The organism is Streptomyces sp. NPDC048270 (assembly GCF_040652335.1).
Classification (GTDB): domain Bacteria; phylum Actinomycetota; class Actinomycetes; order Streptomycetales; family Streptomycetaceae; genus Streptomyces.
On the sequence record NZ_JBEZLV010000020.1, the window covers coordinates 55,568 to 111,882 of the forward strand.

The 56,315-nt window shown below is 71.8% G+C and carries 51 protein-coding genes (2 of these 51 running past the window's edge); 21 read left to right on the forward strand and 30 right to left on the reverse strand.

From position 1 onward, the window contains the following. From AB0D66_RS19410 to AB0D66_RS19430, 5 genes are all read right to left on the reverse strand, one after another. Positions 1-692: the 5' portion of an ABC transporter ATP-binding protein gene (locus AB0D66_RS19410; protein ID WP_362304537.1), read on the reverse strand. It extends 364 nt beyond the left edge of the window; only the first 692 of its 1,056 coding nucleotides appear in the window; it begins with the start codon at positions 690-692; its stop codon lies off the left edge, out of view. A 13-nt stretch (positions 693-705) separates the two neighbouring features. After that, positions 706-1,668, reverse strand: a complete 963-nt coding sequence (locus tag AB0D66_RS19415; RefSeq protein WP_362304540.1) for an ABC transporter permease — start codon at positions 1,666-1,668, stop codon at positions 706-708. After that, a complete protein-coding gene (locus AB0D66_RS19420; protein WP_362304543.1) occupies positions 1,661-2,599 on the reverse strand; it encodes an ABC transporter permease in 939 nt (312 codons plus the stop codon). The genes AB0D66_RS19415 and AB0D66_RS19420 overlap by 8 nt, the downstream gene beginning before the upstream one ends. Before the next feature lie 96 nt (positions 2,600-2,695). Beyond that, the gene (locus AB0D66_RS19425) at positions 2,696-4,315 is read right to left on the reverse strand and encodes an ABC transporter substrate-binding protein (protein ID WP_362304546.1); all 1,620 of its coding nucleotides are present in this window, start codon (positions 4,313-4,315) and stop codon (positions 2,696-2,698) included. A 358-nt stretch (positions 4,316-4,673) separates the two neighbouring features. After that, positions 4,674-7,934, reverse strand: coding sequence for a BTAD domain-containing putative transcriptional regulator (locus tag AB0D66_RS19430; protein WP_362304549.1), 3,261 nt, complete (start codon positions 7,932-7,934; stop codon positions 4,674-4,676). A gap of 164 nt (positions 7,935-8,098) precedes the next feature. Between AB0D66_RS19430 and AB0D66_RS19435 the strand changes: the two genes are divergently transcribed. Next, the gene (locus AB0D66_RS19435; protein ID WP_362304552.1) at positions 8,099-8,779 is read left to right on the forward strand and encodes a response regulator transcription factor; all 681 of its coding nucleotides are present in this window, start codon (positions 8,099-8,101) and stop codon (positions 8,777-8,779) included. A 36-nt stretch (positions 8,780-8,815) separates the two neighbouring features. Here the strand turns inward: AB0D66_RS19435 and AB0D66_RS19440 are convergent, their stop codons facing one another. The 4 genes from AB0D66_RS19440 to AB0D66_RS19455 form a co-directional block, all read right to left on the reverse strand. Continuing rightward, entirely contained in the window at positions 8,816-10,291 is a 1,476-nt protein-coding gene (locus AB0D66_RS19440; RefSeq protein WP_362304555.1) for a PqqD family protein, read from the reverse strand. A 101-nt stretch (positions 10,292-10,392) separates the two neighbouring features. After that, positions 10,393-10,530: a hypothetical protein gene (locus AB0D66_RS19445; protein WP_362304558.1), complete on the reverse strand. Its 138-nt coding sequence runs from the start codon at positions 10,528-10,530 to the stop codon at positions 10,393-10,395. 217 nt (positions 10,531-10,747) lie between these two features. Continuing rightward, positions 10,748-12,652 (reverse strand): translational GTPase TypA, encoded by a 1,905-nt coding sequence (gene typA, locus AB0D66_RS19450; RefSeq protein ID WP_362304561.1) that lies wholly within the window; start codon positions 12,650-12,652, stop codon positions 10,748-10,750. 338 nt (positions 12,653-12,990) lie between these two features. Then, entirely contained in the window at positions 12,991-15,396 is a 2,406-nt protein-coding gene (locus AB0D66_RS19455) for an ABC transporter substrate-binding protein (RefSeq protein ID WP_362304564.1), read from the reverse strand. A 350-nt stretch (positions 15,397-15,746) separates the two neighbouring features. Here AB0D66_RS19455 and AB0D66_RS19460 point away from each other — a divergent pair, with 350 nt between their 5' ends. The 6 genes from AB0D66_RS19460 to AB0D66_RS19485 all read left to right on the forward strand — a co-directional run bounded on the left by AB0D66_RS19460 (position 15,747) and on the right by AB0D66_RS19485 (position 22,598). Then, on the forward strand, positions 15,747-15,980 hold the full coding sequence (locus AB0D66_RS19460; protein WP_362304567.1) for a hypothetical protein: 234 nt from the start codon (positions 15,747-15,749) through the stop codon (positions 15,978-15,980). 104 nt (positions 15,981-16,084) lie between these two features. Then, positions 16,085-16,912 (forward strand): hypothetical protein, encoded by an 828-nt coding sequence (locus AB0D66_RS19465; RefSeq protein ID WP_362304569.1) that lies wholly within the window; start codon positions 16,085-16,087, stop codon positions 16,910-16,912. Further along, entirely contained in the window at positions 16,913-18,838 is a 1,926-nt protein-coding gene (locus AB0D66_RS19470; protein WP_362304572.1) for a fumarate reductase/succinate dehydrogenase flavoprotein subunit, read from the forward strand. After that, on the forward strand, positions 18,835-19,608 hold the full coding sequence (locus AB0D66_RS19475; RefSeq protein WP_362304575.1) for a succinate dehydrogenase/fumarate reductase iron-sulfur subunit: 774 nt from the start codon (positions 18,835-18,837) through the stop codon (positions 19,606-19,608). Before AB0D66_RS19470 ends, AB0D66_RS19475 begins: the two co-directional genes overlap by 4 nt. Positions 19,609-19,786: 178 nt before the next feature. Then, positions 19,787-21,832, forward strand: coding sequence for a TPM domain-containing protein (locus tag AB0D66_RS19480; protein WP_362304733.1), 2,046 nt, complete (start codon positions 19,787-19,789; stop codon positions 21,830-21,832). A 46-nt stretch (positions 21,833-21,878) separates the two neighbouring features. After that, positions 21,879-22,598 (forward strand): PspA/IM30 family protein, encoded by a 720-nt coding sequence (locus tag AB0D66_RS19485; RefSeq protein WP_362304578.1) that lies wholly within the window; start codon positions 21,879-21,881, stop codon positions 22,596-22,598. A gap of 147 nt (positions 22,599-22,745) precedes the next feature. Here AB0D66_RS19485 and AB0D66_RS19490 read toward each other — a convergent pair whose 3' ends face one another. The 7 genes from AB0D66_RS19490 to AB0D66_RS19520 form a co-directional block, all read right to left on the reverse strand. Then, positions 22,746-25,358: a SpoIIE family protein phosphatase gene (locus AB0D66_RS19490; protein ID WP_362304736.1), complete on the reverse strand. Its 2,613-nt coding sequence runs from the start codon at positions 25,356-25,358 to the stop codon at positions 22,746-22,748. Positions 25,359-25,543: 185 nt separating this feature from the next. Next, a complete protein-coding gene (locus AB0D66_RS19495; RefSeq protein WP_362304581.1) occupies positions 25,544-25,972 on the reverse strand; it encodes an ATP-binding protein in 429 nt (142 codons plus the stop codon). Between the two features lie 154 nt (positions 25,973-26,126). Further along, positions 26,127-26,561: a (deoxy)nucleoside triphosphate pyrophosphohydrolase gene (locus tag AB0D66_RS19500; protein WP_362304585.1), complete on the reverse strand. Its 435-nt coding sequence runs from the start codon at positions 26,559-26,561 to the stop codon at positions 26,127-26,129. 28 nt (positions 26,562-26,589) lie between these two features. Continuing rightward, entirely contained in the window at positions 26,590-26,775 is a 186-nt protein-coding gene (locus AB0D66_RS19505) for an SPOR domain-containing protein (RefSeq protein ID WP_319723421.1), read from the reverse strand. A 486-nt stretch (positions 26,776-27,261) separates the two neighbouring features. Continuing rightward, positions 27,262-28,014 carry a GntR family transcriptional regulator gene (locus tag AB0D66_RS19510; RefSeq protein WP_362304589.1) on the reverse strand — a complete coding sequence of 251 codons (753 nt, stop codon included), beginning with the start codon at positions 28,012-28,014 and terminating at the stop codon, positions 27,262-27,264. Between the two features lie 137 nt (positions 28,015-28,151). After that, complete coding sequence (locus tag AB0D66_RS19515) at positions 28,152-29,318, reverse strand: DUF4190 domain-containing protein (RefSeq protein WP_362304592.1); 1,167 nt, start codon at positions 29,316-29,318, stop codon at positions 28,152-28,154. A 165-nt stretch (positions 29,319-29,483) separates the two neighbouring features. Continuing rightward, positions 29,484-31,055, reverse strand: a complete 1,572-nt coding sequence (locus AB0D66_RS19520) for a S8 family peptidase (protein WP_362304595.1) — start codon at positions 31,053-31,055, stop codon at positions 29,484-29,486. A 223-nt stretch (positions 31,056-31,278) separates the two neighbouring features. Here AB0D66_RS19520 and AB0D66_RS19525 point away from each other — a divergent pair, with 223 nt between their 5' ends. The 3 genes from AB0D66_RS19525 (at position 31,279) to AB0D66_RS19535 (ending at position 34,264) form a co-directional block, all read left to right on the forward strand. Beyond that, entirely contained in the window at positions 31,279-32,376 is a 1,098-nt protein-coding gene (locus AB0D66_RS19525) for a pyridoxal-phosphate dependent enzyme (RefSeq protein WP_362304598.1), read from the forward strand. Between the two features lie 120 nt (positions 32,377-32,496). Beyond that, the gene (locus AB0D66_RS19530; protein ID WP_362304600.1) at positions 32,497-33,315 is read left to right on the forward strand and encodes an isocitrate lyase/phosphoenolpyruvate mutase family protein; all 819 of its coding nucleotides are present in this window, start codon (positions 32,497-32,499) and stop codon (positions 33,313-33,315) included. Positions 33,316-33,328: 13 nt separating this feature from the next. Next, on the forward strand, positions 33,329-34,264 hold the full coding sequence (locus tag AB0D66_RS19535) for an EamA family transporter (protein WP_362304603.1): 936 nt from the start codon (positions 33,329-33,331) through the stop codon (positions 34,262-34,264). Positions 34,265-34,348: 84 nt separating this feature from the next. Here AB0D66_RS19535 and AB0D66_RS19540 read toward each other — a convergent pair whose 3' ends face one another. From AB0D66_RS19540 to AB0D66_RS19555, 4 genes are all read right to left on the reverse strand, one after another. Further along, a complete protein-coding gene (locus AB0D66_RS19540; protein WP_362304605.1) occupies positions 34,349-35,131 on the reverse strand; it encodes a trypsin-like peptidase domain-containing protein in 783 nt (260 codons plus the stop codon). Between the two features lie 5 nt (positions 35,132-35,136). Further along, the gene (locus AB0D66_RS19545) at positions 35,137-36,201 is read right to left on the reverse strand and encodes an alpha/beta hydrolase-fold protein (RefSeq protein WP_362304608.1); all 1,065 of its coding nucleotides are present in this window, start codon (positions 36,199-36,201) and stop codon (positions 35,137-35,139) included. Between the two features lie 197 nt (positions 36,202-36,398). Next, on the reverse strand, positions 36,399-37,499 hold the full coding sequence (locus AB0D66_RS19550) for an alpha/beta hydrolase-fold protein (RefSeq protein ID WP_362304612.1): 1,101 nt from the start codon (positions 37,497-37,499) through the stop codon (positions 36,399-36,401). A 177-nt stretch (positions 37,500-37,676) separates the two neighbouring features. After that, a complete protein-coding gene (locus tag AB0D66_RS19555; RefSeq protein ID WP_362304616.1) occupies positions 37,677-38,114 on the reverse strand; it encodes a MarR family transcriptional regulator in 438 nt (145 codons plus the stop codon). A gap of 89 nt (positions 38,115-38,203) precedes the next feature. Here AB0D66_RS19555 and AB0D66_RS19560 point away from each other — a divergent pair, with 89 nt between their 5' ends. Continuing rightward, on the forward strand, positions 38,204-39,202 hold the full coding sequence (locus AB0D66_RS19560; RefSeq protein ID WP_362304619.1) for an SMP-30/gluconolactonase/LRE family protein: 999 nt from the start codon (positions 38,204-38,206) through the stop codon (positions 39,200-39,202). 39 nt (positions 39,203-39,241) lie between these two features. Here the strand turns inward: AB0D66_RS19560 and AB0D66_RS19565 are convergent, their stop codons facing one another. Together AB0D66_RS19565 and AB0D66_RS19570 are read right to left on the reverse strand one after the other, a co-directional pair. Continuing rightward, on the reverse strand, positions 39,242-39,697 hold the full coding sequence (locus AB0D66_RS19565) for a GNAT family N-acetyltransferase (RefSeq protein ID WP_362304622.1): 456 nt from the start codon (positions 39,695-39,697) through the stop codon (positions 39,242-39,244). A gap of 329 nt (positions 39,698-40,026) precedes the next feature. Next, positions 40,027-40,779, reverse strand: a complete 753-nt coding sequence (locus AB0D66_RS19570; protein ID WP_362304625.1) for a hypothetical protein — start codon at positions 40,777-40,779, stop codon at positions 40,027-40,029. 108 nt (positions 40,780-40,887) lie between these two features. Between AB0D66_RS19570 and AB0D66_RS19575 the strand changes: the two genes are divergently transcribed. Beyond that, positions 40,888-41,469 (forward strand): Uma2 family endonuclease, encoded by a 582-nt coding sequence (locus AB0D66_RS19575; RefSeq protein WP_362304628.1) that lies wholly within the window; start codon positions 40,888-40,890, stop codon positions 41,467-41,469. A 110-nt stretch (positions 41,470-41,579) separates the two neighbouring features. Here AB0D66_RS19575 and ychF read toward each other — a convergent pair whose 3' ends face one another. After that, positions 41,580-42,668: a redox-regulated ATPase YchF gene (gene ychF / locus AB0D66_RS19580; protein ID WP_362304631.1), complete on the reverse strand. Its 1,089-nt coding sequence runs from the start codon at positions 42,666-42,668 to the stop codon at positions 41,580-41,582. Between the two features lie 213 nt (positions 42,669-42,881). Between ychF and AB0D66_RS19585 the strand changes: the two genes are divergently transcribed. Continuing rightward, a complete protein-coding gene (locus AB0D66_RS19585) occupies positions 42,882-43,316 on the forward strand; it encodes a DUF6542 domain-containing protein (protein WP_362304739.1) in 435 nt (144 codons plus the stop codon). On the opposite strand, the gene ppgK is transcribed toward AB0D66_RS19585, so the two are convergent. Together ppgK and AB0D66_RS19595 are read right to left on the reverse strand one after the other, a co-directional pair. After that, on the reverse strand, positions 43,313-44,092 hold the full coding sequence (gene ppgK, locus AB0D66_RS19590) for a polyphosphate--glucose phosphotransferase (protein ID WP_362304634.1): 780 nt from the start codon (positions 44,090-44,092) through the stop codon (positions 43,313-43,315). The two genes, AB0D66_RS19585 and ppgK, sit on opposite strands and share 4 nt — an antisense overlap. Before the next feature lie 21 nt (positions 44,093-44,113). Further along, positions 44,114-45,106, reverse strand: a complete 993-nt coding sequence (locus AB0D66_RS19595) for a 4-hydroxy-3-methylbut-2-enyl diphosphate reductase (protein ID WP_362304637.1) — start codon at positions 45,104-45,106, stop codon at positions 44,114-44,116. 86 nt (positions 45,107-45,192) lie between these two features. On the opposite strand from AB0D66_RS19595, the gene AB0D66_RS19600 reads away from it, so the two are divergent. The 4 genes from AB0D66_RS19600 to AB0D66_RS19615 all read left to right on the forward strand — a co-directional run bounded on the left by AB0D66_RS19600 (position 45,193) and on the right by AB0D66_RS19615 (position 48,928). After that, positions 45,193-46,605: an APC family permease gene (locus AB0D66_RS19600; protein ID WP_362304640.1), complete on the forward strand. Its 1,413-nt coding sequence runs from the start codon at positions 45,193-45,195 to the stop codon at positions 46,603-46,605. Positions 46,606-46,723: 118 nt separating this feature from the next. Further along, a complete protein-coding gene (xseA, locus tag AB0D66_RS19605; RefSeq protein WP_362304643.1) occupies positions 46,724-47,938 on the forward strand; it encodes an exodeoxyribonuclease VII large subunit in 1,215 nt (404 codons plus the stop codon). A gap of 69 nt (positions 47,939-48,007) precedes the next feature. Next, positions 48,008-48,229, forward strand: a complete 222-nt coding sequence (locus AB0D66_RS19610) for an exodeoxyribonuclease VII small subunit (protein ID WP_362304646.1) — start codon at positions 48,008-48,010, stop codon at positions 48,227-48,229. Between the two features lie 108 nt (positions 48,230-48,337). Then, complete coding sequence (locus AB0D66_RS19615; protein WP_362304649.1) at positions 48,338-48,928, forward strand: malonic semialdehyde reductase; 591 nt, start codon at positions 48,338-48,340, stop codon at positions 48,926-48,928. A gap of 144 nt (positions 48,929-49,072) precedes the next feature. Here AB0D66_RS19615 and AB0D66_RS19620 read toward each other — a convergent pair whose 3' ends face one another. After that, complete coding sequence (locus AB0D66_RS19620) at positions 49,073-49,603, reverse strand: DUF4245 domain-containing protein (protein WP_362304742.1); 531 nt, start codon at positions 49,601-49,603, stop codon at positions 49,073-49,075. Between the two features lie 258 nt (positions 49,604-49,861). Between AB0D66_RS19620 and glpX the strand changes: the two genes are divergently transcribed. Further along, the gene (gene glpX / locus AB0D66_RS19625) at positions 49,862-50,893 is read left to right on the forward strand and encodes a class II fructose-bisphosphatase (RefSeq protein ID WP_362304652.1); all 1,032 of its coding nucleotides are present in this window, start codon (positions 49,862-49,864) and stop codon (positions 50,891-50,893) included. A gap of 106 nt (positions 50,894-50,999) precedes the next feature. On the opposite strand, the gene AB0D66_RS19630 is transcribed toward glpX, so the two are convergent. Next, on the reverse strand, positions 51,000-51,368 hold the full coding sequence (locus AB0D66_RS19630; RefSeq protein WP_362304655.1) for a WhiB family transcriptional regulator: 369 nt from the start codon (positions 51,366-51,368) through the stop codon (positions 51,000-51,002). Between the two features lie 153 nt (positions 51,369-51,521). Further along, positions 51,522-52,217 (reverse strand): DUF1707 domain-containing protein, encoded by a 696-nt coding sequence (locus AB0D66_RS19635; RefSeq protein ID WP_362304658.1) that lies wholly within the window; start codon positions 52,215-52,217, stop codon positions 51,522-51,524. A gap of 150 nt (positions 52,218-52,367) precedes the next feature. On the opposite strand from AB0D66_RS19635, the gene AB0D66_RS19640 reads away from it, so the two are divergent. Both AB0D66_RS19640 and AB0D66_RS19645 read left to right on the forward strand, forming a co-directional pair. Next, complete coding sequence (locus tag AB0D66_RS19640; protein ID WP_362304661.1) at positions 52,368-54,032, forward strand: fumarate hydratase; 1,665 nt, start codon at positions 52,368-52,370, stop codon at positions 54,030-54,032. A 138-nt stretch (positions 54,033-54,170) separates the two neighbouring features. Continuing rightward, positions 54,171-54,794 carry a hypothetical protein gene (locus AB0D66_RS19645; RefSeq protein ID WP_362304664.1) on the forward strand — a complete coding sequence of 208 codons (624 nt, stop codon included), beginning with the start codon at positions 54,171-54,173 and terminating at the stop codon, positions 54,792-54,794. Here AB0D66_RS19645 and AB0D66_RS19650 read toward each other — a convergent pair whose 3' ends face one another. Next, on the reverse strand, positions 54,795-55,151 hold the full coding sequence (locus AB0D66_RS19650; protein ID WP_362304667.1) for a hypothetical protein: 357 nt from the start codon (positions 55,149-55,151) through the stop codon (positions 54,795-54,797). It lies immediately after the preceding gene. A 52-nt stretch (positions 55,152-55,203) separates the two neighbouring features. Here AB0D66_RS19650 and AB0D66_RS19655 point away from each other — a divergent pair, with 52 nt between their 5' ends. Further along, positions 55,204-55,971 (forward strand): glycerophosphodiester phosphodiesterase family protein, encoded by a 768-nt coding sequence (locus tag AB0D66_RS19655; protein ID WP_362304670.1) that lies wholly within the window; start codon positions 55,204-55,206, stop codon positions 55,969-55,971. Between the two features lie 77 nt (positions 55,972-56,048). On the opposite strand, the gene AB0D66_RS19660 is transcribed toward AB0D66_RS19655, so the two are convergent. Beyond that, positions 56,049-56,315, reverse strand: partial view of a ricin-type beta-trefoil lectin domain protein gene (locus AB0D66_RS19660; protein WP_362304673.1) — the 3' portion only. 1,272 nt of this gene lie beyond the right edge of the window; the window shows 267 of its 1,539 coding nt (coding positions 1,273-1,539); its start codon lies off the right edge, out of view; it ends in the stop codon at positions 56,049-56,051.

Sequence of the window (56,315 nt, forward strand, 5' to 3'; positions counted from 1 at the left end):
GTGATCAGGATCAGGCCCATGTTCATCTCGCGCTGGAGCTCCGCGAGCAGGTCCATCACCTGGGCCTGGACCGTCACGTCGAGAGCCGTGGTGGGCTCGTCGGCGATGATCAGGTCGGGCTCCAGGGCCATCGCCATGGCGATCATGATGCGCTGGCGCATACCGCCGGAGAACTGGTGCGGGTAGTCGCCCACGCGCGCCTTGGCGGCGGGGATCTTCACCCGGTCCATGAGCTCGACGGCCTTGGCCGTGGCGTCCTTCTTGGACATCCCGCGGTGGACGCGGAACATCTCGCCGAGCTGGGCGCCGACGGTGTGCACCGGGTTCAGCGAGGACAGCGCGTCCTGGAAGATCATCGCGATCTTCTGGCCGCGGACCTTGCGGAACTCCTCGGCCGGGAGCTTCAGCAGGTCGGTGCCCTGGAACAGGATCTCGCCGGAAGGGATCTTGCCCGGCGGCATGTCGAGGATGCCCATGACGGCCTGCGCCGTCACGGACTTGCCCGAACCGGACTCGCCGAGGACGGCGAGGGTCTCGCCGGCGTTCACGGAGTACGAGACGCCGTTGACCGCCTTGGCGACACCGTCGCGGGTGTGGAACTCGACGTGCAGGTCGCGCACTTCGAGGAGCGGGGTGCCCTCCGGCGCCGAACGGGGCGCGGGGACGTTCGAGGTCTTGTCGATGATGGTCAACGTACGCCCTTCCTCAGCGCAGCTTCGGGTCGAGGGCGTCGCGCACCGCGTCGCCGACCATGATGAACGCGAGCACGGTGATGCTCAGCGCGGCGGCCGGGAAGAGGAGCACGTGGGGTGCTTGGAGGAAGCGGTCCTTCGCGTCGCTCACCATGAGACCCCAGGAGATCTCGGGGGGCTGGACGCCGATGCCCAGGTAGGACAGGGCCGCCTCCGCACCGATGTACACACCGAGGCTGATCGCGCCGACCACGATGACCGGGGCGATGGCGTTCGGCAGGATGTGCCGCATCGTGATGCGCATGGTGCCGGCGCCGAGGGCGCGGGCGGCCATCACGTAGTCGTTGTTCTTGTTCTGCAGCACCGAGGACCGCATGATGCGGAAGATCTGCGGCCAGCCGAGCGTCGCCATGACGAGCGAGACGGTCCAGGCGTTGCCCTCGAGGCCCGACATGATGAGCATGCCGCCGAGGAGCAGCGGGATCGCGAAGAAGATCTCGGTGACGCGGGACAGGATGCTGTCCCAGAATCCGCCGAGCCAGCCCGCCATCAGACCGAGGGCTCCGCCGACGAGCAGCACGACCGTGGTCGTGAGGATGCCGACGATCACCGAGTTGCGCGTGGCCCAGATGGTACGCGTGTAGATGTCGCAGCCCTGGATGTCGAAGCCGAACCAGTGCTCGGCGCTCGGGCGCTTGAGGGAGTCCTGCAGCGTGCAGGCCGTGGCCTCGAACGGGCTGCCCGAGGTGAACCACTGCGGTACGACGGCCAGCACCAGCAGACAGAAGACCAGGAACGCGCCGATCAGGAACACCGGGTTGCGGCGCAGGTCGTGAACGGCGTCGGACCACAGGCTCGCGACGCGTTCCGGCTTCTTGTCCGCGTTCTTGCCCCGGTCGACGGTGGCGCCGGCCGCGGGGGCCCCGGCGGTCTGGGTGTCGGTCATCGAGTCCTCCACCGAAGTTGTGTCACGCATAGCGGATCCTCGGGTCGAGCACGGCGTAGAGCAGGTCCACGATCAGGTTGGCGATGAGGTACACGAGGACGAGGAGCGTGACCACGCCGACGAGCACGGTGCCCTGGTCGAGGCGGATGGCCTGGGCGATCAGGCCGCCGATGCCGTTGATGTTGAAGATGTTCTCGGTGATGACCGCGCCACCCATCAGGGCGCCGAGGTCGGCGCCGAGGAACGTGACGATCGGGATGAGGGCGTTGCGCAGCGCGTGGTTGACCACGACGCGGCGGCGGGGCAGACCCTTGGCCGTCGCGGTGCGGACGTAGTCCGCGCGCATGGTCTCCATCATGCTGGTGCGCGTCAGCCGGGCCACGTACGCCAGAGAGGTCGAGGCCAGGATGTAGCCGGGGAGGATGTACGCCTTGAACCCGTCGGCCTCGTTGAAGGAGACCGGGAAGAAGTCGATGCCGATGGCCTTCGCTTCCACTCCGAGGATGAGCTGGAGCATGAAGCCGGTCACGAACACCGGGATCGAGATGAGGAACAGCGTCGACAGCAGCACCAGCTGGTCGAGGAACTTGCCCCGGCGCAGCGCTGCCATGATGCCCGCGAGGACGCCGAACACGGCCTCGATGACGAACGCGACGATCGCCAGGTTGATCGTGTACGGGAAGGCCTCGGTGATGAGGTCGAGAACCTGACGCCCGTTCAGCGTTTCGCCGAAGTTCCCCTGGAACACATTGGTGATGTAGTTCCAGTACTGGAGCAGGAACGGGTCGTCGAGGTGGTACTTCTGGCGCAGCATCGCCGCGACGAGCGGGTCGGCCTTCTTCTCCCCGGCGAGTGCCTGGACGGGGTCGCCCAGCCCGAGAGTGAGCGCGTAGATCAGGAATGTGGCACCGAACAGTACAGGGATCGCCTGTATGAGTCGGCGGATGAGGTAGCGGCCCATCAGACCTCCAGCAGAAGAGCAGGGGGAAGGGGCAGACAGACGGAAACCTGATTCCGCCTGTCCGCCCCCGTTGTCCCCTTGGTGTGAAGAAGGGTGTTAGTTGAGCTCGACCTTGGCCAGGTCCATGCGGCCCTGGGCGTCGATCTCAACGTTCTTCACGGACTTGGAGTAGGCCGAGGAAGACATGTACGTGAAGACCGGGATGTACGGCAGGTCCTTGATGATCACGTCATCGGCCTGCTGGTACAGCTTGATGGCCTCCGCCTCGTTGGCGGTCTTGTCGGCCTGGTCCATCAGCGCCTCGAACTCGGCGCTCTCGTACGCACCGTAGTTGGAGCCGTGCTCGATCGCGATCTTCGAGAAGATCGGGCGGAGGTAGTTCTCGGCCGCCGGGTAGTCCATGGACCACGCCATACGGAACGCGCCCTTGTACTTCTGGTCGCCGAGGTCGGTCAGCATGTCGCCGAACTTGGCGAACGGCTTGGCGGTGACCTCGATGCCGAGGTTCGCCTTCAGCTGGTTGGCGACGGCCTCGATCCACTCCTTGTGGCCGCCGTCGGCGTTGTAGCCGAGCTCGATCTTGTTTCCGGGGATGCCGCCGGCCTGGGTGTAGAGCTCCTTGGCCTTGGTCGGGTTGTACGTACCGACCTCGCCCAGGGCGCCCTTGCGGTAACCCGGGACGATGGGGCTGATGAAGTCGTCGGCCGGCTTGCGGGTGCCGTTGAAGATGGTCTTCGTGATGGCGTCCCGGTCGATGGCCATCGAGATCGCCTTGCGGATCTCGACCTTGCCGAACGCCTCGGGGTTGGTCTTCAGCGGGAGGCCGACATAGCCGACGCCCGACTCCGGCTTGTACAGGTAGCGGTCGCCGAACTCCTGGGAGACGGTGGCCATCGCCGAGATCGGGAGCTTGTCGACGATCTGGATGGTGTCGGCGCGAAGGTCGTTGTACGCCGTGTCCAGGTTGTCGTAGATCTTGAAGGTGACGCCCTCGAGCTTCGCCTTCTCGCCACCGAACTTGTCGTAGCGCTTGATCTTGATCTGCTTGTTGTGCTCCCAGGCGCCGTCCATCTGGAAGGCGCCGTTGCCGATCGGGGCCTCGCCGAACTTCTTCGGGTCGGCTTCGAAGGCCTTCGGCAGCGGGTAGAAGGCGTTGTAGCCCAGCATGGTCTTGAACTGGGAGAACGGAGCCTTCAGCGTGACGGTGAAGGTCTTCTCGTCGACGACCTTCAGGCCCTTGAGCTCGGTGGCGGTGGGCTTCTTGTCCTTGCCCGGCGCCAGCTCCTCGGAGCCCTCGATCTTGTCGAAGAACGGCAGGCCCTCGGCCGCGTTGTCCTGGTTGGCACCCCAGTTCCAGGCGCGGACGAACGACTGGGCGTCGACCTTCTCGCCGTTGTGGAAGGTGTAGCCGTCCTTGAGCTTGATCGTCCAGACCTTCGAGTCCGTGGTCTCGATGGACTCGGCGACCGCGAGCTTCGGCTCGTTGGTCTTGTTGTCGTACTCGACCAGACCGGTGAAGAGCGCGTTGAGGACCTCAGCGCCTTCGGACTCGGCGGTGTTCTGGCCCACCAGACCGTGCTGCGGCTCGCCGAGCACCACGGTGATGTTTCCACCGGCCTTGCTGCCGGCCTCGTCCTTGCTGGTGCTGCAAGCCGTGGCAGCCATCGCCACGATGACGGCACCCGCGACCCACTTGGCGCTCGTTGCTCCGCGCATGGGTAATTGCCTCCTCAGGAGTCACTGTCGATACGTGAAGGGCCCGGCACCCGCTGACACCCCTGACAGCGAATTCCGGCCCCATCGTGTGTGCTCGTGAGTCGGCGCTCCCCACAGCGCGTGACCCATTGACCCGAGCTCAATGGAGCCATCCTCAGGGACGCCTAGACCGTAAACCACACTTAAGTGGTCTCGTTTTCACAACATCACCCCATGTCCAAAACCCGAAATCCGGACAAACGGATAGGAGACAGACACGTGCGAAACGGACGGTTAGCTCACCTTCCGGAGTGTCACGGTCGGTATGCGGACACCTGAACCCATAAATCCGCTTGACAAACGGGAACGGCGCGCTCCGTCAGCGGGCCAGCAGGGCGCGCACGTCCCCGGCACGCCCGGCACCGAGAGCCTCGTACAGACCGAGGGCATCCGTCCAGGACCGGAAGGCCCCTTTCTCATCGCCCGCACCGCGCCGGGCACGCCCCAGCAGGACGAGGGCGTCGGCCCGGCAGGCCCGGTGGCCGGCTTCGGCCAGCAGCCCGACCGCCTGCCCGGCCGACTCGGCGGCGGCCTCGAACTCGCCCCCGTCCAGGGCCACCTCGGCCAGCAGGGCCAGTGCCCTGGCCTCGAAGAGACCGTATCCGCTGCGGCCGGCCGGCTCCCGCGCCGCCTCCGCGAACCGTGCCGCGTCCGCCGGCCGCCCCAGCCTCAGGCTGCTGTCGGCCAGGCCCAGCAGGGCCCGGAGCTCGGGGGTCCGGGCATTGCACCGGCGGGCCAGGCCGCGCGCCGTCTCGAAGTGGTCCAGGGCGACGCCGTGGTTGCCGACGCTTTGCGAGAGCAGGGCCCGCCCCACGTACAGATACGACTCGGCGCGCGCTTCGCCGGTCGCGATCTCGAAGCCCCGGTCGAGGTGGTCGAGGGCGCCCGACCGGTCGCCTGACCCGATCATCGTCAGCGCGAGCCAGAAGTACGTATAGGCGAGATCGACCTCGTTCCCGAGCCGGCGCTGCGTCTCGGCCGCCCGCTCGAGCACCGCGCGGGCCCGCTCCGACTGCCCGCTCTCGTACAGGACCGCCCCGAGGTTGCGCGCGGCGAGCGCCTTCGCCGTCGGGAAGCCCAGTTCGTCGTAGAGGACCAGCGCCCCGGCCAGCCGCTCCTCGGCCTCGGCCAGCCGGCCCATCTCGTGCAGGATCGCACCCACGTTCCCCGTCGCGATGGCCTCGCCGGTACGGAAGCCCGTACTGCGGCCGAGCTCCACACAGCGCTCGCCGTGGCGCAGGGCTTCGTTCAGATCGCCCACGTACCAGGCGGCGAGGCACAGGCTGTTGTGCGCGGCGCTCTGCCCCTGGGCCGAGCCGGTCGCCCGGTAGAGCTCCAGGGCCCGGTGGTCGTGGGACACGGACATCTCGTAGTCGCTCTGGTTCAGGTAGGCGCTCGACAGGCTCCGGTGCGCCGCCGCCTGGCCGGCCAGGTTCCCGTCCGCCTCCGCCGCGGCCAGGCCCGCCGAGCCGACGGCGAGCCAGTCGACCGCGTAGGCCCGCCGCATCATGTACGGGCGCAGGGCGTCGGCGAGCGTCCACGCGAGCTGACGCGGACCGTGCTCCGCGGCGCGCTGCACCAGGGCCACCGCGTTCGGCCGTTCCGCGTCCATCCACTCCAGGGCCTCGCCGGCGTCCGCGAAGCCGAGCGATCCGGGGGCGGCCTCCACCGGCAGGCGCAGCGCCTCGGGCTGCAGCAGCCGGACGGCGTTGTCGGTGCTCCCCAGGTACCAGGAGTGCAGCCGGTCCAGGGCGGCCGCCTCCCCTCCCCCTTCCCCGACCTGCTCGGCGGCATAGGCGCGCAGCAGGTCGTGGAAGGTGAACCGGCCGGGCGCGTGCTCCTCCAGCAGGTGGCTCCGTACCAGCTCCGCCAGCAGCCGTTCGGCGGCCGGGAGGTCGCCGCCGGCCAGGGCCGCCGCGCCCCGCAGCGGGAGGTCGCCGCCGGGGACCAGCCCGAAGAGGCGGAACATCCGGGCGGCGGCCGGCGAGAGGGTCGCGAAGGACATGTCGAGCACGGCGCGGACGGCGGTCCCCTCGTCACCCGGCACCTGGAGCGCCCCCAGCCGGTCCCGCGTCAGCCGGGCCGCCTGGTCGGCGAGGGACCGGTCCGGGTGGACGGCCAGGTCGGCGGCCGTGATCGCGACGGCGAGCGGCAGGTGGGCGCAGGCCGCGGTGAGGACGGCGGCGGCCTCGGGCTCGGCGCCGACCCGCCGCGCGCCGATGATGTTGCGGAGCACCTCCTCGGCCTCGGCGGGTTCCAGCACCCCCAGCGGCAGCGGGGTCGCGCCCTCCCGCGCGACGAGCCCGGCCAGCGAGTCCCGGCTGGTCACCAGGACGAGGCACTGCGAGCTGCCCGGGAAGAGCGGGCGGACCTGGTCGGCGTCGTGCGCGTTGTCCAGGACGACGAGCATCCGCTTCCCCGCGCACAGGGAGCGGTAGAGGGCCGCGGCGCGGTCCGCCTCCACCGGGATGTGCTGCGCCGGCACGCCGAGGGCCTGCAGGAAGCCGCTGAGCGCGTCGACGGGCCGCAGCGGCCGGCCCGCGTCGTGGCCGCGGAGGTTCACGTAGAGCTGCCCGTCCGGGAAGGACTCGCGCCGGCGGTGTCCCCAGTGCACCGCGAGGGCCGTCTTGCCCGCGCCGCCCTGCCCGGTGATCAGCCCGGTCCGCACCGCTCCGGAGGGGGCGCTGCCGGTGGCGGGCAGCATCGCGTCCAGCCGCCGCAGCAGGTCCGCCCGTCCGGCGAACGCCGGCGTGGAGCCGGGAAGTTGGGCGGGCGGCGGCTGACCCGGCGCCGCCCCGGGCGGGCGCCGTGCGGCCTGCGCGGCCACCTCGGCGCGCGGCGCGCGGGCCTCCATGAGAGCGGGATCGCCGGCCAGGATCCGCAGGTGCAGGGCGGTCAGTTCGGGGCCGGGTTCCAGCCCCAGGTCGTGCACCAGCTGGGCGCGCGCCTGCTGGTAGGCGGTGAGCGCGTCGCCCCGGCGTCCCGAGCGGTACAGGGCGAGCATCAGCTGGCCGTGCAGCCGCTCGCGCAGCGGGTGGCCCACGATCGCGGACCGCACCTCGACGATGACGTCCGCGTGGCGGCCCAGCCGCAGGTCCGCCTGCACCCGGTTCTCGAAGGCGACCATCCGGGACTCGTTCAGCCGGGGCGCCTCCACCTGGGTCAGCCGGTCCGCGCGGCTGCCCGCCAGGGCCTCCCCCCGCCACAGCGCGAGCGCCGCCCGCAGCCGGGCCGAGGCCGCGGCGTCGTCCCCGCGCTCCGCGGCCTCCGCCGCATCGCGGCTCAGCGCCTCGAACTCCCGCAGGTCCAGCACGCCTTGGTCGAGCCGGAGCACGTACCCCCCGGGCTCGGTGGCGAGGACCTCCCGGTCGGTACGGGAGCCGCGCAGGGCGTGCCGCAGCCTCTTGACGTAGTTCTGCAGCGTGGTGCGGGCCGTCGAGGGCGGCGCCCCGCCCCAGATCCCGTCGATCAGCTCCTCGGCCGGGACCGGACGGCCGGCGTCCAGCAGGAGCAGCGCGAGCAGGTCGCGCTCCTTGGGCGCCGTGATCGATACGGCCTCCCCCGCGCACCGGACGTCCAACGGCCCCAGGATCCGATAGTGGAACAACCCCCGACCCTCCCCCCACGCCCGGCGGGCGTAGGGGGAGCCTACGGGAACGCCCCGCTCGAGCTCCGCTAGTGATCCGCTAGGGCCGCCTTCGCATGCTGGCGCCACCTTGTCCGCGCTACACCGGAGTTGACTTCATGACCATGTCCGCGTCCGATCAGAACAGGCTTCGGGTCGCCGTTGTGGAGCGCCGTCCGCTGCTGCGGGCGGGCATCCGTTCCGCGCTCGACAGCGCGGGGGGCATCGACGTCGTCGGGGAGGCCGGGGAGGCCGGCCACGCGGTGCCCATGGTGCTGGGCGCCGCCCCCGACGTGGTCCTGTTGGACCTGGACCTGCCCGGGTCCGCCTCCCTGGAGGTGTGCAGAACGCTGGCCCGCGCGGCGGGGGTGAGGGGGGTCCTGGGCATGACGGGCCGCGGCGACGACGCGGGGCTGCTGCGGTCGGCCCTGATGGCGGGGGTCCGCGGGTACGTGTCCAAGTCTGCGGGGGCGCACGAGATGGTCGGCGCGGTGCACATGGTGGGCAGCGGCTTCATGGTGGCCGGGGACGGGGCGGCCCGGCTGGTCATGGGCCTGCTGCGGCCGCCCGCCCGGCCCGCGCAGCCCGATGGTCCGCTGCCCGTGCTGACCCGGCGCGAGCGGGAGGTCCTGGACCTCGTGGCCCGCGGCTACGACAACCGCCGGATCGCCCGCGCCCTGACCCTGGCCGAGAAGACGGTGCGCAACCACGTCTCGGTCGTGTTCGCGAAGATCGGCGTCAACTGCCGTGCGCAGGCGGTGGTGTACGGGCGGGAGGCGGGCTTGGGGCTGGCGGGCTGAGGGGCGTTCACGGCCGAGGGCCGGGCGGCCGGGTCCTCACTCCAGCAGGCCCGCCGCCGTCAGTTCGGCAAGGCAGGCGTCGACCTGGGTGCCCGCGGCCTCGGAATCCGCCCCCGCGCGTCGGCCGTACTCACTTCGGACGGATCCCACGTCGCGCCCGTCGCACAGCGAATAGATCAGCCATGAGCGCGCGTTGAGCCAGTGCATCGCGGCGGTGTCCGTGTTCACCAGGAGGAGCTCCCCGCGTTCGGGCAGCGGCCGGGCCAGCGCGCACGCGCTGCGCCGTACGACCGCTCCCCCGGGCAGCGCGGGCGGCTGTGCCGGGGCCACGCCGGCCACCCCCGCGGGCGGCGTGACCCCGGAGTCCTCGTGCACCAGGTGCAGGGCGTCGAGGAGCCAGTGCAGGAACCGCCGGCCGTCGGCCGTCAGGCGGTCCCCGGGCAGGGCCAGGACGTATCCGGCCAGGTAGCGGGCGCGCTCCAGGCTGGACCCGTAGGTGCCGTCGCGGGCCGCCTCCGTGTCCGGGCTCACCTCGTCGACGACCTCGCCGGCCGGCGGGTCGCCGAACTCCGTCCGGAGCGTGTCGTCCGCGTGCCGGGCGGCCTCCTGGAACACCAGCATGTGGACGTAGAAGTGGAGCGCCACGAGCACGCGTACCAGCCGCCAGGGCGTCTGCCGCCACGGGATCGGCACGGACAGGTCGGCGTCCCGCAGGAGCGCGCCCGAGCGCAGCGCGTCGAAGAGCTTGAGGTGGACGCCCTCGTGCAGGAGGGTCTCGGCGGCCGTCCACGGGTCGGCGAGCCGCTCGGGGGCCATCAGGATGGCCGACGGGAGGGGGTCGCCGCCCGACAGCGACTGCAGCGGGCCGTCGGCCGACTCCCCCCGGGTGAAGCCCACGACCGAGACGTGCCGCAGCACGCTGGGCCCGACCTGCGGGAGCAGCCGCGTGAGCAGGTCGGCTCCGCGGGTCAGCCGTCGGCACATCTCCGGGGTCGGGATGACCGGATCGGCGGCCGGCCCGCCCTCGATGCTGCCGTCGTAGAGCCGGCGCAGCCGGGCCGCCAGCTCCTGCGACACCCGGTCGGCCGGGCTCATCCCGGTCCACAGCCAGGCGGGCCCGTGCTCCGGCCAGGGCCTGACGTGCGGGGTGGCCATCCGCTCGCACGGCCCCAGGCCGTGCGGGTCCAGGGGCAGGCGGGCGGCCAGGCCGCCCAGGCCCAGGTCGCCGGAGTGGCCGTTCTCCAGCTTGACGACGTCGTCCTCGAAGGCGTTGCGCAGGACGGGGTCCCCGAGCAGCGGGAGCAGCTGCTCGCGGCCCAGCAGGGACAGCTGCCGCAGCACCTCCGGGTGGCGGGTGTCCTTGTGCGCCAGCAGCTGCAGGCCGAGGACGAACCGGGCCTCGTTGCGTTCCGCGATGGCTCCGGAGTCACCGAACCGGCCGTCGGCCACCAGCAGGGCGTCGGCGCGGGCGGCCTTGTCTCGGGAGGAATGGCGTGGGGCTGCGAGCGACATCGGGAACACCGTCCGATAGGGAGAGCGGGAAGCGGGGGAAGAGGGTGGAAAACGAGACCGGGGGGTGCCCGGAACCGGCACCCCCCGGTCTGACGCGAGGGTCAGGCGGCGGTGGGAGTCGCCCAGTAGGCGGGAACCCAGGCGCGCTCCTCCGCAGCGTCCCGCCCGATCTGCGGAACGCTCTCGACGGCCAGCCAGTTCTGCGCGATGGCCGGGAAATCGATCTCCATCTGCGGCATCAGTCTCTCCTCTCGTCGGCTCCCCCCTGGAGCGGACTACGCCAGGATGGTCGAATCCGGTCCCGGCCCTCATGAGGCCGCCGTCCCGTACGTGTCCCGACCTTGTCCCGCACCTGTCCCGGTGCCGGGCAGGCCGCGGGACGCGAAAAAGCCCGGCCCCCGTACGGAATTCCGTACGGGGGCCGGGCTGGGAGCCGGTGTGCGGCTCAGGCGCCTGCTACTTGGCGGACTTGGCGCGCGACGCGGTGCGCGAGCGCTCCTTCTGGTCCAGGACGACCTTGCGGATGCGGACGGCCTCCGGGGTCACCTCGACGCACTCGTCGTCGCGGCAGAACTCCAGGGACTGCTCCAGGGAGAGCTTGCGGGGCGGGATCACGTTCTCCGTGTTGTCCGCGGAAGCCGCACGCATGTTGGTGAGCTTCTTCTCCTTGGTGATGTTGACGTCCATGTCGTCGGAGCGCGAGTTCTCGCCAACGATCATGCCCTCGTACACCTCGGTGCCGGGCTCGGTGAACAGGACACCGCGCTCCTGCAGGTTGATCATCGCGAACGGCGTGACCGCACCCGAGCGGTCCGCGACCAGCGAACCGTTGTTACGGGTGACCAGCGGGCCGAACCACGGCTCGTGGCCCTCGTGGATCGAGTGGGCGATACCGGTACCGCGGGTGTTCGTCAGGAACTCCGTACGGAAGCCGATGAGGCCGCGGGACGGGACGACGAACTCCATGCGGACCCAGCCGGAACCGTGGTTCGACATGTTGTCCATGCGGCCCTTGCGGACGCCCATGAGCTGCGTGACCGCGCCCATGTGCTCCTCGGGGACGTCGATCGTCATGCGCTCGACCGGCTCGTGCACCTTGCCGTCGACTTCCTGCGTGACGACCTGCGGCTTGCCGATGGTCAGCTCGAAGCCCTCGCGGCGCATCTGCTCGACCAGGATGGCGAGCGCGAGCTCACCGCGGCCCTGGACCTCCCAGGCGTCCGGGCGCTCGGTGTCCAGGACGCGGAGCGAGACGTTGCCGATCAGCTCGCGGTCCAGACGGTCCTTGACCTGGCGGGCGGTGACCTTGCGGTCCTTGACCGCGGACTTGGCGTCCGCGCCCTTGCCGGTGCCGCCGCGGCCGACCATCGGGGAGGTGTTCGTACCGATGGTCATGGAGATCGCCGGCTCGTCGACCGAGATCAGCGGGAGGGCGATCGGGTTCTCCGGGTCGGCCAGGGTCTCGCCGATCATGATCTCGGGGAAGCCGGCGACCGCGCAGATGTCACCCGGGCCCGCCACCTCGGCCGGCTTGCGGGTGAGCGCCTCGGTCATCATCAGCTCGGTGATGCGGACGTTCGAGATGGTGCCGTCGCGCTTGATCCACGCGACGGTCTGGCCCTTGCGCAGCTCGCCCTGCTCGACGCGGACGAGCGCGATGCGGCCGAGGAAGTTGTCGGCGTCCAGGTTGGTCACGTGGGCCTGGAGGGGCGCCTCGTCGTCGTAGACCGGGGCGGGGACGTGCTCCAGGATCGTGGAGAAGAACGGCTCCAGGTTCTCGCTGTCCGCGGGGACGGTGCCGTCCTCCGGCTTGGTCAGCGAGGCGACGCCGTCACGGCCGCACGCGTAGACGATCGGGAACTCGATCTGGTCCTCGTCCGCGTCAAGGTCCAGGAAGAGGTCGTACGTCTCGTTGACGACCTCGTCGATCCGGGAGTCCGGACGGTCCGTCTTGTTGATGCAGAGGATGACCGGCATCTTCGCCTGCAGGGCCTTGCGCAGGACGAAGCGGGTCTGGGGCAGCGGACCCTCGGAGGCGTCCACCAGCAGGACGACGGCGTCCACCATCGACAGACCGCGCTCGACCTCACCACCGAAGTCGGCGTGGCCGGGGGTGTCGATGATGTTGATCGTGATCGGGGCCCCGCCGTCCTTGGGGTGGTACTTCACCGCCGTGTTCTTGGCGAGGATCGTGATGCCCTTCTCACGCTCCAGGTCGTTCGAGTCCATCATGCGATCGTCGAGCTGCTGGTGGGCGGCGAAGGCACCGGCCTGCTTGAGCATGGCATCGACGATGGTCGTCTTGCCATGGTCGACGTGGGCGACGATGGCGACGTTACGGATGTCGTGGCGCGTGGGCACTTCGGCGCTTCTCCCGGGATCGTGGATGGCGTCGCGTACGGCCTGGCACGCGCGCCTCGGCCGGGCGAAAACCTGCCACGGCCTTACCCCATGGTACGTCGCGCGGCGGGAACCGCCCGCCGGGGGGTCTGTCAAGAGGCCGGACGAATGAGCACGGCCGGATGCGGGGTGGGGGGCACCGGCCGTCTGTCCTGCCGGAAAACACGCGGGTCAACGGGTATGCACGACCTTGCCCGCCGGAGGATCCGGCGGGCAAGGGACTTGAGTCACATCTGAGCTTGGGATCCGAAGGTCAACCTGACAGGAACCCCTTTGTCACCACTTCTTCGCCCACTCGCCTACTTCTTCTTGCCCTTGGCCGTCGAGGGCTTCTTCCAGCCGATGTCCTGGAAGCGGGGTGCCCCGAGCCCGAAGGCGCCGGCGTTGGCCAGGGACGGCTTGACGGCCACCAGCTCCGGGCGCTGGTAGAGCGGGATGGAGCCGGCGGCGGCCCAGATCCTGGCGTCGGCCTTGCGCATCAGCTCGCGGGCCTGCTCCTCGTCCAGTTCCCCGGCCGCCTGGTCGAAGAGCTGGTCGATGTGGTCGGTGCCCACCCGGGTGTAGTTCTGTTCGACGAGGAGCGAGCCGTCGGCGGCCGGCTCCGGCTTGGCGAAGATCGGCCGGGCGTCGGTGGCCGGGTAGGCCGTCGCGGGCCAGGAGTAGAGCGCGAGGTCGTACTGGCCCGAGGCGATGTGGTCCTTGAAGAAGCTCTCGTCGGCCACCTTCTTGATCTCGGTGGTCACCCCGACCTTCCGGAGCATCTGGGCGATGCGGTCGCCGACCGCGCGCAGCGGCTCCGATCCGGGGCCGGCCGGGAGCACGAAGCGCAGGTTGAGCGGCTTGCCGTCCTTGGCGAGCATCGCGCCGGAGGTCCGGGCGGCCTGCTTGGGCGGGGTGCCCTTGGCGGGATCGGCCGACTCGGCACCCTCGCCGTCCTTGGCGTCCTCGGCCTCGTCGCCGTCCTTGGCGTCCTCGCCGTCCTTGGCGCCCTCGCCGTCCTTCGCGTCCTCGCCCTCCGCGGCCTCCTCGCCGTCCTTGGCGTCGTCCACGGTGGCCGCCGCGGCGGCCTGGGCCCGCAGGAGGGCCTCCTGCTGGGCCGCGAAGGGCGCGGGGGCGAGCACCGGGGAGGGCACGTCCTGGGCCGCGCCGGCGGCGCCCGGAGCGAAGGCCCCGGCCACGGCGAGCCCGCCCTCGGCCGAGCCCTGCGCGGCGCCGCGGTCGCCGTTGCTCCCGTCCTCCTGGCCCACGATGTAGAGCCCGTCGTTCCCGGTGCCCGGGCCCTCGGGGGTCTTCCCGTCGTCCTGCGCCGCGCTCTCCGGGCCGGCCTTCGCGCCCGCCGGTTCGGTGATCTTGCCGCCGCGGCGCCAGCCGGCGTCCGCGAGGAGGGCCTGGGCCGCCTGGGTGTCCTGGCCGCCGAGGGCCTCGCTGTTGTCGGCGTACGCCTGCTGCCCGGCCAGGGCCACGTGGCTGCCGACCGGCTTCGCGGGCAGGCCGAGCGGCTTCAGCACGATCTCGGCCAGCTCCTTGCGGTTCAGCGCCCGCGCCACCGCCCGGCGCACCCGCTCGTCGGCCAGCGGGCCGGCGGAGCCGTTCATGGCCAGCTGCGTGTAGGCGGGCTCCAGGGACTTGCGGACGATGAACTTCCGCAGGGCCGTCTGCTCGTCCGCGTACCGCTTGACGGACTCGACGTGCTTCTTGCGGGTCTCCGCCTCCGCCAGGGCCTTCTCCTCGTCCGCGCCGAAGGCGACCGCCCAGGACAAGGTGGCCTGCGCGGCGGTCATCGAGGCCTCGGGTCCGTGGGCCGGGGCTCCGCCCGAGCCCTTGCCGCCCTGCTTCGCGTCGCGGTGGGCGAGTGCGATCCGGTCGGCGCCGGAGCGGTCGATCTCCGCCAGATCCACCTTCCCGGAGGCCAGTGCGGCCGGGCGCTGAGCCCGGGGGACCGCCGTCAGCACCAGCGTGTCCAGCTTGGCCGGCTGTCCCCACCAGCGCGGGTTGCGGGTCAGCGAGGCGGTGCCGGTCTTCTTGTCGATCGCCCCCAGGCCGAAGGGGCCCGCGGTGACCTTGAGGGCGCCGCGGGCGCCTTCGTTGAAGGCCTCCGGGGTGGCGGTGACCTGCTTGGGGTACAGCGGGCTGAACAGCGAGCGCCAGTCGGCGTACGGCTTGGCGAAGGTGACCTTGACCTCGAGGTCGGTCTTGCCGCGCTCGATCTTCTCGATCCGCTCGTAGCCGGCGTTGCGGGCCGTCCAGAACGCCGAGTCCTTGCCGTTCAGGGCCCGCCACTGGGCGACGAAGTCGGGGGCGCCGATCTCGCGGCCGTCGCTCCACACCGCCTGCTGGTTCAGCTTGTACAGGACGACCTGCTTGGGCTCCCGCTCGACGACCTCGGCCTTCTCCAGGTAGTCGGGATTGGCCACCGGGCGCCCCTTGGCGTCCAGCACGAACAGCTGCGGCAGCACGGCCGCGGCGATCCGGGCGGTGGTGGCGTCGGCGTCGGCCTGGAAAGTGTTCAGGGTCTCCGGCAGGGAGTCCACCGCCCAGCGCAGCACACCCCCGTCGGCGACCTTGTCGCGCGTGGCCGCGGCGATGTCCGGGCCGGCGGCGACCGGCCCGCCCTCGTCGTCACCCGCGCCGCAGCCCGTGAGCAGCGGCAGTGCGAGGACTCCCGAGGTCAGGAGCGCCAAGGACCTGCGCCTTCTCTGGGACATGGGTGGTACCTCCGGGGCGGGGCGTGGGGGAAGCATGATCACGTTCGGCGGTATATGGAGCTGATCACACCGGTTGCCGGAACCCACTGAAATCGACGCCCCGCCGCACCCCTCGCAGCCGCCTCGCGCCACGCCGCGAACCCCACCCGTGCGGACCAATCCCGTTTGCGCGCCGGAGAGGCGTTCCCTCACCCGGGGGATGAGAATGGGGTCCAGGGAGGGGCGCACAGTTCACGCCTGCGCGCCCGCAATCGCTGCACGTCCCTTCACAACCGGGGACGCGAAGGGCGACACTGCCAGGCGCACATGAGCGTTGCCACCGCACCCTGCGGAAGTGAGGGCAAAGAATCATGTCCCTGCAAGACGACCTGAATGCCGTACGGCGCAACCTGGACGAGCTGACGCGCAAGGTCGAGCGGCTCGAACAGCAGGCCGGACGTCAGCCTGCGGCGGGCCCGCGGACCGGCTCCGCCCCGCCCGACCCGTCCCGCATGGTGACGGTTCCCGACACCCCGTACGACAGCTCGCTGTGGACGGACACCGACGACGAGGGCCTGGGCGCCCGCGACCGCCGCGCACCCTGACGCCCTCGTCCCCCGCGGGCACCCGTACGCCCTTCACCCATCTGGCCCGGCCGCCCCAGGCGGCCGGGCCTCCTGGGCCCGTCACTCCTCTCCCGGAGTCTCCTTTGGCCACAGGCACACAACCACCCCAGCAGCGGCCCGGCGGCGGCGTCCACGACGCCTCCCGGGCCGCGATCGCCGCCCGGCACCTGCGGACCGACCGGTGGTGGCTGGCCCCCGCCGGCACCGCGGCCGGGCTGCTCGCCTTCATCGTCTACTCGACGTGGCGGGCCTTCGCGAACGCCGACTACTACGCGGCCCCGTACGTCTCGCCGTTCTACTCCCCGTGTCTCGCGGAGAACTGCCAGGAGATGCGCGGCGGCCCCAACTGGGACCTGTTCGGCAGCTGGTGGGGCCTGTCCCCCGCCCTGCTGATCCTGGTCTTCCCGCTCGGTTTCCGGCTGACCTGCTACTACTACCGCAAGGCCTACTACCGGGGCTTCTGGGCCTCGCCGCCCGCCTGCGCGGTCGCCGAACCGCACGCGAAGTACACGGGCGAGACCCGCTTCCCGCTGGTCTTCCAGAACATGCACCGGTACTTCTTCTACGCGGCGCTGCCGGTCGCGGGGATCCTCACGTACGACACCGTGCTGACCTTCCGCGACGAGCACTACGCCTGGGGCCACATGGGCCTGGGCACGCTGATCTTCCTCGTCAACATCGTGCTGATCTGGGCCTACACCCTGTCCTGCCACTCGTGCCGGCACATCATGGGCGGCCGCCTCAAGCACTTCTCGAAGCACCCGGTGCGCTACCGGCTGTGGGGCTGGGTGAGCCGGCTCAACACCCGTCACATGCAGCTGGCGTGGGCCTCCCTGATCAGCGTCGCCCTGTGCGACTTCTACGTGTACCTAGTGGCCAGCGGCGCCTTCACCGACCCGAGGATCTTCTAGATGACTCAAGTGGAACGGCAGCAGTGGGACGTGGTCGTGGTCGGCGCGGGCGGCGCGGGACTGCGGGCCGCGATCGAGGCCCGCGAGCGCGGCGCCCGTACGGCCGTGATCTGCAAGTCCCTGTTCGGCAAGGCCCACACGGTGATGGCGGAGGGCGGGATCGCCGCCTCCATGGGCAACGTCAACGAGGGCGACAACTGGCAGGTGCACTTCCGCGACACGATGCGCGGGGGCAAGTTCCTCAACCAGTGGCGGATGGCCGAGCTGCACGCGAAGGAGGCCCCGGACCGGGTCTGGGAGCTGGAGACCTGGGGCGCGCTCTTCGACCGCACGGCCGACGGGAAGATCTCCCAGCGCAACTTCGGCGGCCACGAGTACCCGCGCCTCGCGCACGTCGGGGACCGCACCGGCCTGGAGCTGATCCGCACCCTCCAGCAGAAGATCGTCCAGCTCCAGCAGGAGGACTTCAAGGAGTACGGGGACTACGAGGCCCGGCTCAAGGTCTTCCAGGAGTGCACGGTCACCAGGGTCCTGAAGACCGAGTCCGACAGCGGCGCCGCCGCGGAGCAGCGGGTCTCGGGGACCTTCTGCTACGAACGGGAGTCCGGGCGGTTCTTCGTCCTGGAGGCCCCGGCGGTGGTCCTCGCGACCGGCGGGATCGGCAAGTCCTTCAAGACCACCTCCAACTCCTGGGAGTACACCGGCGACGGCCACGCGCTGGCCCTGCTCGCGGGCGCGCCCCTGCTGAACATGGAGTTCGTGCAGTTCCACCCGACCGGCATGGTCTGGCCGCCTTCGGTGAAGGGCATCCTCGTCACCGAATCGGTGCGCGGCGACGGCGGGGTGCTGCGCAACAGCGAGGGCAAGCGGTTCATGTTCGACTACATCCCCGACGTCTTCAAGGAGAAGTACGCCGAGTCGGAGGAGGAGGGCGACCGCTGGTACGAGGACCCGGACCACAACCGGCGTCCCCCCGAGCTGCTGCCGCGCGACGAGGTCGCCCGGGCCATCAACTCCGAGGTGAAGGCGGGCCGCGGCTCCCCGCACGGCGGGGTCTTCCTGGACGTGTCCACCCGGATGCCCGCGGAGCGGATCAAGCGGCGGCTGCCCTCGATGTACCACCAGTTCAAGGAGCTGGCGGACGTGGACATCACCGCCGAGCCGATGGAGGTCGGCCCGACCTGCCACTACGTGATGGGCGGGATCGCGGTCGACTCCGAGACCGCCGCCACGGTCGGGGTCCCGGGGCTCTACGCGGCGGGCGAGGTCGCCGGCGGGATGCACGGCTCGAACCGGCTCGGCGGCAACTCCCTGTCCGACCTGCTCGTCTTCGGGCGGCGGGCCGGGCTGCACGCGGCCGAGTACGCCGCCGGGAGCGGACCGCGCCCGGCCGTGTCCCCGTCGGAGATCGACGCGGCGGCCGCGGAGGCGCTGGCCCCGTTCCACGCGGCCGACGGCGCGGAGAACCCGTACACGCTCCACCAGGAGCTCCAGACGACCATGAACGACCTGGTCGGCATCATCCGCCGGGCGGGCGAGATGGCCGAGGCCCTGGAGAAGCTGGCGGGCCTGCGCGAGCGGGCCGCCCGCGCCGGTGTCGAGGGCCACCGGCAGTTCAACCCGGGCTGGCACCTGGCCCTGGACCTGCGGAACATGCTGCTGGTCAGCGAGTGCGTGGCCCGGGCCGCGCTGGAGCGCACCGAGAGCCGGGGCGGTCACACCCGCGAGGACTGCCCGGCGATGGAGCGCGACTGGCGTCCGGTGAACCTGCTGTGCCGGCCCGTCGACCCGGTCCCGGCCGATCCCGCCGCAGACCGGATCGCCCTCGTGCGCACCCGCACCGAGCCCATCCGATCCGACCTGCTCGCGCTCTTCGAGAAGGAAGAGCTGGTCAAGTACCTCGCCGAAGAGGAGCTCTACGAATGAGTACGTACGACGCGAGCTTCCGGATCTGGCGGGGCGACGCGGAGGGCGGGGAACTGCGGGACTTCACCGTCGAGGTGCACGACGGGGAGGTGGTCCTGGACATCGTCCACCGGCTCCAGGCGACGCAGGCCTCGGACCTCGCGGTGCGCTGGAACTGCAAGGCGGGCAAGTGCGGATCGTGCAGCGCGGAGATCAACGGCCGGCCGCGGCTGCTGTGCATGACGCGGATGTCCACCTTCGAGCGGTCCGAGACGATCACGGTGACCCCGCTGCGCGCCTTCCCCGTCATCCGCGACCTGGTCACGGACGTCTCCTTCAACTACCAGAAGGCCCGGGAGGTCCCGGCCTTCGTCCCGCCGGAGGGGGTGGCCCCAGGCGCGTACCGGATGCAGCAGATCGACGTGGAGCGCTCGCAGGAGTTCCGCAAGTGCATCGAGTGCTTCCTGTGCCAGGACACCTGCCACGTGGTGCGCGACCACGAGGAGAACAAGACGGCCTTCGCCGGTCCGCGCTTCCTGATGCGGGTGGCGGAGCTGGACATGCACCCCCTGGACGCGGCGGCCGAGGAGGGCCTGGACCGCAAGCGCAGCGCGCAGGAGGAGCACGGGCTCGGCTACTGCAACATCACCAAGTGCTGCACGGAGGTCTGCCCCGAGGGCATCAAGATCACCGACAATGCGCTGATCCCGCTGAAGGAGCGGGCGGTGGACCGCAAGTACGACCCGCTGGTGTGGCTGGGCAGCAGGATCCGCCGACGCTCCGAGCCGTAGTCCGTAGTCCGTCATCCGTCGTCCGTAGTCCGTAGTCCTCGCCGGGGAGCCGCTCCCCGGCGGGGAGCGGGCCCCGCCCCTCCGGGTGCGGGGGGATGAAACCACCCATAATCTCCCAGATGTGACTGCGCCGAGAAGCACCAGGGTCGTACGGGCCGGGCTCCCCCTCGCCGCCGCGCTGCTGGCGCTCGGCGGCTGGGGCCTGGCCGGGGCACCGCCCGCGCGGGCGGAGGATCCCGTCACCCTTTCGCAGCAGGGGCAGATCACCGACCGGGTCGGCGCCCTGGGCGACCGCGAGGCCGCGGTCACCGCCGCGCTCGACAAGCTGTACGCCGACCGGCGGATCCAGCTCTTCGTGACGTACGTACGGGACTTCTCCGGGCGCTCGGCCCAGAGCTGGGCCGACGCCACCGCGCAGAAGAACGGCCTGGGCCAGGACGACGTCCTGCTGGCGGTGGGAACCGGGGTCCGCCAGTACGCCTACTCCGCCGCCGTCGACTCCGGGTTCACCGAGCAGCAGCTCGCGGACGTCGCCCGGACCGCCATCGAGCCCGCCCTGAAGCAGAACGACTGGGCGGGCGCGGCCATCGGCGCCGCGAACGGCTACGCCGCGGTCCTCGGCGGGCGGCCCGTGCCCGCGCCCGCCATCACCCCCGGCCCGGCGGATCCCGGCGGGAAGGCGGGCGGCGAGAGCGGAGCCGGGGACTACGTGCTGCCCGTGATCGCGGTGGGCGCCGCCGGGGCGCTCGGCGCGTACGCGTACACCCGCCGCAAGCGCGGGACCGGAGCGGGCGGCGGGCGCGGCACGAAGACCGGACCGGGGTGGCCGCAGGGCGCGCCCGACCGGATTCCGCTGCCGGAGCTGGACGCGCGGGCCAAGGAGCTGCTCGTGGAGACCGACGACTCCATCCGCACCAGCACCGAGGAACTGGGCTTCGCCACCGCGCAGTTCGGGGACGAGGCGGTCGCCCCGTTCAAGACGGCCGTGCAGTACGCCAAGGACGAGCTGACGCACGCCTTCCGGCTGCGCCAGCAGCTCGACGACGCCTACCCCGAGGACGACGCGACCCGGCGCCGGATGCTCGACGAGATCGTCGCCCGGTGCACCGAGGCCGGCCGGCGGCTGGACGCCGAGACCGCGGACTTCGACCGGCTGCGGGACCTGGAGAAGAACGCCCCGCAGGCCCTCGCCACCGTGGAGGCGCACTTCCGGGCCCTGACGGGGCGCACCACGACGGCCGCGGCCACCCTGACCGCGCTGACGGGGCGGTACGCGGACTCCGCGTCCGCGCCCGTGGCCGCCAACCCCGAACAGGCCGAGGACCGGCTGCTGTTCGCCACCACCCACCTCGGCGAGGCCCGCGCGGCCGTCGACGGCGGCGACAACGGGCGGGCGGCCGTGCACGTGCGGGCCGCGGAGGGCGCGGTCGACCAGGCGGCGACGCTGGTCGACGCGGTGGAGCGGCGGGCGCAGGAGCTGGCGGAGGCGGCGGGGAAGCTGCCGGGCGCGCTGACCGAGACGCAGGCCGACCTCGCGGACGCGGGCGGGCTGCTCAGCGGCACCGCGGAAGGCACCTCGACGGCGGACCTGCGCGGCCGGATCGGCCGCGCCGAGGCGGTGTTGGCCGACGTCCGGCGGGAGCAGCAGGGCGGCCGCTACGACCCGATCGACGCGCTGCGGCGCGTGGAGGAGGCCGACGCGGCCCTGGACGAGGCGCTGGCCGGGGCGCGGGAGCGGGAGTCGGGCCGGCAGCGGGCGGTGGCCCTGCTCGACCAGGCCGTGCTCTCGGCGCGCAGCGCGATCGGCGCGGCCACGGACTACATCACCACCAGCCGGGGCGCGGTGGGCAGCCAGGCCCGCACCCGGCTGGCGGAGGCCCAGCGGCACATGGAGCGCTCGGCGTCCCTGACGGGTACGGACCCCGCGGCCGCCCTGGCGGAGGCCCAGCAGGCGGACGCACTGGCCCGGCAGGCTCAGCAGCTGGCGGAGCAGGACGTACGGGCGTACCAGGACCCGTACGCGGGCCGGCGGTCCGGCGGCGGCCAGGGCGGCGCCGTGCTCGGCGGGATCATCCTCGGCGAGATCCTGCGGGGCGGCGGCGGCTTCGGGGGCGGCCGGGGCGGGGGCTTCGGCGGCGGCGGCGGCTTCGGCGGCGGGGCCGGCCCCGGATCCTTCGGCGGCGGCGGAACCCGCGGCCGGATGGGCGGCGGCGGCCGCTTCTGAACCTCAGCCCGTACCCCACCCACCCCCCTGACCAGGAGAGACCCGCATGAGCAAGCAGACCATCCTCGGCCGCGTCACCCAGCTCGCGAAGGCCAACATCAACGCGCTGCTGGACCAGGCGGAGGATCCGCAGAAGATGCTGGACCAGCTGATCCGGGACTACACGAACAACATCTCGGAGGCGGAGCAGGCCGTCGCGACGACGATCGGCAACCTCCGGATGCTGGAGGCCGACCACCGGGAGGACGTGGAGGCGGCCGGCGAGTGGGGCGGCAAGGCGCTGGCGGCGAGCCGGAAGGCGGACGAGCTGCGCGCGGCGGGCAGCGCGGCGGACGCCGACAGGTTCGACAACCTCGCCAAGGTGGCCCTGGGCCGCCAGCTGCAGTCCGAGAAGGAGGCGCAGACGGCGGAGCCGACCATCGCCGCCCAGACGGAGGTCGTCGACAAGCTCAAGTCGGGCCTCGCCTCGATGAAGAACAAGCTGACGGAGCTCCAGGCGAAGCGCGACGAACTGGTGGCGCGGGCCAAGACCGCGCAGGCGCAGAACACGATGCTGGACGCGGTGAAGAACATCGACGTGATGGACCCGACGAGCGACCTGAACCGCTTCGAGGAGAAGGTCCGCCGGGAGGAGGCCATGGCCCTGGGCAAGCAGGAACTGGCCGCGTCCTCCCTGGACGCGCAGTTCGAGTCCCTGGAGGACATCGGCAAGACCTCGGAGATCGAAGCCCGGCTCGCCGCGCTCAAGCAGGGCCGAGCCGCCTGACCCTCCCGGGAGCCGGTGCGGCGCCGCTTCCCGGGGCTCAGCCCCGAACCCCGAACCCCGCGCCTCAACCGCCGGCGGGGGCTGGATGCGGGGCGGAGCCCCCGAACGGCGCTCGGCCCGATCTCGGGCACGGCCGCCGGCAGCGGCTCAGCCGTACATGCTCAGCAGCTGCTCCGCCGACAGCTCGGCCACGGCTTCGGCCGCCTCCCCGGGCAGCGGCAGCTCGAACCAGACCGTCTTGCCCCGGTGGGTCCGCCGGGTGCCCCAGCCCGCGGAGAGCAGGCCGACGAGCTGGAGCCCCCGCCCGCCCTCGTCCGTGTCGCGCGCCCGCCGCCGCCGCGGCTGCACCAGGTTCGCGTCCCACACCTCGCACACCAGCGTCCGGTCCAGCAGCAGCCGCAGCCTGATCTCGCCCTCCCCGTACCGCAGCGCATTGGTCACCAGCTCGCTGACCAGCAGCTCGGTGGTGTCCAGCAGCCCTTCCAGGCCCCACGCGGGCAGCTTCGCCCGCGCCAGCTCCCGGGCCCGGCCCACCGAGCGCGCCTCACGGGGCAGCTGCCAGTCCCCCACCGCCTCCTGCGGCAGGCCCTGCACCCGTGCCATCAACAGGGCGATGTCGTCCTCGCCGTGCCGGGTGTCCAGCGTGTTCAGCACGTGGTCGCAGACGTCCTCCAGGGGGCGGACCGGATCCGCCAGCGCCTCCCGCAGGCCGCGCAGCCCCTCCTCCAGCGGGTGGTCCCGGGACTCGACCAGCCCGTCGGTGTACAGGGCCAGCAGTGCCCCCTCCGGCAGGTCCACCTCGACCTCCTCGAACGGCTCCCCGCCCACCCCCAGCGGCATCCCCGGCGGCACCTCCAGCAGCAGCGCGGGCCGCGGCCGGCCTTCCTCGTCCGGCGGTTCGACCAGGACGGGCGGCATGTGGCCCGCGTTGGCGATCGTGCAGCGCCGCGTCACCGGGTCGTAGACGGCGTACACGCAGGTGGCGAGGTACACCTCCGAGCGGTCCGCGTCCCGCGAGTGCAGGGCCGCCCGCGAGGCCTGCTGGGAGCCGCCGGGCGCCCCAAGGCCCCGGGCGATCTCGTCGAGCGCGGTCAGCACCTCCGCCGGTTCGAGGTCCAGCAGCGCCAGGGTCCGTACGGCGGTGCGCAGTTCGCCCATCGCCACGGCCGCCCGCAGCCCCCGTCCCATCACGTCGCCGACGACCAGCGCCGTGCGGTGGCCGGGCAGTTCGATGACGTCGAACCAGTCGCCGCCGACCTCGGTGGCCGCGTTCCCCGGCAGGTAGCGGCAGGCGATGTCCAGGCCGGCCGCCTCCGGGTCGCCGGGCGGCAGCAGGCTGCGCTGCAGGATCAGCGCCCGTTCGTGCTCGCGCCGGTAGAGCCGCGCGTTGTCGATGCAGACTGCGGCCCGGGCGGCCAGCTCCACGGCGACGGCCCGGTCCCGTTCGCCGAAGGGTTCGCTGCCCTTCGTACGGGAGAACTGCGCGAGGCCGACCACCGTGTCGTGGGCGACCATCGGCACGACGAGGGTGGACTGCACGAGGTCGTCCGGGCCGCCGCCCTCGATGAGCCGCGGCCGTGCCGTGCGCAGCGCCAGCGCGCCCGGCGAGGCCGCCGGATAGCGGTGCACCTCGCCCACGGAGACCGGCGCGCCCGGTCCCGACAGCGGGGCGTCCGAGACGGCCGAGGCGAAGGCGACCCGCCGCAGGGGCGCGGACGGGGCCCGGCCGGCGCCCAGGCCGGGCGGCAGCGAGGGCACCCCGGGGCCCTGCGGCCGCGCGGGCCGGTCGTCGTCGCCGAGCAGCAGCCCCTGGTAGAGGTCGACGGCGGCCAGGTCGCAGAAGCCCGGGACGGTGACGTCGAGGAGTTCGCGGGCGGTGGTCTCCAGGTCGAGGGAGTTGCCGATGCGGTGCCCGGCCGCGTTGAGCAGGGCGAGGTTGCGCCGGACCCCGGCGGCCTCGCGGGCGGCGAGGTGCCGGCGGGTGACGTCGGTGCCGATCCCGGCCACGCCGATGGGCCGGCCGGTGCCGCCGTGCACGCGGTAGAGGTTGATGGACCAGTGGCGGTTGTCCCGGCTGCCGGGGGCGGCGCCGGTGATGCGCAGGTCGGTGACCGATTCCCCGGTCTCCAGGACCCGGCGCAGGGCCTCGGCCATCCGGTCGGCCTCGTGCGCGGGCAGGTAGTCGTGCACGGTCCGGCCGCGGTGCTCCTCGGCGGAGCCCCCGAACACGGCGGCGAAGCGGCGGTTGGCCCGCTGCACGGTGAGGTCCGTACCGAAGAGCAGGAATCCGAAAGGGGATTGGCCGAATATGGCCTGTGAAGCCGCCAGATCGGATTCGATGCGCCGCAGCGCGCGGACGTCCACGACCACGCACAGCGCGGCCCGCTCGGCGGCTTCGGTCTGCGTGGGCATCACATAGATCTCGGCCACGCCGTGCTCGCCGTCTCCGCCGGGGATCCGGAAGGGGACGAGACCGGTCCATTCCTTGCCGTCGAGAATCTCGGCGACCCGGCGGTGTCCGCCGGGCCGCAGCTCGGGCGGCATGAAGGCGTCGACCGGATCGCGGCCCACCGCCTGGGCCGCGGTCAGGCCGAAGAGGTCCTCGGCGCGCAGGCTCCACTGGTCGATGAGCCCGTCGGGCCCGATCGAGAACGAGGCGACCTTTATGTAGTCATATATCGAGCCAGGAGGACTGCTGTGCCACAGGGAGTCGTGCCATGTCTCCCCGGGCACCCTGGTCTGATGTGCCTGCGCAGGTATCTCGCTCACGCGACCGTCCCCTCCAGCTCACCGCAACCGGACCGGCCATGACCGCAGTATTCAGCACCACGGCCCCGGACGGCACGGCGTTCACGATCACAAAAAGGTCCCGTTAGTTTCGAGCCACCTCGTGTGATGTCCCCCGGACTTCGTCCGGGGGTGCCCCCAGGCCACCCGTCACCTTGTTACTCACCAGGAAGAGCCAACTCGAACCACACAGTCTTGCCCGACTTCCCGTGGCGGGTCCCCCAGCGCTGCGAGGAGACGGCGACGAGGTGCAGTCCGCGGCCGCCCTCGTCCTCGGCGTGTGCGACGCGCTCGCGGGGCGGATCCGGAAGCGGATCGGAAACTTCCACGAGAAGGGCGGCCCCGCCGACGGCACTGCCGGCGGCCGGATTCCGCCGTACCAGCCGGACGCCGATGGGGCCGGACGCGTACCGCAGGGAGTTGGTGACGAGCTCGCTGACCAGCAGGACGGTCACATCGCCGACGGATTCGAGGCCCCATTCCCGCAGGGTGCCCCGCACGGCGTGGCGGGCGGTTCGGACGGCGCCGGGCTCAGCGGGAAAGGCCCACTCGGCGCATTCACCGTCTGTGTCGATCACGCCGATCACTTCCCGGGCCGGCAGCGACCCCAGTCCGGTTCGTCGGGGACGAAAGGGGGACGAGATAGGGACTAATAGCGACATACCCGATATTCAGGGCGTCGTACCACTCGATCCCCCACGCACCGGCGCACTGTGGCGCAGACGGCCTAGGAAGCGCGCGTCACGCGCCCCCGGGCGCCCCGTCGTGCAGCTCCGGGCGCCGCCCCGCGCGCAGCCGGCGCCCGGCCTCGGCGACGGCGGGCCGGTCCTGGTCGAGCCAGTCCACCGACTCCAGCTCCTCCGGCCCGAGCCAGCGCAGCTCGTCGTGGTCCTCGAGCGGCGACGGCTCGCCGGAGACCAGGCGCGCGGTCCACACGTGCAGGACGAGGCCGGGCCTCAGCGGCCACTCGCCGGGGATCCGCTCCAGCGGCTCGGCCTCGACGCCGAGCTCCTCGCGCAGTTCGCGCACCAGCGCCTCGGGGACGGACTCGCCCGGCTCGGCCTTGCCGCCCGGCAGCTCCCAGCGTCCGGCCAGCTCGGGGGGTGCGCTGCGGCGAGCGGCCAGCAGGCGCCCCTCATGACAAAGGGCTCCGCCCACGACCACTCGTACCGTCATGGGCGGAGCCTATGTCAACTCTGGATGCTCAGTTCATCGTGGCGGTCTGACCGATCCGCTCGACCCAGTAGAGCTGCTTGTGTCCACGGTCGTCGAGGCTGTCGACGACCTTCTGGGCCTCGGCCCGGGTGGAGTACCGTCCCACCCGGTAGCGGTTGCCGTTGTCGTCCTGACGTATGACCAGCCACGGGAGCAGGGCACCGCTGTCGTTCATCGCGTTTCACCCTCCGCCGACGTACCTGCCCGGGAAACCGCATTGCGCATATGCCCGAGCTTACGCCCGGACTTTACGGAGCGGATACGGTTTTTCACGAAGAGGTACCCCGGGGCGTACGCATTCGGCCATGCGTACGAGTGCGCCGTGCGCGCCGGTTCGGATCCGGCGTACGAGGAGGGCGGGTGACGGGTCGTCACCCGTGACCAGGGTCAGGGGATACACCCCCGCACCCCCACCCGCCTTCGGATGCGGCGCCGCCGCCGGGGGCTCTGCCCCGCGCCCCGCGCCTCCATCGCCGGCGGGGCCGGGTCGTGCCAGGCAGGGCCGACTTCGGGGTACGGGCCCTCCCCCCGCACGCGCCAGGCGGCATCGGCCGGAATCCGGCCCCGCCCGGGGCCCCGGACGCAGTCTGGGGGAGGGTCCGGGGCGGAGCCCCGGGAGGCCTCGGCGGGGGCGGGCGGCAGCGGCGGCGGCGCGGTCGGGTCAGCGCACCGGCAGGTGGTACGCCAGCCGGTAGCGGTCCGCCGGGACGACCACGTCGGCCGTCTCCACCGCCCGGCCCGAGGCGAAGTACGTGCGGCCGATCACCAGCACCACGTGTCCCGGCACCCCGCCGAGGAGCAGGATCTCCTCCGCCAGCCCCGGCCTCGCGCCGACCTCCTCCACCACGTTGTCCACCACGACGTCGATCGCGGCCATCCGGTCCACCACCCCGGAGCCCCCCAGCGGGCCCTCCTCCGGCAGCATCACCGGCGTGCGCCCGGTCACGGCCAGCGGCTCCCACGAGGTCGACAGCATCATCGCCTCGCCCGCGTCGCGGAACACGTACCGCGTGCGCATCACCCGCTCGCCCGGCTCGATGCCGAGCCGCTTGGCGATCTCCGACGGGGCCGCCGCCTGCTCGCTGTTCGACTCCCACGTGCCGCGCGCGCCCGACTCCGCCTGCTCCTGGCGGAACGGCGTCGAGGTGCCGCCCGTGCGGTAGCCGGAGCGGGCGACCCGGCGCGGCACCGGCTGCTCCCGCACATACGTGCCCGACCCGGACCGGCCCTCGACCAGCCCCTCCGCCATGAGGACCTTGCGCGCCTCCAGCGCCACGGTGTCGGAGACCCCGTACTCCTCGCGGATCCGGGCCTGCGAGGGGAGCCGGGCGTGCGGGGGCAGGGAACCGTCGACGATCTTCCGTCGCAGATCCCCGGCCACGCGCAGATAGGCCGGCTGCTCACCGAAAGTCACTGGCCACTCCCATCAGGTTGACAGACAGCTACACCCTGGCAACCGACGGTTGTACACCGCAAGCAAGGGCCAGAGTTTCACCCGAAGTGATGAAGCCTGGTCACCCAAACCCGTTACCGCGCGTTACGCGGACGACGTCACGCCGCCTGCGCCGAGGGCTCCCGGCCGGGCCCGTTCCCCGGGCCCTCCGGGGACTCCGCCAGCCACTCGGGAACCTCCGTCGCCAGCCCGTACGCACCGCGCAGCGCCTTCTCCGTCTCCACGGACATCGCGCGCAGCGACCGGTCCCACTGCCGGTCGAACTCGGCGGCCGTCTTCGCCTGGGAGGTCCGCTGCCATGCCGCGCGGGCCGCCTCGATCTCGCCCAGCTGCGCCGCGACCGCCTTCTCCAGCCCGGGCCGGGTGCGGTCGGCCTCCAGCACCTTCGCCTCGTGACCGAGCGCCGCGTACACGCTGCGCGCCCACGCCTGGTGCTCGGGGAGGGTGTCCTCCAGATCCCCCGCCGGCGGGCGGCCGAGGACGAACTCGACCTCGTTGGCCACCCGCAGGAAGGCGGACTGCTCGGGCTTCAGCGATCCGGCGTCCTGGCGCAGGCTGCCCCGCCGCTCCTCCGCCGTCGTACCGATCACGCACACCAGCCGCCGGTCCCCCTGGCGCCAGGACTGGCGGGAGGGCGCGAAGTAGAACATCTCCGCGGAGGCGGGCAGCGCCCAGGTGTCCATCGCGTACGCGTCCTGCGCCTTCCAGCACTCGTCCTCGGACGCCCGGTCCGCCTCGGCCGATTCGGGGGCGCCCGCCGGCTCCACCAGCTTGGACGCGGTCACCTCGCCGTGGTGCGGCTCGGCGCAGTCGATCCTGTAGGTCAGGGGCCGGTCGGCCAGCAGGTCCCCGCCCGGGACGTTGAAGCAGTCGCCCGCCCGCAGGTCGTCGAGGTCCCTGAGGTCGCCCTCGACGTCCGCGTACCCGCCCACCGAGTCCATCCGGTCGCGGACCGCCGAGGCGAGCCGGTCGACGGTGAACACCATCGCGCCGGTCATCACCACGGACACCGCCAGGCCCACGATCGCGAGCGCCCTGCCCCGCTGCCGCTGCCTGGCGATCTGTACGAGGGCCACGATGCCGAAGACGATGCCCAGCGGCGGCAGGCACAGCAGCCCGACCAGCAGCGAGGCGAGCGCGAAGCCGTTGAGCCGCTGCTCCGGATGCGGCTGCCCGTAGCCGGGTGGCGGCCCCCACCCCGGCTGCGGGGAGGGCGGCGGCCAGGCGTGGCCCGGTCCGGAGGGAGGGGTCGGCGGGGTGCTCACGGGCTGGGGAACTCCATTACGGGGGCGCGAACGAATGCGCGAATAGTACGCAGCGGGGGCGACCGCCCTGTCGGTCGCCCCCGCCTGTTCACCGCGGTTCAGCGCGTGCGTTCAGTTCCGGTGCCTCGTGTCCGGTACCGGTACCTCAGGTCCGGCACCGGTGCCTCAGAACTGCAGCGCCCAGGAGTCGATCTTGCCGGTGTCGACGTTCGCGTTGTCGTTCACCCGGAGCTTCCAGACCCCGTTGGCCGTCTCGGAGGAGGCGTTGACCGTGAAGGTCTTGATGATGTTGTCGGCGCTGCCGCCGGACCGGTTGTGCAGGGTGTAGACGGTGCCGTCGGGGGCGACGAGGTCGACCTTCAGGTCACCGGTGTAGGTGTGCTTGATGTCCACCGGCACGCTCAGCGCGGCCGGGGCGTTGCCGGAGACTCCGCTGACGGTGATCGGCGATTCGACGGTCGCGTTGTCGTTGATCGCGTAGTCGGCGGTGTTCTCGAACTTCGGGCCGGGCGGGACGGTGCCGCCGGCGCCCACGTTCAGCAGCCGGTTCGGGGAGCCGGTACCGGGGCTGGTCACCACGTTCGGGGTCGACGCGGCCACCAGGCCGTCGCGGATCTGGGCGGGGGTGCTGCCCGGGTTCTGCGAGAGGTACAGCGCGGCCGCGCCCGCGACGTGCGGCGAGGCCATGGAGGTGCCGGAGATGGTGTTGGTGGCGGTGTCGCCCGTGCCCCACGTGGAGGTGATGGAGGAGCCCGGCGCGAAGATGTCCAGGATCGAGCCGTAGTTGGAGTAGCTGGCCCTGGCGTCGGTGTTGGTCGTGGCGCCCACCGTGATGGCCTCGGCGACGCGCGCCGGGGACTTGGTGGAGGCGTCGGTGGACTCGTTGCCCGCCGCGACCGCGTAGGTGATGCCGGAGGCTATGGAGTTGCGCACGGCGGTGTCGAGCGCGGAGTCCGCGCCGCCGCCGAGCGACATGTTCGCCACGGCCGGCTTGACGGCGTTCTGCGTCACCCAGTCGATGCCGGCGACGACCTGGGCGGTCGTGCCCGAGCCCTGGTTGTTGAGCACGCGGACGCCGACGATCTTGACCTTCTTGGCCACGCCGTACGCCCCGCCGCCGACGGTGCCGGCGACGTGCGTGCCGTGGCCGTGGCCGTCCTGGGCGGTGTTGTCGTTGTCGATCGCGTCGTAGCCGTCGGCGGCGCGGCCGCCGAAGTCCTGGTGCGTCTTGCGGACGCCGGTGTCGATGATGTAGGCGGTGACGCCCTCGCCGGCCTTGTCCGGGTAGGTGTAGCTCTGGTTCAGCGGGAGGGCCCGCTGGTCGATGCGGTCCAGGCCCCAGGACGGCGGGTTGGGCTGGGTGGCGTCGATGGTGAAGACCCGGTTCTGCACGACCGACTTGACCGCCGGGTCGGCGGCCAGCTTCTTGGCCTGCGCCTCGGAGACCTCGATGGAGTAGCCGTTGAGGGCGGCGCTGTAGGTCCGGTCGATCTTCGCGCCGTACCGCTTGGCGACGGCCTTGCCGCTGTCCGCGGTGGAGCGGGCGGCGGTGTCGTGCAGAGTCACGATGTAGCTGCCGGGGACGGCTCCGGCGACACCGGCGTTCTCGATGACGCCCTGCGGGCCGCTGTCGGCGGCCGAGGCGGGCAGCGCCGCGGCCGTGCCGAGCGCGAGGGCCACGACAGCGGTCGCACTGATGCCGGCGAGCTTCCGGCGGGTGTGACGCATCACGGACATGTGAGGGGTCCTCCTCATAGGTGGTGCGTTGCGGGGGGTTGGGCGGAGCCGCGCGGTCCGACGCACGGGCATGTGGGATAGCCATGCCCATGACAATTGATTCGGCCGAACGGGCGTCCGCCACCGAAAGGTTGACGCACCCTCACCAGCTCCCACAAGAGGACGGCCGACGCGTAACATCCATGCCACATGCCCGCCATGATCGAGCAAAGGCGCTCCGCACATGACGCACGCACTCCCCGGATACCTCTGCCCCGAGGACGGCACACGCGCGGACGTCCGGACGGCGCCCTGGTGCTGCCCCGTCTGCGCCGGCCCCTGGGACCTCGACTTCACACCGGATCCGGCCAGCGCGCTGGAACCGTCCTCGGGTCCGAACTCGCTGTGGCGGTACGCGGCCGCGCTGCCGCTGCCGGGGGCGTTCTCCGTGTCACTGGCGGAGGGGAACACTCCGATGGTGCCGCTGGCAGAGCGGGTTCACGCCAAACTCGACTACCTGATGCCCACCCTGTCGTTCAAGGACCGGGGCGCGGTGATGCTCGCGGAGGTGGCCCGGCGGCTCGCCCCGCAGCGGGTGGTGGCGGACAGCAGCGGCAACGCGGGGGCGGCCGTGGCGGCGTACTGCGCACGGGCCGGGCTGAGTTGTGAAGTTTTCGTGCCCGAGGGCACCTCGGAGCGGAAGACGGACCGGATCCGGGCCCACGGGGCGGCGGTACGGACGGTTCCGGGCGGCCGCGAGGCGACGGCGGAGGCGGCTCGGGCCGCGGCGGACGAGCCGGGGGTGTTCTACGCGAGCCACGTCTTCAACCCGTACTTCCTGCACGGCACGAAGACGTATGTGTACGAGATCTGGGAGGCAATGTCGGGGCGGCTGCCGGACGCGCTGGTGGTTCCGGTGGGCAACGGCACCCTGCTGCTGGGGGCCGCGCTGGCCGTGGAGGAGCTGGCCCGGCGCGGCGTGCGGCCGCCGGCGCTGATCGCCGTACAGGCGGCGGCGGTGGCCCCGCTGGCCTCGGCGTTCGCCGCCGGGGCGGAGGACGCGGAGCCGGTCGTGCAGCGGCCCACCCTGGCCGAGGGCATCGCGATCCCGGCTCCGCCGCGGGCCCGGCAGATCCTGGCGGCGGTCCGGAAGTCGGGCGGCACGTTCCTGACGGTGCCGGACGCGCGGCTCCGCGAGGCCCAGCGGGACCTGGCCGGCCGCGGCCTGTCGGTGGAGCCGACGGCGGCGGCATGCTGGGCCGCGGTGGGCCCGCTGGCCCCCGAAGACCCCTTGCAGGGCCGCACGGCCGTCCTCCCCCTGTGCGGGGCGGGGCCGAAGTAGCCCCGCCCCTCGCCGCGCGCAAACCGCGGCGCCCCCTCGCCGCGCGCACACCACGGCTCCGGGGCCTAGGTGTCGGAAAACCGCGCGCCCGGGGGTGCCGGGGTCTGTTCAACTGGGCTCATGACCGACAACCTCGTCCTCGCGAAGCTGGCCGCAGGCTTCACCGCTCTGCACACCCCCGCCACCCCCCTGGCCCTCCCCAACGCCTGGGACGTCGCCAGCGCCCGCCTGGTGGAGGCCGCCGGTGCGCCGGCCGTCGCGACGACCAGCGCCGGGGTCGCCTGGTCCCTGGGATCCCCCGACGGCGACGCCCTGGCCCGCGACCGCGCCCTCGACCTCATCGCCCGCATCGCCTCCGCCGTCTCCGTCCCGGTCACCGCCGACATCGAGGGCGGCTTCGGCACCGACCCCGCCGGTGTCGCCGAGACCGTCTCCGGGGTGCTCGCCGCCGGCGCGGTCGGCATCAACATCGAGGACGGCACCCGCTCCCCCGAAGAGCACGCCGAACGCCTGGCCGCCGCCCGCTCCGCCGCGGACACCGCAGGGGTCCCGCTGTACGTCAACGCCCGCGTCGACACCTACCTGAGGGGCCTCGGCGACCCCGCCCTCCGCCTCGACGAGACCCTGGCCCGCGCCGCCGCCTACCTCCGCGCGGGAGCCACCGGCATCTTCGTGCCCGGCGTCACCGACCCCACGACGGTGGCCGAGCTCGCCCGGGGCATCGACGCCCCGCTCAACGTCCTCGTCGGCCCCGGCGCCCCCTCCGTCGCCGAGCTCGGCGCCCTCGGCGTGGCCCGGGTCAGCCTGGGATCCTGGGTGGCCGAGGCCGCGTACGCCGTGGTCCGCCGCGCCACCGAGGAGCTGGTCTCCCAGGGCACCTACGGACCGCTCGCGGGCTCCCTGCCGTACGGCGAGCTGAACAGCCTGCTCCAAGGCTGAGAGGATTCCGGCCATGCGCACATCAACCCCGGTGGAGAGCCGGACCGCGGCCGCGCCGCCCCGCAAGATCACCGGCGCGGTCTGGACGGCCCTCGTCGTCGTCTACGTCGTCTGGGGCTCGACCTACCTCGGGATCCGGATCGTCGTCGAGACCATGCCCCCGTTCCTCTCCGCCGGGGCCCGCTTCATCACCGCCGGCCTGCTGCTGGCCGGCGTGGTGGCCTGGCGGTCCGGGCCGGCCGCGCTCAAGGCCACCCGCGCCCAGCTCGGCTCGGCGGTACTGGTCGGCCTGCTGCTGATCCTCGGCGGCAACGGCCTGGTCGTCCTCGCCGAGACCTCGGTGCCGTCCGGACTCGCCGCCCTGCTGGTGGCGGCCGTGCCGATGTGGGTGGTCCTGCTGCGCGCGGGCACCGGGGACCGGCCGCCGCTGCGCACGCTGGCCGGGGTCCTGGTCGGCCTGGCCGGGCTCGCGGTGCTGACCAGCCCGGGGCTCAGCGGCGCCGTGCAGCTGTCCGGGGTGCTGCTGGTGCTGGTCGCCTCCGTGCTGTGGTCGCTGGGCTCGTTCTCCGGGTCGAAGCTGAACCTTCCGGAGAATCCTTTCGCCGGGAGCGCGTACCAGATGCTCGCGGGCGGGGTCGGCGGAGTGGTCGTCGGCCTGCTGCGCGGTGAGCACCGCGGCCTCGACCTGGCGGCGTACTCCACCGCCTCCTGGCTGGCCCTCGGCTACCTGACCGTCTTCGGCTCGGTCGTCGCGTTCACCGCGTACGCCTGGCTGCTGCGGAACGCGCCGCTGTCGCTGGTTTCCACGTACGCGTACGTCAATCCGGTGGTGGCCGTGGCGCTCGGCGCGCTGATCCTGAGCGAGGCGCTGACCTGGCCGATCGTGCTCGGCGGCACGATCGTGGTGGCTGCGGTGGGCGTGATCGTCAGCACGGAGCGCAAGAAGTAGCGGCGCGGCGGCGGCCCGGGGGCCGGGACGGTTCGCAGCCCGGAGCGGCTCCCAGCCCGGAGCGGCGGCGGCCCCGCGCAGCGCTCAGCCCGACGCCGCCCGCTCGTACAGCGCCTTCGCGCGTTCGTCGAACAGCGCGGCCGTGGAGTCCACGTCCGTGTCCCCGCCGCTCAGCACCCCGATGAGCCGCCCGGGACGCTCCGGCCCGCCCCGGTCGGCGATCCAGGGGCTGCCGCTGGTGCCCGTCCAGAACCCGGCGCAGCTGATGTACAGCAGGTCCGGGTCCTCGTCGTCGTGCCGGGTCTGCGTGGTGCAGGAGACGGGCTTGTTCTGCGGGTTGTGCTCGGACTCCGGGTATCCGACGACGGTCACGTCCCGCTCGTACCCCGAGGTCCAGTCGGGCTTCGGGGTCTCGGCGCCGCCGCCCACGGCCTCCTGGACGCTGCGCCCGTCGCCGTCCGGCTCGATGGTGAGGAAGGCGAAGTCGGCGGTGTCCTCGCCCCACTTCGTCCAGCGGTCGTCGACGTGGACGGAGCGGACCTTCCACGTGCCCAGCGGCTGGCTGCCGGCGCCCTCGCCGGAGAAGGCCGGGGCGAAGGCGAGCTCGCCGATGGCCAGGCCGTCGTGGGCCACCTCACCGGGCTGTCCGTCCTCGCCGGCCGGGGCCACGCAGTGCGCGGCGGTGGCGACGACGTTGCCCTCGGGGCTGTCGACCACGCTCGCCGTGCACCAGTGCTCGCCGCCCGCCATGAGCACGCCCACGGTGGGGAAGGGGATCACCGGCCGCTCGCCGGGCGACTTCAGGAACGCGACGGCGCACACCGCCGCGATCCCCGCCGCGGCGGCCGCCGACGCCCCCTTCACCACGGGGCTCACCGCACGCCGGGGTCGGGTGTCGGTCCGACCATCACCTTGCTGATCCACTCCAGTGCGCCCTCCCGCATCCCGCGTACGTACGACTTCCCGTTGTGCTCACCATCCTGGATCACCTGCAGCCTGATGTGCACGGGACCCTTGCCGTAGTCCTTCATGAACTGCTCGGCCTTCTCGCGGCCGGTCTCGGCGGTGCCGATCTGGAAGTTGATGTAGACGTCCGGGCCGCCCGCCGTGATCAGCTTCTCGGCGAGCCTCTCGGGGTTGTTCTCGTCCATGGCCTGCTTGTTCCCGTTCCACAGCGGGGAGTCGGGGACGATGTCCACCCCGCTCGCGATGGCCGCCTTGAAGCGGTCGGGGTGCTTCAGGACGTGCTTGAAGGCGCCGAACCCGCCCGCGGAGGAGCCCATGTAGGCCCACCCGTCGCGGGAGGTGAAGGTGCGGAAATTGGCCCTCGTGAAATCCGGGACGTCTTCGACCATCCAGGTGCCCATCTTGGCCTGGCCGGGGATGTCCGAGGCGTCGAAGTGGTGCTTGGTGTCGGCGTTGTGCACCGGCATGATCAGGATGAAGGGCAGGCTCGTACCGGCCTTCACCCCGTCGCTCACGGCCTTCTGGAGGCCGAGGCCGGGGCCCGTCCCCCAGTAGTTCGTGGGGTAGCCGCGGCCGCCGGGCAGGGAGATCAGGACCGGGAAGGCGCTCTTGGCGTACTTCGGGTCGTCGTACTCCTTGGGCACCCACACCCACACGTCGCCCGTGAAGCCGGACTTCGGGCCGGTGAGCGTGGTGCGGCCGATCTGGGTGCCGTCGGGCAGCCGGTTGGTGCGGACGAACTCGGCCTTCGGGCCGGTGGGCATGCGTACGCCCGGACGGGTGTCGGTGGCCGCGACGGCCTTCTCCGTCTCCTTGACCTCGACCTTCCCGAAGGACACCGGCTCCCCTATGTCCGAGAAGAGCCCGTACTTGTACGCCACGGCGCCGCCCCCGGCGGCGAGGGTGAGCGCGAGCCCGCCGCTGATCAGAAGCAGGCGCAGGCGCTTGGGGCGACGGCTGCCCTCGGTCATGGGGCTGCCGTCGCCTTGCTGGTCATGCTGCACTGATTTGTCCCGTTCCTTCTCCGGCGCTCACACGGGAGCGCGGGCCGGACCGATCGGTCCCCCTTACACCCTTTACAGAGGTATGAACGACGGGATGGGTTGCCTGGGACGGACGGGACGTGGCAAGCACCACGCGGCGTGCGCCGGGCGGCGGCCGGGGCAGGTCAGGCGGCGTCGGGCTTCGGCCCCTTGAGCACCTTGCTGATCCACTCCAGGGAGCCCTCCTTCATGCCCCGGACGTAGTGCCAGCCGTTGTGCTCGCCGTTCTGGATGTCGCGGATGGTCGTCTTGACGGGGCCCTTGCCGTAGGTCTGCACGAAGTTCGTCATCCGCTCCTTCCCGCTCTCCTTGGTGCCGATCTGGAAGTTGATGAAGACCTCGGGCCCCTTGGTGTCGATCAGCTTCTGGGCGAGCTTCTCCGGGTTGTTCGCGTCCATCTCCGCCTGGTGGCCCTTCCAGAGCGGGGAGTCGGGGACGATCTCGCCGCCGCTGGCGATCACGGCCTTGAACCGGTCCGGGTGCTGCAGGACGGTCTTCATGCCGACGAAGGCGCCGGAGGAGGAGCCCATGAAGGCCCAGCCGTCACGGGACTTGTACGTACGGAAGTTGGCCTTGGCGAAGTCCGGGACGTCCTCGGCGATCCAGGTGCCCATCTTGGGCTGGCCGGGGATGTCGGCGCCGTCGTAGTAGTACTTGGCGTCCGGGTTGAGCACCGGCATGACCAGGACGAAGGGAAGGCTGGTGCCGGCCTGGACGCCCTCGCTGACGGCCTTCTGCAGGCCGAGGCTGCGGTCGGACCAGTAGTTCGCCGGGAAGCCGTTGCCGCCGGGGAGCGCGATGAGCACCGGGAACCCGCTCTTGGCGTACTTCGGGTCCTCGTACTCCTTGGGCGCCCACACCCATACGTCGCCCTCGAAGCCGGACTTCGCGCCCACGAGGCGGGTCTTGGCGATGATCGTGCCGTCGTCGAGCTTGGTGGTCTGCTTGAAGTCGGCCTTCGGACCCGTCGGCATGAGCACGTCCGGGTCACCGGAGGGCGAGGGCTTGCCGGACGGGGACTGGCCCGGCGTCTGCCGGTCCGCGGCCGGGGACGGGGTGCTCCCCTTGCCGAAGCTCACGGCCTCACCGTTGCCGGAGAACCAGTCGAGCTTCCAGGCGGCGAATCCGCCACCGCCGAGCAGGACCGCGAGGGCGGCCACCGCGCTGATCCATATGAGGCGGCGGGAACGCCGGGGCCGCGCCGGCTGGTACGGGTCGTGGTGCACGAACTTCGCTCCGAACGGTCTTGAGTGGCCCCCGAGGGCCGGGGGCAGATCGGCTGGGCACGACTGGGCACCCATTGGTCCTGATGTACGAAACCCCAGCGCAGTTCCAAATCCGAGCAAAAAACTCCCGGGAAACCCGGCCGATCCCGCAGCAAAACGGGCGGGGGCCGCCCTGGGCTAGCGCTGGGCCGCGAGTACCTCCGCACACCGGCCGAGCAACCGGACGAGCTGCTCCCGCTCCTCGTCGGTGAACGCGGCGGCCAGCGCCCGCTCGACCCGCACCGCACCGGAATCGGCCAGCTCCAGCGCCGCACGCCCCGCGTCGGTGAGCCGGGTCTCCAGCACGTTGCGGTGCCACTCGTGCGGGGTCCGCTCGATGAGGGCGCGCTCCTGGAGGTTCTTCAGCACGGTGTTCATGGTCGGCGGGGTGACACCGCACAGCCGGGCGAGCGCGGCGGCGGAGATCCCGGGCTTCTCGGCCAGCCAGAGCAGGGCGGCGTACTGCGGAACCGTTACTGCGGCCGGCTTGCACACGGCGTTCTTCGCCGCGAGAAGCGCCTGCTCGGCGCGCTTGAGGTGCGAGCCGATGCGCTCCTCGGGGGCCATGGACGTCATGCCCGCATCCTACGGCCCCAAGCCTTGCAAGCATTAGAGCTCTAACTTACATTCGCCCTCATACGACGACTGCGCGAGGACGACACCTGATGAAGCCGAAGCTCATGAACCCTGCCCTGGCCCCTGCCCTGGCCGCCGCCCTGGCGGGCGCCCTCACCCTGGGAGCGGCCCCGGCCGCGTCGCCTCCCCCCGCGGACCCCCGGATATCCACGGCGTTCTCCCTGCCCGGCGCGAGGGTCTACCCGGAGGGCATCGCCGCCGACGCCCGTACCCACGCCGTCTACGTCGGCTCGTACGCGGACGGCACCGTCTACCGGGCCCGTCCCGGCCGCTCCGAGGCGGAGGTCTTCCTGCCCGCCGGGACCGACGGCCGCCGCACGGCGAACGGGCTGCGCGTCGACGCGCGGGGCCGGCTGTGGGTGACGGACTCCACCACCGGGGTCGCCGTCTACGACACCGCGACCCGTGGGCGGCTGGCCCACTTCGAGGTGGCGGGCGACGCGCCCCGCTTCGTCAACGACCTGACGATCACCCCGGACGGCACGGCCTACCTCACGGACAGCATCCGCGGAGTCCTGTACCGGGTGACGCCCGCCGAGCTGGCGGCCGGCGGCGGCCCCCTGACCGAGGCCCACGACCTCTCCCCGGCCCTGCGGCCCAGGCCGGCGGGGGCGTACAGCCTCAACGGCATCACCGCGGACCGGACGGGCCGCTACCTGTTCACTGTCGACATGGTCGCGGGCGACCTCTACCGCGTGGACCCGCGCAGCGGCTCCGTCCGCCGCGTCACCCTCACCGGCGCCGACCTCAAGGCCGCCGACGGCCTCGACCTCTCCCCCGACGGCACCCTGCGCGTGGCCCACAACACGACCAACACCCTGAGCCGCTGGCAGCTCACCCCGGACGGCACCCGCGCCCGCCTGCTGCACACGATCACGGACCCGTCCCTGCAGATCCCCACGACCCTCGCCCGCACCGGCGGCCGCACCCTGGTGGTCCGCTCCCAGTTCGACAACGGCGGCCCCCTGTCCCCGGGCGGACCGGGCACCCCCACCACCTTCACGATCGCCGCGGTCCGCGGCCTGTAGCCCCTGCCTCGAACCCGCTCGCGCCGGCCCGACGCCCTCTCACAGCACCTTCGTCATGAACGTGCTGTGCACGTCGGGCCGGTAGTCCGCGAACGGCTCGCAGTGCACGAACCCGAACTTCTCGTAGAGCCTCCTGGCGGGCAGGAAGAACTCGGCCGAGCCGGTCTCCAGACTCAGTCGCGCGAACCCCATCGCCCTGGCCTCGGCGATGATGTGCTCCAACAGCCGGGACGCGATCCCGCTCCGCTTGAGCGCCGGCGAGGTGCGCATCGACTTCAGCTCCGCGTGTCCGGCGTCCAGCCGCTTGATCGCACCGCAGCCCACTACGCCACCCCCGTCCAGGACGGACCAGAACGTCACCCCGGGCCCCCGCAGCCCGTCGAGGTCGAGGGCGTGCTTGCTATCCGGCGGCGTGATGGACCGCATCTGCCGGACGTGCTCGTCGAGGAACCCGGCGATCTCCGCCCCGGAGAGGTCGTCCACCACGATCTTCATTGCGCTCGCCTTTCGCCGGGACCCGCATACAGCCGATGCCCGACGAGTCTGCCACCCGACCCATTCCTGAACAGCACGCGAGGGCAGGGCGGTAAGAGCTCGGGGTATCCGGATCATCGACGGGCGCATGGCCGACCCGGCGCTGCTCCCGTTCCTGCGGACTGTTGCGGACAGCAGAAGGGCCTGACCTGCATCCTCGCAGGTCAGGCCGCATCTGGATACGCGATCAGACGTTGAAGCGGAACGTGCCGCGTAGAGCTCTGACCTGCGCAAACGTGGGTCCGAGTGGGCCAAGTCAGCACAGAATCAGCACGGGATTACGTCGTCTATCACGTGAGAGCACCTCCATCGCCCAGCGGCTCCATGGGGATCTGCTGGATGGCGGACTCCACCGAGCTAGCGCCCGCAATGTCCGCCCCGCGTTCCGGGTTCTGACGCTCCAGCGCCCTCTGGATCTGACGGCTCAGTGCTTCGAAGGAGCTCGACTGCCCCTCCTGTGCATCCGCACTTCTCTTGAGGTGCTTGGCGATCTGGTGCGCGCTCCACTCCGTCGAATCGGTCTCAAGGGCGCTGTCCCTGAGAGCTTCGAGATCCACCATGTAGGTGAGCGGGTCCACACAACCGAAGGGTCCGTCCGACTCCACCCGGAACTCGTAGACCTTGGGCAGCTCCGAGGAGAACAGTTGATGGCCTACGTCCATGACGAAGGGAATGCGGCGCGTCGGAGGCAGGGTGGCGATGGGACGACCAACAGCACGATTGAGAGTCGCGGCCCGCTCAGCCCCCAGAGTGGTCTGTAGCGGAGGGCTCACCGAGATGCGTACGTTGCGAGCCAGGGTCTGACCGATGTTCTCGATCACCAGCACGAGCAGCGATGACCCAGGGATACGAGGCCTGATATCGACGATGACGTACGGCTCCGCCTGCTCGCGTTGCGCCTTCTCCGTGAGGGTGTTGGCTTGCGCAACCGCTCTCGCCTGACGTCGGTTGTAGGCGAGAGCCCAGAACGCGGCCGTCGTTGAGAAGACGAGAGCCGCCACAGAGATCACCACCGTGGCGATCTGGACCGATGAGTCACTCATGAGCGGATGCTAGGTGGGTGGCCGGTTATGGCGCGGCAAGTTGCCAAAAACCCTCTGGTCGGGATCGTTGGCTCTCCAGCTTGAGCTACGGGCCGCTACCGTGAAGCCATGACCGCACTGCCCGACTGGATGCGCCCGCCACGCGCGGAAGGCTGGTTCGCGGAGGACCTCGACCGCCTCCCCGAGGCGCCCCGCCACACCGAGCTGATCGACGGAGCCCTCGTCTTCATGATGTCGCCCCAGCGGTCCTGGCATGGCCGCCTCGTCACCGCCCTGACCACCACGCTCATGGCGCAGGCGCCGGCCGGCTTCGAGGTCGAGCGCGAAATGACGATCCGCCTGGATGCCCGCAACCGCCCCGAGCCCGACCTCCTGCTGACAGACCTGCCCTACGACCCCGACCGCACCTGGTACGCCCCGGAGGACGTGAAACTCGTCGTAGAGGCCGTATCTCCCGAGTCCGCCCATCGCGATCGCACAGTAAAGCTCCGCAAGTACGCGGAGGCCGGCATCCCGCACTACTGGTGCATCGAGGACGAGGACGGGGCGCCCGTCGTCCACGTCTACGAGCTCGACGAACCCACCGGCGCCTACGCGCCCGCCGGGATCTTCCGGGGCACCCTCCAGCGCCCGGTGCCCTTCGGGATCAGCCTGGACCTCGACAAGCTCACGCCGCCCCGAAGCAGCTGAAGTCAGCACCAAGTCAGCACGGGAATCCAGAAGGGGTCGGACTCACCAGAGTCCGACCCCTTCTGACCTGCTCGTTTGACGAAACTAGCTAACGTGCAGTAATGGAACGGCTACACGTTGAAGCGGAACTCCACCACGTCGCCGTCCTGCATGACGTAGTCCTTGCCCTCCATGCGGGCCTTGCCCTTGGCGCGGGCCTCGGCCACCGAGCCGCATTCGACCAGGTCCGCGAAGGAGATGACCTCGGCCTTGATGAAGCCGCGCTGGAAGTCGGTGTGGATCACGCCGGCGGCCTCGGGGGCGGTGGCGCCCTGCTTGATGGTCCAGGCGCGGGTTTCCTTCGGGCCCGCCGTCAGGTAGGTCTGCAGGCCCAGGGTGGCGAAGCCGACGCGGCCGAGGGTGGCCAGGCCGGGCTCGTCCTGGCCGACGGACTGGAGGAGCTCGAGGGCCTCCTCGTCGTCCAGCTCGGAGAGGTCCTGCTCCAGCTTGGCGTTGAGGAAGATGGCCTCGGCCGGGGCGACCAGGGCCGACTGCTCGGCCTTGAAGGCGTCGTCCGTCAGCTCGTCCTCGTCCACGTTGAAGACGTAGAGGAAGGGCTTCGTCGTGAGGAGGTGCAGCTCGTGGAGGAGGTCGCCCTGCTCCGTGCCCTTGGTGATGCCGTGGGAGAAGAGGGTGTCGCCCGCTTCGAGGATCTTCTGGGCCTTCTCCACCGCCGCCAGGACCGCGACCTTGTCCTTCTGGAGGCGGGACTCCTTCGTCAGGCGCGGCACCGCCTTCTCGATGGACTGGAGGTCGGCGAGGATCAGCTCGGTGTTGATCGTCTCGATGTCGTCCTTCGGGGAGACCTTGCCGTCGACGTGCACGACGTTCTCGTCCTTGAAGGCGCGGATGACCTGGCAGATCGCGTCGGACTCGCGGATGTTCGCCAGGAACTTGTTGCCCAGGCCCTCACCCTCGGAGGCGCCGCGGACGATGCCCGCGATGTCGACGAAGTCGACCGTGGCCGGCAGCACGCGCTGCGAGCCGAAGATGCCGGCGAGGACGGCCAGGCGGGCGTCCGGGACGCCGACGACGCCGACGTTCGGCTCGATGGTGGCGAACGGGTAGTTGGCCGCCAGCACGTCGTTCTTGGTCAGGGCGTTGAACAGGGTCGACTTGCCGACATTCGGCAGGCCGACGATTCCGATCGTGAGCGACACGTTGGCGACTTCCCGTAGCTGGAGGGGGCGGCGGCCCGGGAGTGGGCCACCGGACAGTTTACTTTCCGATGAGCGGCAGTCGTTGTACGCGTGTCCCCACACCGATACCGTGCCCGCCCCGCCTAGCGTGGAGGCGTGGAGCAATACAGGACGCGACCGGCGCCTCACTCGCAGCGACCCCCCGCCCAGCGCAGGGGCCCCCGCCCGGCCACCCTGCCGGCCCAGGGCGGCCGCGACCCGCTGCCCACCTACGGGCGGCGGACGCCGCGGCCCCGGCTGACCGGGCTCGGCGGCGGGCTCTTCGCCTGCGCCGGGATGCTGCTGGCCGGCGGGATCTGCTGGCTGCTGTTCGGCTCGTCGCTGTTCGTCTACGGGCTGCTCTTCCTGCCCGTCGCCACCGCCACCGCCCTGTGGGTGCGGCCCGCCGACCTGATCACCGCCCCGATCACCGTGCCCATCGCCTTCGCCGCCGGAGTGTGGCCCATCTCGGGCGGCTCCGGCGGCTTCGGCGGGCAGCTGATGGGGCTCGTGTCGGCCCTGTCCCTGCACGCGGGCTGGCTGTACGCGGGAACCCTGGTCGCCGCCCTGATCGCCCTCGTGCGCAAGGCCGTGCTCATCGGCAGGCGGCGCATGCCCCGCCGCGCCTAGGCGGAGACCGCACCCGAGGGTGTTCCCGGACCCTCCTCGGCGGCCCGCGCCGCCATCGCCGCTCCCACGATGCCCGCGTTGTTCTGGAGCTTCGCCGGAACGATCTCGGCCCGGATGCCCTCGATCAGCGGCAGGAACTTCTCCGGCTTGCGGCTGACCCCGCCCCCGATGATGAACAGGTCCGGGGAGAACAGCATCTCCACGTGGGCCAGGTACTTCTGGACCCGGTGCGCCCAGTGCTCCCACGAGAGCTCTTGGTCCTCCTTGGCCTTCACCGACGCCCGCGTCTCGGCGTCGTGGCCCTTCAGCTCCAGGTGCCCGAGCTCCGTGTTCGGCACCAGCCGCCCGTCCGTGAACAGGGCGCTGCCGATGCCCGTGCCCAGGGTGAGCAGGATGACCGTGCCGTCCCGCCCGCGCCCGGCCCCGTACGTCATCTCCGCGACCCCGGCCGCGTCCGCGTCGTTGAGGACCGTGACCGGCAGGCCGCCCAGCTCGCGCGCCAGCAGGGCCGCCGCGTCGGCGCCGACCCACCCCTTGTCCATGTTGGCGGCCGAACGGGTGACCCCGCTCGTGACCACCCCCGGAAACGTGACCCCGACCGGTCCCGACCAGGAGAAGGCCCGGACCACCTCCGCGACGCAGCCGGCCACCCCGTCGGGGGTGGCCGGCTGCGGTGTCAGTACTTTGTGGCGCTCCTGTGCCAGGTCGCCGCGGTCCAGGTCCACGGGAGCGCCCTTGATCCCGGAACCGCCGATGTCCACACCCATGATCTGCATGGACATACCGTACGAAAGGAGTTACTTGTCGGCGACCAGTTCGGCCGCTTCGGCGCGCAGGTCGCGGCGCAGTTCCTTCGGGAGGGAGAAGACGATGGACTCCTCGGCCGTCTTGACGATCTCCACGTCCGCGTAGCCGCGCTCCGCCAGCCATTCGAGCACCTGGTCGACGAGGACCTCCGGCACCGAGGCGCCCGAGGTCAGGCCGACCGTGCTGACGCCCTCCAGCCAGGCCTCGTCGATCTCGCTCGCGAAGTCGACCAGGTGCGCGGCGCGCGCGCCCGCGTCGAGCGCGACCTCGACCAGCCGGATGGAGTTCGAGGAGTTCTTCGAGCCGACGACGATGACCAGGTCCGAGTCGGCGCCCATGGCCTTGACCGCGGCCTGCCGGTTGGAGGTGGCGTAGCAGATGTCGTCGCTGGGAGGGGAGACGAGCAGCGGGAACTTCTGCTTCAGCGCGTCGACCGTCTCCATGGTCTCGTCGACGGAGAGGGTGGTCTGCGAGAGCCAGACGACCTTGGACTCGTCGCGCACCTCGACCTTGGCGACGTCCTCCGGGCCGTCGACGATCGTGATGTGGTCCGGGGCCTCGCCGGAGGTGCCGATGACCTCCTCGTGGCCCTCGTGGCCGATGAGGAGGATGTCGAAGTCCTCGTTCGCGTACCGGATGGCTTCCTTGTGCACCTTGGTGACCAGCGGGCAGGTCGCGTCGATCGTCGCGAGCTTGCCGCGCGCCGCCTCCTCGTGCACCACCGGCGCCACGCCGTGGGCCGAGAACATCACGATGGAGCCCTCGGGCACCTCCTCCGTCCGCTCGACGAAGATGGCGCCCTTCTTCTCCAGCGTCTGGACCACGTACTTGTTGTGCACGATCTCGTGGCGGACGTAGACCGGCGCACCGTACTGCTCGAGAGCCTTCTCGACAGCGATCACGGCTCGGTCGACGCCCGCGCAGTAGCCGCGGGGGGCGGCGAGCAGGACACGGCGGGAAGCGGGAGCAGTCATGGGCTCCATCGTACGGGGGTCTCCAGGAGGCCGGGCGTCGCCCGTTCGGCAGAGACTGGGGCGAATGCCCGTACCACCTATCCCCCGGAGGAACGATGGCGTCCGTTACGGAGCCCCGTACGGAACACACCGGACTGCGGCGGAGCCTCGGCTTCCGGGACCTGGTCGTCTACGGGCTGCTCTTCATCGCGCCGATGGCCCCGGTCGGGGTCTTCGGCACGCTGGACGCCAGATCGCACGGCGCCGTGGCCCTCGTCTACCTCGTCGCGACGGTCGCCATGGCCCTCACCGCCTTCTCGTACGCCCAGATGGTCCGGGTCGCCCCCCAGGCCGGATCGGTCTTCACCTACGCCCGCAAGGGCCTCGGCGAGGGCCCCGGCCTGATCGCCGGGTGGATGGCGATGCTCGACTACCTGCTGATCCCGGCGGTCGCCTACCTGTTCTCCGGGATCGCGATGAACGCCCTGGTGCCGGAGGTCTCCCGGTGGGTGTGGACCGCCCTGGCCGTCGTCATCACGACCCTGCTGAACCTGTGGGGCGTACGGGCGGCCGCCCGGGTGGGCTTCGCCGTGCTGGCCATGGAGATCCTGGTGCTGCTGGTCTTCGTGGTGGCCGCGGTGACCGTCCTGGTGCGGGACGGGGCCCAGCGCGGCTGGCTGTCCCCGCTGACCGGCGACGGCTCCCTGGGCTTCTCGACGGCCGCCGTGCTGGGCGCGGTGTCGGTGGCGGTGCTCTCGTACCTGGGCTTCGACGCCATCGCCTCCTTCGCCGAGGAGGTGACGGGGGGCTCGGCGAAAGTGGCCCGCGCACTGCTGTTCTGCCTGGCCGTGGCCGGGGTGCTGTTCGTCGCCCAGACCTACCTCGCGGCGCTGCTCAGCCCGGTCACCTCGGCGGAGCTGGCGGCGGATCCGGCGCAGCAGGGGCCGGCCTTCTACAACGCGGTGGAGGCCTCGGTCGGCTTCTGGCTGCACGACCTGGTGGCGGTCTCCAAGGCGATCGGGGCGGCCTTCGCGGCGCTCGCCGGGCAGGCGGCGGCCGGGCGGCTGCTGTTCGCGATGGCCCGGGAGCGGCGGCTGCCGGGGGTGCTGGCGCGGACCTCGGACGGCACCCCGCGGCCGGCGCTGCTGGTGGCGGCCACGGTGACGATGGTCGCGGCGGTGTGGGCGGCGCGGCGCGACGACGGGCTCGACCACCTGGTGTCGGTCGTGGACGTCGGGGCCCTGGTGGCGTTCACGCTGCTGCACGCCTCGGTGGTGGGCTGGTTCGTGGTCCGGCGCCGGGAGGGCCGGCCCCACTGGTGGAAGCACCTGGTGGTCCCGGTGCTGGGGGCGGCGGTGACGGTCACGGTGATCGTGGAGGCCTCCTGGGAGGCGCAGGTGGTGGGGGCGGTGTGGCTGGCGGTGGGCCTGGTGCTGCTGGTGGTGCAGCGCGGCCGCCGCGACGTCGGCCGCGGGACGGGAAGCGGGATGGGAAGCGGGACGGAGACGGGGACGGAGCGGGGGACGTAGACGGGGACAGGGAGGGGGACTCATACGGGGACAGGGAAGGGGGGCGGGGCCGGTGACAGGGACCGACACCGGCCCCTGAGCCTGAGACGCTGTCAGCGCCGCCCGATAGCCTGCGTACATGGGTCTGAATACGTCGGCCGAGGCGCCGCTGCCGGTAGGCCAGGTGTCCCGGCTCATCGGGGGCTGGATCGAGCGGCTCGGCCAGGTGTGGGTGGAGGGGCAGATCACGCAGCTCTCGCGGCGGCCGGGGGCGGGGGTGGTCTTCCTGACGCTGCGCGATCCCTCGCACGACATCTCGGTCAGCGTGACCTGCTTCCGCCAGGTCTTCGACGAGGTCGCGGACGTGGTGTCGGAGGGTGCGCGCGTCGTCCTGCTGGCCAAGCCCGAGTGGTACGCGCCGCGCGGGCAGCTCTCGCTGCGGGCCACGGAGATAAGGCCGGTCGGCATCGGGGAGCTGCTGGCCCGGCTGGAGCGGCTGAAGCGGTCGCTGGCCTCGGAGGGCCTGTTCGCGCTGGACCGCAAGAAGCCGCTGCCCTTCCTGCCGCAGCTGATCGGGCTGGTGGTCGGCCGGGCCTCGGCGGCCGAGCGCGACGTACTGGAGAACGCCCGGCGCCGCTGGCCGGCGGTCCGCTTCGAGGTACGCAACGTCGCCGTGCAGGGGGTGCACGCGGTGCCCCAGGTGATCCGGGCGGTCAAGGAGCTCGACGCCCTCGCCGAGGTCGACGTGATCATCGTGGCGCGCGGCGGCGGCAGCGTGGAGGACCTGCTGCCCTTCTCCGACGAGGAGGTCGTACGGGCGGTCGCGGCGGCCCGCACCCCGGTGGTCTCGGCGATCGGCCACGAACCGGACTCCCCGCTGCTGGACCTGGTCGCGGACCTGCGGGCCTCCACGCCCACGGACGCGGCCAAGAAGGTGGTCCCGGACGTCGGCGAGGAGCTGGAGCGGGTGCGCCAGCTGCAGGGCCGGGGGCTGCGCGCGGTGAGCGGGCTGCTGGAGCGGGAGGAGCGCGGCCTCGCGCACGCCCTCGCCCGGCCGGTGTTCGTCCACCCGCAGCGGATGGTGGAGACCCGCGAGGACGAGCTGGAGGCCCTGCTCGCGCGCGGCAGGCGGACGCTGGGCCACCTGCTGGACCGGGCCGACTCCGAGCTCGCGCACACGCTCGCCCGGGTGGTGGCGCTGTCGCCGGCGGCGACGCTGGAGCGGGGGTACGCGGTGCTCCAGCGGCCCGACGGGCACGTGGTGCGCTCTCCGGAGGAGGTCGCGGAGGGCGAGGCGCTGCGCGCGCGGGTCGCGGAGGGAGAGTTCTCCGTACGGGTCGCCGCACCCGAATAGCGGGCCGCACGACGGCGACACACTGCCGCAACGAAGTCGTTGCACTACACACATAAGGTGGATCAGGGAATGACAGAGGCCGAGACCGCGCTGGGGTACGAGCAGGCCCGCGACGAGCTCATCGAGGTCGTCCGCAAGCTGGAGGCCGGCGGGACCTCGCTCGAGGACTCCCTGGCGCTGTGGGAGCGCGGCGAGGAGCTGGCGAAGGTGTGCCGGCACTGGCTCGAGGGGGCCAGGGCCCGGCTGGACTCGGCGCTCGCGGCGCGCGACGCGGCGGACGGGGAGGAGTGATCGGGGGAGTGATCCCGGTCACCGCGAAGGCATTTAGTTGAAAGTTCACCTACTTTCGCCGTAGAGTCGGGGACATCGCTTCACCCACGTATGGAAGAAGGCTTTCCGATGTCTCTCGTTCTTGACTCCGCCGCGCAGGACCTGCTGTTCCGCGAGGCCCGCACGGCCAACTCGTTCACCGACGAGCCGGTCACCGAGGAGCAGGTGCAGGCGATCTACGACCTGGTGAAGTTCGGCCCCACCGCCTTCAACCAGACCCCGCTGCGCATCACCCTGGTCCGCTCCCCCGAGGCTCGCGAGCGCCTCGTGAAGCACCTGGCCGAGGGCAACCAGGCCAAGACCGCCGCCGCGCCGCTGGTCGCGATCCTCTCCGCGGACAACGAGTTCCACGAGGAGCTGCCGGCGCTGCTGCCGCACTTCCCGCAGGCCAAGGACATGTTCTTCGCCGAGCGCCCGGCCCGCGAGCAGTCCGCCCTGCTCAACGCCGCGCTGCAGGCCGCCTACTTCATCGTCGGCGTCCGCGCCGCCGGCCTGGCCGCGGGTCCGATGACCGGCGCCGACCTCGCCGGCATCCAGAAGGAGTTCCTGGACGGCGACCACACCCCGCTGATGATCGTGAACATCGGCAAGCCGGGCGAGGACGCCTGGTTCCCGCGCTCCCCGCGCCTGGCGTTCGACGAGGTCGTCACCACCGTCTGAGCCGCCTGCCCGCGGCAGCCGCGACGACACCCCGTACGGCGGCCCGTACGACAGCGGCGCCGTACGCCGACGGCCGCGCCCCCCGGATCCCGGGGGGCGCGGCCGTTTCGCCGTATGCGGGCCCGTCCGCCGCCGCGGCGCGGGCTACGCGCCCTGCTGCCCGCCCTGCTTGAACTCCAGCGCGGCGGCCATCGCGCCGAGCTGCTCGAAGGAGGCCGTCCCGGTGACCACCGTGACGTAGCCCTGCTCCTGCTTCACGAGGGCGTCGTACTTCTCGCCGTCCCAGCGCTCCCACACCGCCTCGCCCACCTGCTGGGTCTGCCCGGTGGGCTTCGCCTTCTGGGTGACGGCGCCGATGTACTTGGCGGAGGTGTCCGTGGACTGCTCCACCGACACGTACTGCCGCTCCGGGTCCTGGAAGCCCAGGTGCCAGGCATGGGAGTCCTTGCGCTGGAACGTCACCGAGGTCGCCCGCCACTCCGCCGGCAGCCCCACCGGGGCGGCCACGGGGTAGGGGGCGGCGCGCCGGGCCGTGAGCGTCTCCACCCGGTAGTCGACCGTGCGCGTCGGATCGGCGTCCTCGTCGTGCGGGACGAAGATGTAGATCCCCGCGACCACGACACCGATCACCGCCAGCGACCGGACCATGTCCCAGACCGTCTGCTTGCCTTTCATACCTGCCACGGCACCATCGTCCCGCATGCGCGGCAGCGATCACCGCCGGGGTGGCCCCGCACTGCCGTGCGGCAGGCCCGCGCCGGTGACAAACGGGTGGCGAGCGGGTGTCGGGCGGTCGGCAAGACGTCCGCTCAGGCCAATCGGCTGACCGATATCCCGCTCATACGTGACCCGCTCTGCTCAATATGTCGACGTACCGATAGAGTTCCAGCACCCTCACTTCCCGGCCGTCGCCGTACAGAAAGGTGCGCTCCGATGACCGAGCACAACCTGCCGCCCCAGCTCGAAGTCTCTCCGGAGGCCCCCGACCGCAACCTCGCCCTGGAACTCGTACGGGTCACCGAGGCCGCCGCCATGGCCGCCGGCCGGTGGGTCGGGCGCGGGGACAAGATCGGCGCGGACGGCGCCGCGGTCAACGCCATGCGCACCCTGATCTCCACCGTTTCGATGAACGGCGTCGTTGTCATCGGCGAGGGGGAGAAGGACGAAGCCCCCATGCTGTTCAACGGCGAGCGGGTCGGCGACGGCACCGGCGCCGAGGTCGACATCGCCGTGGACCCGATCGACGGCACCACCCTGAACGCCAAGGGCATGCCCAACGCCATCGCCGTCCTGGCCGCCGCCGACCGCGGCACCATGTTCGACCCGTCCGCGGTCTTCTACATGGAGAAGCTGGTCACCGGTCCCGAGGCCGCCGACTTCGTCGACATCAACGCCCCGGTCTCGGTCAACATCCGCCGTGTCGCCAAGGCCAAGAACATGGCCGTCGAGGACGTCACCGTCGTCATCCTGGACCGCCCCCGCCACGAGGGCATCGTCAAGGAGATCCGCGAGACGGGCGCCCGGATCAAGTTCATCTCGGACGGCGACGTCGCGGGCTCGGTCATGGCGGTGCGCGAGGGCACCGGCGTGGACCTGCTCCTCGGCATCGGCGGCACCCCCGAGGGCATCATCTCGGCCTGCGCCATAAAGTGCCTCGGCGGCACGATCCAGGGCAAGCTGTGGCCGAAGGACGACGCCGAGCGCCAGCGCGCGCTGGACGCCGGCCACGACCTGGACCGCGTCCTGTTCACGAACGACCTGGTGTCCGGCGACAACGTCTTCTTCGTCGCCACCGGCATCACGGACGGCGAGCTGCTGCGCGGCGTCCACTACCGCTCGGAGACCGCGACCACGTCCTCGCTGGTGATGCGGTCGAAGTCGGGCACGATCCGGCAGATCGACTCGACGCACCGCCTGTCGAAGCTCCGCGCGTACAGCGCGATCGACTTCGACCGCGCCCAGTAGCCCGCGCCGGGCAGCACGAGAGGGGCGGTCACCGTGTGCGGCGGTGACCGCCCCTCTCGCATGTCCGTGTACGACGCCTCTCCGCGTGCCGCGGCAGGCGGTCGGCTCAGCCCGCGGCCGCGATCGGCCCGGATCCCGGGGCCTGGCGCAGCTCGGCCGACCGGCGTCGCATCCGCGCCAGGACGACGCGGCGCTCGGCGGCGGTGAGGCCGCCCCAGACGCCGTACGGCTCCGGCTGGAGCAGGGCGTGCTCCCGGCAGGCGACCATGACCGGGCAGCGGGCGCAGACGCGCTTGGCGGCCTCCTCGCGGGAGAGCCGGGCCGCGGTGGGCTCCTTGGAGGGGGCGAAGAACAGGCCCGCCTCGTCGCGGCGGCACACCGCCTCCGCATGCCATGGACCGTCCTCAGCCCTCACCGGCACCCGCGGCTTCGGCACGACGGCAACCTTCAGGGACTGATGCGGCGGATGCGGCACGGTCTACTCCTGACGACGGATACGCGAGCGAGAGACGATGCACCTGTCCCTACCCGCTGTGCGCGCCCCTATGCACTGGGTGCCAAGGGGCGCCCGGGGTCGTCCGAAACGCGACCCCCCGCGACGGACCGTTCCCAGGCCGCCTCAGCCTCCTCAGCCGCCCAGCCGCTTGCGCATCCGCTCCGCCAGATCCACCAGCCGGGCGCCGAGCCGGGGCCGCGCCTCGATGTTGCCCAGCAGGGAGAAGCCGCGGACGATCACGACCGGGGCCTGCGGGTCCGTGGCGCCCCGGCCCTGGCCGCGCACCTCGAAGTTGCCGAGGACCCCGCTGCCGTAGCCGCGCAGGGTGACGTTCTCCGGGACCACGATCTCGACGTTCCCGAGGACGCAGGTCACGTTGATCTCGGTGACCTGCTGCTCGAAGACCGCTTCGGTGAGGTCGATGGAGATGTCGCCCATGACCGAGACCGCTCGGGTGAGGGCGCCGGGCCGCCAGCGGCCCTTGCGGGCGGAGCTGCTGCACACCGCGACGACCGTCTCGGTGTAGGCGGCCGCGGCGCCCCGGGCCGCGTACGCCGGCGCGGCGGAGGTGTGGCCGGTGCCGGGCGCGGGGAGGTCCCGTACGAGCACGTCCAGCTCGCCCACCGTCTTGAGGGCGTACAGCGAGTCGAGGCGCTCGGAGTGCTCCTCGGCGGTCAGCCGGCCTTCGGCGAGGGCGTCGGCGAGGATCTGCGCGATCCGGTCCCGGTCGGCGTCGGAGGCGCGCAGTTCGGAGGCGCGCAGTTCGGACGCCGCGGGGGCAGGAGCCGGCGCGGGTGCAGGGGCGGCGGGGTGCTTTTCCAAGTCCACGCGACCCAGCATAGCGAGACACGATAGATCGCGATACTGCCGAGTGAGCCTTACCTCACAGACACGGGCAGGGCGGGAGGTTCTACGCTGGTGGACTGCGCTGCCAATTGGTCGCCAGCGCTGTCTGCCGAGTGAGGAATGACTGCCGTCATGCCAGAGTTTGCGTACACCGACCTGCTGCCCCTGGGCGAGGACTCCACCCCCTACCGGCTGGTGACCGCCGAGGGCGTGTCCACCTTCGAGGCGGATGGCCGTACGTTCCTCAAGGTCGAGCCCGAGGCGCTGCGCAAGCTCGCCGAAGAGGCCATCCACGACATCCAGCACTTCCTGCGCCCGGCGCACCTCGCGCAGCTGCGCCGCATCATCGACGACCCCGAGGCCTCCTCGAACGACAAGTTCGTCGCGCTCGACCTCCTCAAGAACGCGAACATCGCGGCCGCCGGGGTCCTGCCGATGTGCCAGGACACGGGCACGGCGATCGTCATGGGCAAGCGCGGCCAGAACGTGCTCACCGAGGGCGGCGACGAGGCGGCGCTCTCGCGCGGCATCTACGACGCCTACACCCGCCTCAACCTGCGCTATTCGCAGATGGCCCCGATCACCATGTGGGAGGAGAAGAACACCGGCTCGAACCTGCCCGCGCAGATCGAGCTGTACGCGACCGACGGCGGCGCGTACAAGTTCCTCTTCATGGCCAAGGGCGGCGGCTCGGCCAACAAGTCCTTCCTCTACCAGGAGACCAAGGCGGTCCTGAACGAGGCCTCCATGATGAAGTTCCTGGAGGAGAAGATCCGCTCCCTCGGTACGGCGGCCTGCCCGCCCTACCACCTGGCGATCGTGGTCGGCGGCACCTCCGCCGAGCACGCGTTGAAGACCGCCAAGTACGCCTCCGCCCACTACCTGGACGAGCTGCCGCGCGAGGGCTCGCCGCTGGGCCACGGCTTCCGCGACGAGGCCCTGGAGCAGCAGGTCTTCGAGCTGACGCAGAAGATCGGCATCGGCGCGCAGTTCGGCGGCAAGTACTTCTGCCACGACGTCCGCGTCGTGCGCCTGCCGCGCCACGGCGCCTCCCTGCCCGTCGCGATCGCCGTGTCCTGCTCGGCGGACCGCCAGGCCACCGCGAAGATCACCGCCGAGGGCGTCTTCCTGGAGCAGCTGGAGACGGACCCGGCCCGCTTCCTGCCGGACACCACGGACGAGCACCTGTCCGAGTCCTCGGACGTCGTCTCCATCGACCTCAACCAGCCGATGGACGACATCCTGGCGACGCTGACCAAGCACCCGGTGAAGACCCGCCTGTCGCTGACCGGCCCGCTGGTCGTGGCGCGCGACATCGCGCACGCCAAGATCAAGGAACTGCTGGACTCGGGCGCGGAGATGCCGCAGTACCTGAAGGACCACCCGGTCTACTACGCCGGCCCGGCGAAGACCCCCGAGGGCTACGCCTCGGGCTCCTTCGGCCCGACCACGGCCGGCCGGATGGACTCCTACGTCGAGCAGTTCCAGGCGGCGGGCGGCTCCAAGGTCATGCTGGCCAAGGGCAACCGCTCCCAGCAGGTGACGGACGCCTGCGGCTCGCACGGCGGCTTCTACCTGGGCTCGATCGGCGGCCCGGCGGCGCGCCTCGCCCAGGACTGCATCAAGAAGGTCGAGGTCCTGGAGTACGAGGAGCTCGGCATGGAGGCGGTCTGGAAGATCGAGGTCGAGGACTTCCCGGCCTTCATCGTGGTCGACGACAAGGGCAACGACTTCTTCCAGAACCCGGCCCCGGAGCCGACGTTCACCCACATCCCGGTGCGCGGTCCGGGTCTGTAGGCACGCGTACCGAGGGCCCCTCCCCCGTTCGGGGGAGGGGCCCTCGTCCATGTCCGCCCATCGGCAGATGGCAGGGCCGCGGGATCCCGGCGAGGCTTTTGCCGTAGCCAAACAGCCTTTGGAACACGGGAGTTCGCCATGAAGAACCGCAAGCGCACCCTTGTCCTCGCCGGGACCGCCGCCGCCCTCGTGGCCACCCTGGTCGCGGCGCCCCCCGCCCCCGCCGCCCCCGCCGCCCCAGCTGCGCAGGCCGCGCCGAAGCTCGCCTCCGTGCACGGGGGCGGCACGATCTCCTTCCCCTACTCCGCCAAGGACGACATCCGCTTCACGGTCGACGCCGAGTCGACGCCGTGGACCAGGCCGTTCCCGGCCCCGGGAGGGGAGAAGGGCCTGCCGACGGACGCGCGGGGCCGGGTGACCATCTCCCACCACTTCGCGGAGTCCGGCTTCACCGCCACGGGCGAGGCGGAGGTGGACTGCCTGGTCACGGGCGGCCACACCGCCACCCTCACCGCCGTGGTCACGTCCTCGAACGTCGGCTGGGACGGCAAGCGGATCGGCATCAGCGTCCAGGACGGCCGGGGCGGCGAGCCGGACCGCGTCGGGTTCTCCTGGGCCGTCGCCAACGTCGACGTGAAGCCGGACGGCACGGTCGCCGCCGGGACGGTGGGCACCTGCATGGCCCCGGCTCCCTTCACGGAGGTCACCAAGGGCGGATACAAGGTCACCCCCGCCCCGCTGGCACCGCAACCGAAGCCGTAGTCACGACGTCGTGGACAGCAGGTACCGGGCCTCAACGGGGGTGGCCCGGTACCCCGCCTCCCGCGCGGCCACCACCTCGGCGACGGTCAGCCGGTACACCCGGCGCAGCAGCGCGACCGGTACGCCGTCGGGTCCGCCGACCGGCAGGAGGACCGTGCCCTCACGGGCCACGATGCGGTCCCGGACCCAGGGCGGCGGCACACCGCGGCCGCGGTCGCAGGCGTAGACCTCGTAGCGCGGGCAGTGCATGGTCCCCTCCCAGTGCAGCTCGCCGTCCCGGATGAGCTGCCAGTCCTCCTCGACGCACTCCTCACACGGCTCGCAGTGCAAGGTCGCGTACATCTCCCGTTCCGCCATCCGGGCAGCATGCGGTACCGGCCCGTCCCCCGCATGCGGTTAACGTCGGCACATGACGCAGATGCCACTCCCCCGCGCCCGCGCCGTCCGGGTCGTCGCCCATCGGGGGGCCTCCCACGAGCACCCCGAGCACACCATGGCCGCCTACCGGCAGGCCGTCGAGGACGGGGCCGACGCGCTCGAGTGCGATGTGCGGCTCACCGCCGACCGGAAGCTGGTCTGTGTGCACGACCGGCGGGTCGAGCGGACCTCCGACGGGCGGGGGGTCGTCTCCGAGATGACCTACGAGGAGCTGCGCGCGCTCGACTTCGGGGCGTGGAAGGGGGCCGAGCACGCCGGAGCCCGGGTGCTGCTCTTCGAGGACCTGCTCAAGGAGGCGCTGGCCGCGCCGCGGCCGGTCGGGCTCGCGGTCGAGACCAAGCACCCGTCCCGCGCGGGCGGCCGGCTGGAGGCCGAGCTGGTGCGGATGCTGCGGGAGTACGGGCTGGCCGACGGGGCCGCCGGCCGCGTCGCGGTGATGAGCTTCTCGCGCACCGCGCTGACCCGCGTGCACCGGCTCGCGCCCGGCCTGCCCACCGTGTTCCTGATCGAGCGCACGGTCCGCCCGGTGCGGCCCCCGTACGCGACCCACGCGGGCCCGGGCATCGACCTCGTCCGGCGGGATCCCGGGCTGGTGGCCCGGCTCAAGGCCAAGGGGCTGGCCGTCCGGGTGTGGACCGTGGACGAGGCGGAGGACGTGGAGCTGTGCGTGCGCCTCGGCGTGGACACGATCATCACCAACCGGCCGCGGGACGTGCGCAAGCTGCTGCTGGACATGTGAGCACCCGGCCGGGGTGCGCCGGCCGGGTGTGGGGGGATGAGGGGGGTAAGGGGGATACGGGGGTCAGGGCCTCGGGACTACGCGAAGCGCTGGTTCGCCGAGCCGTTGCAGGTCTGCAGGCGCAGCGGCTCACGGGCGGCGCCCACCGTCAGGCACATGCCCGGGGAGGCCGCGGGGCGCAGGGTGGCGCCGTCTCGGACGAACTGCTGGTTGGCGGCGCCGTGGCAGTTCCAGAGGATCAGGCCGGCGCCGGGCCGGTAGTCGGCGCCGGGGGCGTCGAGGCAGCGGTCCTGGGTCAGTTCGACGTGGACGGACTTGCGGGCGGTGTCGTACCACCAGCCCTG

Bases quoted from the DNA above. Each gene is read 5' to 3' on its own strand.
- AB0D66_RS19545 (WP_362304608.1), bottom strand. From the start codon at position 36,201: ATGACCGAGGGCAGCCGTCGCCCCAAGCGCCTGCGCCTGCTTCTGATC.
- xseA (WP_362304643.1), top strand. From the start codon at position 46,724: ATGGGTCTGAATACGTCGGCCGAGGCGCCGCTGCCGGTAGGCCAGGTG.
- AB0D66_RS19500 (WP_362304585.1), bottom strand. From the start codon at position 26,561: ATGACGGTACGAGTGGTCGTGGGCGGAGCCCTTTGTCATGAGGGGCGC.
- AB0D66_RS19420 (WP_362304543.1), bottom strand. From the start codon at position 2,599: ATGGGCCGCTACCTCATCCGCCGACTCATACAGGCGATCCCTGTACTG.
- AB0D66_RS19600 (WP_362304640.1), top strand. From the start codon at position 45,193: ATGGCGTCCGTTACGGAGCCCCGTACGGAACACACCGGACTGCGGCGG.
- AB0D66_RS19530 (WP_362304600.1), top strand. From the start codon at position 32,497: ATGACCGACAACCTCGTCCTCGCGAAGCTGGCCGCAGGCTTCACCGCT.
- AB0D66_RS19440 (WP_362304555.1), bottom strand. From the start codon at position 10,291: ATGTCGCTCGCAGCCCCACGCCATTCCTCCCGAGACAAGGCCGCCCGC.
- AB0D66_RS19655 (WP_362304670.1), top strand. From the start codon at position 55,204: ATGACGCAGATGCCACTCCCCCGCGCCCGCGCCGTCCGGGTCGTCGCC.
- AB0D66_RS19475 (WP_362304575.1), top strand. From the start codon at position 18,835: ATGAGTACGTACGACGCGAGCTTCCGGATCTGGCGGGGCGACGCGGAG.
- AB0D66_RS19525 (WP_362304598.1), top strand. From the start codon at position 31,279: ATGACGCACGCACTCCCCGGATACCTCTGCCCCGAGGACGGCACACGC.
- AB0D66_RS19650 (WP_362304667.1), bottom strand. From the start codon at position 55,151: ATGGCGGAACGGGAGATGTACGCGACCTTGCACTGCGAGCCGTGTGAG.
- AB0D66_RS19645 (WP_362304664.1), top strand. From the start codon at position 54,171: ATGAAGAACCGCAAGCGCACCCTTGTCCTCGCCGGGACCGCCGCCGCC.
- AB0D66_RS19610 (WP_362304646.1), top strand. From the start codon at position 48,008: ATGACAGAGGCCGAGACCGCGCTGGGGTACGAGCAGGCCCGCGACGAG.
- AB0D66_RS19460 (WP_362304567.1), top strand. From the start codon at position 15,747: ATGTCCCTGCAAGACGACCTGAATGCCGTACGGCGCAACCTGGACGAG.
- AB0D66_RS19415 (WP_362304540.1), bottom strand. From the start codon at position 1,668: ATGCGTGACACAACTTCGGTGGAGGACTCGATGACCGACACCCAGACC.
- AB0D66_RS19470 (WP_362304572.1), top strand. From the start codon at position 16,913: ATGACTCAAGTGGAACGGCAGCAGTGGGACGTGGTCGTGGTCGGCGCG.
- ppgK (WP_362304634.1), bottom strand. From the start codon at position 44,092: ATGCAGATCATGGGTGTGGACATCGGCGGTTCCGGGATCAAGGGCGCT.
- AB0D66_RS19560 (WP_362304619.1), top strand. From the start codon at position 38,204: ATGAAGCCGAAGCTCATGAACCCTGCCCTGGCCCCTGCCCTGGCCGCC.
- AB0D66_RS19425 (WP_362304546.1), bottom strand. From the start codon at position 4,315: ATGCGCGGAGCAACGAGCGCCAAGTGGGTCGCGGGTGCCGTCATCGTG.
- AB0D66_RS19615 (WP_362304649.1), top strand. From the start codon at position 48,338: ATGTCTCTCGTTCTTGACTCCGCCGCGCAGGACCTGCTGTTCCGCGAG.
- AB0D66_RS19435 (WP_362304552.1), top strand. From the start codon at position 8,099: ATGACCATGTCCGCGTCCGATCAGAACAGGCTTCGGGTCGCCGTTGTG.
- AB0D66_RS19485 (WP_362304578.1), top strand. From the start codon at position 21,879: ATGAGCAAGCAGACCATCCTCGGCCGCGTCACCCAGCTCGCGAAGGCC.
- AB0D66_RS19575 (WP_362304628.1), top strand. From the start codon at position 40,888: ATGACCGCACTGCCCGACTGGATGCGCCCGCCACGCGCGGAAGGCTGG.
- AB0D66_RS19445 (WP_362304558.1), bottom strand. From the start codon at position 10,530: ATGCCGCAGATGGAGATCGATTTCCCGGCCATCGCGCAGAACTGGCTG.
- AB0D66_RS19505 (WP_319723421.1), bottom strand. From the start codon at position 26,775: ATGAACGACAGCGGTGCCCTGCTCCCGTGGCTGGTCATACGTCAGGAC.
- AB0D66_RS19595 (WP_362304637.1), bottom strand. From the start codon at position 45,106: ATGGAGCCCATGACTGCTCCCGCTTCCCGCCGTGTCCTGCTCGCCGCC.
- AB0D66_RS19455 (WP_362304564.1), bottom strand. From the start codon at position 15,396: ATGTCCCAGAGAAGGCGCAGGTCCTTGGCGCTCCTGACCTCGGGAGTC.
- AB0D66_RS19520 (WP_362304595.1), bottom strand. From the start codon at position 31,055: ATGTCCGTGATGCGTCACACCCGCCGGAAGCTCGCCGGCATCAGTGCG.
- glpX (WP_362304652.1), top strand. From the start codon at position 49,862: ATGACCGAGCACAACCTGCCGCCCCAGCTCGAAGTCTCTCCGGAGGCC.
- AB0D66_RS19620 (WP_362304742.1), bottom strand. From the start codon at position 49,603: ATGAAAGGCAAGCAGACGGTCTGGGACATGGTCCGGTCGCTGGCGGTG.
- AB0D66_RS19570 (WP_362304625.1), bottom strand. From the start codon at position 40,779: ATGAGTGACTCATCGGTCCAGATCGCCACGGTGGTGATCTCTGTGGCG.
- AB0D66_RS19640 (WP_362304661.1), top strand. From the start codon at position 52,368: ATGCCAGAGTTTGCGTACACCGACCTGCTGCCCCTGGGCGAGGACTCC.
- AB0D66_RS19535 (WP_362304603.1), top strand. From the start codon at position 33,329: ATGCGCACATCAACCCCGGTGGAGAGCCGGACCGCGGCCGCGCCGCCC.
- AB0D66_RS19565 (WP_362304622.1), bottom strand. From the start codon at position 39,697: ATGAAGATCGTGGTGGACGACCTCTCCGGGGCGGAGATCGCCGGGTTC.
- AB0D66_RS19555 (WP_362304616.1), bottom strand. From the start codon at position 38,114: ATGACGTCCATGGCCCCCGAGGAGCGCATCGGCTCGCACCTCAAGCGC.